At 59.2% G+C, this 57,138-nt stretch carries 49 protein-coding genes, 2 tRNA genes, 3 rRNA genes and 1 pseudogene (2 of these 55 cut by a window edge); 20 read left to right on the plus strand and 35 right to left on the minus strand.

The genetic code is table 11. The features are described 5' to 3' along the window. Positions 1-271 carry the end of a GNAT family N-acetyltransferase gene (locus tag OHL20_RS10365; RefSeq protein ID WP_263383115.1) on the plus strand. It extends 398 nt beyond the left edge of the window, so the window shows 271 of its 669 coding nt (coding positions 399-669); the start codon falls outside the window, past its left edge; the stop codon is at positions 269-271. A 49-nt stretch (positions 272-320) separates the two neighbouring features. Here the strand turns inward: OHL20_RS10365 and OHL20_RS10370 are convergent, their stop codons facing one another. The 3 genes from OHL20_RS10370 to trxB all read right to left on the minus strand — a co-directional run bounded on the left by OHL20_RS10370 (position 321) and on the right by trxB (position 2,288). Continuing rightward, the gene (locus tag OHL20_RS10370) at positions 321-542 is read right to left on the minus strand and encodes a hypothetical protein (RefSeq protein ID WP_263383116.1); all 222 of its coding nucleotides are present in this window, start codon (positions 540-542) and stop codon (positions 321-323) included. Between the two features lie 96 nt (positions 543-638). After that, entirely contained in the window at positions 639-1,226 is a 588-nt protein-coding gene (locus OHL20_RS10375; protein WP_263383117.1) for a DUF7002 family protein, read from the minus strand. A 108-nt stretch (positions 1,227-1,334) separates the two neighbouring features. Continuing rightward, positions 1,335-2,288, minus strand: a complete 954-nt coding sequence (trxB, locus tag OHL20_RS10380) for a thioredoxin-disulfide reductase (protein ID WP_263383118.1) — start codon at positions 2,286-2,288, stop codon at positions 1,335-1,337. A gap of 234 nt (positions 2,289-2,522) precedes the next feature. Here trxB and OHL20_RS10385 point away from each other — a divergent pair, with 234 nt between their 5' ends. From OHL20_RS10385 to OHL20_RS10405, 5 genes are all read left to right on the plus strand, one after another. Then, complete coding sequence (locus OHL20_RS10385; RefSeq protein ID WP_263383119.1) at positions 2,523-2,723, plus strand: allantoinase; 201 nt, start codon at positions 2,523-2,525, stop codon at positions 2,721-2,723. A gap of 112 nt (positions 2,724-2,835) precedes the next feature. Then, positions 2,836-3,672 carry a hypothetical protein gene (locus OHL20_RS10390; protein ID WP_263383120.1) on the plus strand — a complete coding sequence of 279 codons (837 nt, stop codon included), beginning with the start codon at positions 2,836-2,838 and terminating at the stop codon, positions 3,670-3,672. Further along, a complete protein-coding gene (locus OHL20_RS10395) occupies positions 3,659-6,604 on the plus strand; it encodes an IPT/TIG domain-containing protein (RefSeq protein ID WP_263383121.1) in 2,946 nt (981 codons plus the stop codon). The genes OHL20_RS10390 and OHL20_RS10395 overlap by 14 nt, the downstream gene beginning before the upstream one ends. A 77-nt stretch (positions 6,605-6,681) precedes the next feature. Next, a complete protein-coding gene (locus OHL20_RS10400) occupies positions 6,682-8,067 on the plus strand; it encodes an NAD(P)/FAD-dependent oxidoreductase (RefSeq protein ID WP_263383122.1) in 1,386 nt (461 codons plus the stop codon). A gap of 587 nt (positions 8,068-8,654) precedes the next feature. Then, entirely contained in the window at positions 8,655-9,770 is a 1,116-nt protein-coding gene (locus OHL20_RS10405; protein ID WP_263383123.1) for a Gfo/Idh/MocA family protein, read from the plus strand. A gap of 84 nt (positions 9,771-9,854) precedes the next feature. Here the strand turns inward: OHL20_RS10405 and OHL20_RS10410 are convergent, their stop codons facing one another. After that, the gene (locus tag OHL20_RS10410) at positions 9,855-10,796 is read right to left on the minus strand and encodes a branched-chain amino acid transaminase (protein ID WP_263383124.1); all 942 of its coding nucleotides are present in this window, start codon (positions 10,794-10,796) and stop codon (positions 9,855-9,857) included. Positions 10,797-10,849: 53 nt separating this feature from the next. Here OHL20_RS10410 and OHL20_RS10415 point away from each other — a divergent pair, with 53 nt between their 5' ends. Further along, positions 10,850-11,533, plus strand: coding sequence for a MarC family protein (locus OHL20_RS10415; protein WP_263383125.1), 684 nt, complete (start codon positions 10,850-10,852; stop codon positions 11,531-11,533). 21 nt (positions 11,534-11,554) lie between these two features. On the opposite strand, the gene OHL20_RS10420 is transcribed toward OHL20_RS10415, so the two are convergent. Continuing rightward, positions 11,555-12,106 carry a DUF4337 domain-containing protein gene (locus OHL20_RS10420; protein ID WP_263383126.1) on the minus strand — a complete coding sequence of 184 codons (552 nt, stop codon included), beginning with the start codon at positions 12,104-12,106 and terminating at the stop codon, positions 11,555-11,557. Between the two features lie 972 nt (positions 12,107-13,078). Here OHL20_RS10420 and OHL20_RS10425 point away from each other — a divergent pair. The 5 genes from OHL20_RS10425 (at position 13,079) to rrf (ending at position 18,701) form a co-directional block, all read left to right on the plus strand. Then, positions 13,079-14,580 (plus strand): 16S ribosomal RNA (locus OHL20_RS10425). Between the two features lie 316 nt (positions 14,581-14,896). Further along, positions 14,897-14,973: transfer RNA gene (locus OHL20_RS10430), tRNA-Ile, on the plus strand. Between the two features lie 34 nt (positions 14,974-15,007). Continuing rightward, positions 15,008-15,083: transfer RNA gene (locus OHL20_RS10435), tRNA-Ala, on the plus strand. Positions 15,084-15,480: 397 nt separating this feature from the next. Further along, positions 15,481-18,429 (plus strand): 23S ribosomal RNA (locus OHL20_RS10440). A gap of 155 nt (positions 18,430-18,584) precedes the next feature. Further along, positions 18,585-18,701, plus strand: a 5S ribosomal RNA gene (gene rrf / locus OHL20_RS10445). Together the 16S, 23S and 5S rRNA genes with 2 tRNA genes alongside form the textbook arrangement of a ribosomal RNA operon. A gap of 989 nt (positions 18,702-19,690) precedes the next feature. Here rrf and OHL20_RS10450 read toward each other — a convergent pair. The 11 genes and pseudogenes from OHL20_RS10450 to trpD all read right to left on the minus strand — a co-directional run bounded on the left by OHL20_RS10450 (position 19,691) and on the right by trpD (position 28,478). Continuing rightward, a complete protein-coding gene (locus OHL20_RS10450) occupies positions 19,691-21,679 on the minus strand; it encodes a DUF4097 family beta strand repeat-containing protein (protein ID WP_263383127.1) in 1,989 nt (662 codons plus the stop codon). Between the two features lie 2 nt (positions 21,680-21,681). Further along, a complete protein-coding gene (locus OHL20_RS10455) occupies positions 21,682-22,875 on the minus strand; it encodes a LiaI-LiaF-like domain-containing protein (RefSeq protein ID WP_263383128.1) in 1,194 nt (397 codons plus the stop codon). A gap of 45 nt (positions 22,876-22,920) precedes the next feature. Then, positions 22,921-22,992: pseudogene (locus OHL20_RS25200) on the minus strand (B-box zinc finger protein); the annotation flags it as partial. Beyond that, positions 22,989-23,936, minus strand: a complete 948-nt coding sequence (locus OHL20_RS10460; RefSeq protein ID WP_263383129.1) for a zf-HC2 domain-containing protein — start codon at positions 23,934-23,936, stop codon at positions 22,989-22,991. The pseudogene OHL20_RS25200 and the gene OHL20_RS10460, both read right to left, overlap by 4 nt. Beyond that, on the minus strand, positions 23,937-24,734 hold the full coding sequence (locus OHL20_RS10465; protein ID WP_263383130.1) for an RNA polymerase sigma factor: 798 nt from the start codon (positions 24,732-24,734) through the stop codon (positions 23,937-23,939). A gap of 63 nt (positions 24,735-24,797) precedes the next feature. Further along, positions 24,798-25,334 carry a superoxide dismutase family protein gene (locus tag OHL20_RS10470; protein ID WP_263383131.1) on the minus strand — a complete coding sequence of 179 codons (537 nt, stop codon included), beginning with the start codon at positions 25,332-25,334 and terminating at the stop codon, positions 24,798-24,800. A 124-nt stretch (positions 25,335-25,458) separates the two neighbouring features. Continuing rightward, on the minus strand, positions 25,459-26,073 hold the full coding sequence (locus OHL20_RS10475) for a thymidine kinase (RefSeq protein ID WP_263383132.1): 615 nt from the start codon (positions 26,071-26,073) through the stop codon (positions 25,459-25,461). Positions 26,074-26,173: 100 nt separating this feature from the next. Beyond that, on the minus strand, positions 26,174-26,611 hold the full coding sequence (locus tag OHL20_RS10480) for a VOC family protein (RefSeq protein WP_263383133.1): 438 nt from the start codon (positions 26,609-26,611) through the stop codon (positions 26,174-26,176). A gap of 29 nt (positions 26,612-26,640) precedes the next feature. Next, positions 26,641-27,027 (minus strand): VOC family protein, encoded by a 387-nt coding sequence (locus tag OHL20_RS10485; RefSeq protein WP_263383134.1) that lies wholly within the window; start codon positions 27,025-27,027, stop codon positions 26,641-26,643. Between the two features lie 28 nt (positions 27,028-27,055). Continuing rightward, entirely contained in the window at positions 27,056-27,424 is a 369-nt protein-coding gene (locus tag OHL20_RS10490) for a YbjQ family protein (RefSeq protein ID WP_263383135.1), read from the minus strand. A 19-nt stretch (positions 27,425-27,443) separates the two neighbouring features. After that, entirely contained in the window at positions 27,444-28,478 is a 1,035-nt protein-coding gene (gene trpD / locus OHL20_RS10495) for an anthranilate phosphoribosyltransferase (protein WP_263383136.1), read from the minus strand. A 171-nt stretch (positions 28,479-28,649) separates the two neighbouring features. On the opposite strand from trpD, the gene sucC reads away from it, so the two are divergent. The 3 genes from sucC to OHL20_RS10510 are packed head-to-tail and all read left to right on the plus strand — an operon-like array spanning position 28,650 to position 32,500. Next, complete coding sequence (gene sucC, locus OHL20_RS10500; protein WP_263383137.1) at positions 28,650-29,828, plus strand: ADP-forming succinate--CoA ligase subunit beta; 1,179 nt, start codon at positions 28,650-28,652, stop codon at positions 29,826-29,828. Then, positions 29,828-30,703: a succinate--CoA ligase subunit alpha gene (gene sucD, locus OHL20_RS10505; RefSeq protein WP_263383138.1), complete on the plus strand. Its 876-nt coding sequence runs from the start codon at positions 29,828-29,830 to the stop codon at positions 30,701-30,703. The genes sucC and sucD overlap by 1 nt, the downstream gene beginning before the upstream one ends. A 54-nt stretch (positions 30,704-30,757) precedes the next feature. Beyond that, positions 30,758-32,500, plus strand: coding sequence for a hypothetical protein (locus OHL20_RS10510; protein ID WP_263383139.1), 1,743 nt, complete (start codon positions 30,758-30,760; stop codon positions 32,498-32,500). Here the strand turns inward: OHL20_RS10510 and OHL20_RS10515 are convergent. Next, a complete protein-coding gene (locus OHL20_RS10515) occupies positions 32,497-32,658 on the minus strand; it encodes a hypothetical protein (RefSeq protein ID WP_263383140.1) in 162 nt (53 codons plus the stop codon). The genes OHL20_RS10510 and OHL20_RS10515 overlap by 4 nt on opposite strands. A 96-nt stretch (positions 32,659-32,754) precedes the next feature. Between OHL20_RS10515 and ndk the strand changes: the two genes are divergently transcribed. Beyond that, positions 32,755-33,171: a nucleoside-diphosphate kinase gene (gene ndk / locus OHL20_RS10520; protein ID WP_263383141.1), complete on the plus strand. Its 417-nt coding sequence runs from the start codon at positions 32,755-32,757 to the stop codon at positions 33,169-33,171. Between the two features lie 59 nt (positions 33,172-33,230). On the opposite strand, the gene OHL20_RS10525 is transcribed toward ndk, so the two are convergent. Beyond that, positions 33,231-34,475: an SGNH/GDSL hydrolase family protein gene (locus OHL20_RS10525; protein WP_263383142.1), complete on the minus strand. Its 1,245-nt coding sequence runs from the start codon at positions 34,473-34,475 to the stop codon at positions 33,231-33,233. A gap of 184 nt (positions 34,476-34,659) precedes the next feature. Between OHL20_RS10525 and OHL20_RS10530 the strand changes: the two genes are divergently transcribed. Next, positions 34,660-35,763: an aldose epimerase family protein gene (locus OHL20_RS10530; RefSeq protein ID WP_263383143.1), complete on the plus strand. Its 1,104-nt coding sequence runs from the start codon at positions 34,660-34,662 to the stop codon at positions 35,761-35,763. A gap of 220 nt (positions 35,764-35,983) precedes the next feature. On the opposite strand, the gene OHL20_RS10535 is transcribed toward OHL20_RS10530, so the two are convergent. From OHL20_RS10535 to fucP, 5 genes are all read right to left on the minus strand, one after another. Further along, positions 35,984-37,018 (minus strand): NAD-dependent epimerase/dehydratase family protein, encoded by a 1,035-nt coding sequence (locus tag OHL20_RS10535; protein ID WP_263383144.1) that lies wholly within the window; start codon positions 37,016-37,018, stop codon positions 35,984-35,986. Positions 37,019-37,287: 269 nt separating this feature from the next. Beyond that, positions 37,288-38,607, minus strand: coding sequence for a hypothetical protein (locus OHL20_RS10540; RefSeq protein WP_263383145.1), 1,320 nt, complete (start codon positions 38,605-38,607; stop codon positions 37,288-37,290). 94 nt (positions 38,608-38,701) lie between these two features. Beyond that, on the minus strand, positions 38,702-39,343 hold the full coding sequence (locus tag OHL20_RS10545) for an O-methyltransferase (protein WP_263383146.1): 642 nt from the start codon (positions 39,341-39,343) through the stop codon (positions 38,702-38,704). Between the two features lie 26 nt (positions 39,344-39,369). After that, positions 39,370-39,507, minus strand: coding sequence for a hypothetical protein (locus tag OHL20_RS10550; protein WP_263383147.1), 138 nt, complete (start codon positions 39,505-39,507; stop codon positions 39,370-39,372). A gap of 256 nt (positions 39,508-39,763) precedes the next feature. Further along, positions 39,764-41,077: an L-fucose:H+ symporter permease gene (gene fucP / locus OHL20_RS10555; protein ID WP_263383148.1), complete on the minus strand. Its 1,314-nt coding sequence runs from the start codon at positions 41,075-41,077 to the stop codon at positions 39,764-39,766. A gap of 204 nt (positions 41,078-41,281) precedes the next feature. On the opposite strand from fucP, the gene OHL20_RS10560 reads away from it, so the two are divergent. Further along, complete coding sequence (locus OHL20_RS10560) at positions 41,282-43,060, plus strand: TIGR03118 family protein (RefSeq protein WP_263383149.1); 1,779 nt, start codon at positions 41,282-41,284, stop codon at positions 43,058-43,060. 66 nt (positions 43,061-43,126) lie between these two features. Here the strand turns inward: OHL20_RS10560 and OHL20_RS10565 are convergent, their stop codons facing one another. Genes OHL20_RS10565 through OHL20_RS10580 form a run of 4 tightly spaced genes read right to left on the minus strand, consistent with a single transcriptional unit; the run spans position 43,127 to position 48,013 of the window. Continuing rightward, positions 43,127-43,843: a hypothetical protein gene (locus OHL20_RS10565; protein ID WP_263383150.1), complete on the minus strand. Its 717-nt coding sequence runs from the start codon at positions 43,841-43,843 to the stop codon at positions 43,127-43,129. A gap of 58 nt (positions 43,844-43,901) precedes the next feature. Then, the gene (locus tag OHL20_RS10570) at positions 43,902-45,476 is read right to left on the minus strand and encodes a hypothetical protein (RefSeq protein WP_263383151.1); all 1,575 of its coding nucleotides are present in this window, start codon (positions 45,474-45,476) and stop codon (positions 43,902-43,904) included. Between the two features lie 38 nt (positions 45,477-45,514). Continuing rightward, positions 45,515-47,278 carry an ATP-binding protein gene (locus OHL20_RS10575; protein ID WP_263383152.1) on the minus strand — a complete coding sequence of 588 codons (1,764 nt, stop codon included), beginning with the start codon at positions 47,276-47,278 and terminating at the stop codon, positions 45,515-45,517. 51 nt (positions 47,279-47,329) lie between these two features. Beyond that, on the minus strand, positions 47,330-48,013 hold the full coding sequence (locus tag OHL20_RS10580; RefSeq protein ID WP_263383153.1) for a response regulator transcription factor: 684 nt from the start codon (positions 48,011-48,013) through the stop codon (positions 47,330-47,332). 192 nt (positions 48,014-48,205) lie between these two features. Here OHL20_RS10580 and OHL20_RS10585 point away from each other — a divergent pair, with 192 nt between their 5' ends. Together OHL20_RS10585 and OHL20_RS10590 are read left to right on the plus strand one after the other, a co-directional pair. Beyond that, positions 48,206-48,910, plus strand: coding sequence for a CoA transferase subunit A (locus OHL20_RS10585; RefSeq protein ID WP_263383154.1), 705 nt, complete (start codon positions 48,206-48,208; stop codon positions 48,908-48,910). After that, positions 48,910-49,539 carry a 3-oxoacid CoA-transferase subunit B gene (locus OHL20_RS10590; RefSeq protein WP_263383155.1) on the plus strand — a complete coding sequence of 210 codons (630 nt, stop codon included), beginning with the start codon at positions 48,910-48,912 and terminating at the stop codon, positions 49,537-49,539. Before OHL20_RS10585 ends, OHL20_RS10590 begins: the two co-directional genes overlap by 1 nt. 255 nt (positions 49,540-49,794) lie before the next feature. On the opposite strand, the gene gcvPB is transcribed toward OHL20_RS10590, so the two are convergent. The 8 genes from gcvPB to OHL20_RS10630 all read right to left on the minus strand — a co-directional run. Beyond that, on the minus strand, positions 49,795-51,378 hold the full coding sequence (gene gcvPB, locus OHL20_RS10595; RefSeq protein ID WP_263383156.1) for an aminomethyl-transferring glycine dehydrogenase subunit GcvPB: 1,584 nt from the start codon (positions 51,376-51,378) through the stop codon (positions 49,795-49,797). Between the two features lie 28 nt (positions 51,379-51,406). Continuing rightward, the gene (locus OHL20_RS10600; RefSeq protein WP_263383157.1) at positions 51,407-51,748 is read right to left on the minus strand and encodes a hypothetical protein; all 342 of its coding nucleotides are present in this window, start codon (positions 51,746-51,748) and stop codon (positions 51,407-51,409) included. Further along, the gene (gene gcvPA / locus OHL20_RS10605; RefSeq protein ID WP_263383158.1) at positions 51,748-53,082 is read right to left on the minus strand and encodes an aminomethyl-transferring glycine dehydrogenase subunit GcvPA; all 1,335 of its coding nucleotides are present in this window, start codon (positions 53,080-53,082) and stop codon (positions 51,748-51,750) included. The genes OHL20_RS10600 and gcvPA overlap by 1 nt, the downstream gene beginning before the upstream one ends. A 3-nt stretch (positions 53,083-53,085) precedes the next feature. Beyond that, entirely contained in the window at positions 53,086-53,475 is a 390-nt protein-coding gene (gcvH, locus tag OHL20_RS10610; protein WP_263383159.1) for a glycine cleavage system protein GcvH, read from the minus strand. 19 nt (positions 53,476-53,494) lie between these two features. Then, positions 53,495-54,673 (minus strand): glycine cleavage system aminomethyltransferase GcvT, encoded by a 1,179-nt coding sequence (gcvT, locus tag OHL20_RS10615; protein ID WP_263383160.1) that lies wholly within the window; start codon positions 54,671-54,673, stop codon positions 53,495-53,497. A gap of 76 nt (positions 54,674-54,749) precedes the next feature. After that, the gene (locus tag OHL20_RS10620; protein ID WP_263383161.1) at positions 54,750-55,307 is read right to left on the minus strand and encodes a TlpA family protein disulfide reductase; all 558 of its coding nucleotides are present in this window, start codon (positions 55,305-55,307) and stop codon (positions 54,750-54,752) included. 57 nt (positions 55,308-55,364) lie between these two features. Next, the gene (locus OHL20_RS10625; protein WP_263383162.1) at positions 55,365-55,886 is read right to left on the minus strand and encodes a hypothetical protein; all 522 of its coding nucleotides are present in this window, start codon (positions 55,884-55,886) and stop codon (positions 55,365-55,367) included. A 65-nt stretch (positions 55,887-55,951) separates the two neighbouring features. After that, positions 55,952-57,138, minus strand: the 3' portion of a protein-coding gene (locus OHL20_RS10630; protein WP_263383163.1) for an acyl-CoA mutase large subunit family protein. The gene runs 388 nt beyond the window's last position; only the last 1,187 of its 1,575 coding nucleotides appear in the window; its start codon lies off the right edge, out of view; its stop codon occupies positions 55,952-55,954.

The raw sequence follows: 57,138 nt of genomic DNA on the forward strand, positions 1-57,138 counted from the left end.
ATTGAATACGGAGGCGAAGCTGCTGCTGTTAGGGCATGCGTTCGACGGGTTGAGCTGCATTGCCGTGGAGTTTCGAACACACTTCATGAATTACGCCAGTCGGCGGGCAATTGAGCGGCTGGGGGCGAAGCTGGACGGGATCCTGCGTTCGCATGCGGTGATGGCGGATGGGACTTTGCGGGATACCTGCGTTTATAGCGTGATTGCGCCAGAGTGGCAGACGGTGCGGGCGCATCTGCGGTGGGAGCTTACGCGGGTGCGTGAGAGCTAGGGACGTCGGCCTATCTTATCGTTGCGTGCGGCTACGGTAAGCGGGGTAACTACGGGAACGGCGAGGCCGATGTAGCTCTGCGGAGTACCGTTGCGCCATCGCCGTAGCCGGTGGTCCCGGCCGCAAAGAGTTGGACGGTGGCTCCCGTGACAGGATGGCCTGCGCCCTGGAGTGCGATGGTGGTGGCGGCCAGCCCGCTGGTGGAAATTGTGGCTACGGCTAATGAGACCCAGACAGAGAGAAATACGGCAGAAAGTGTTCCGTGAAACATCCATTGGTGATTTCTGGGCGGACACGGATCATGAGATCGCTATGATCACATGCCCGCAAGAGTGTACGTCCGAGTTGTGGACTTGCACCAGAAAAATCACGCCACGGGTACGATTGTGGCGATCTGAAGAATGTGAGGGATGGGGACGTCGATGGTGAGCTCGGCTGGGGTGTCGCGGGACTTTTTATACGCGTAGTCGGCGACGGGGATGAAGGAGTCGCGGCCGCGCGGCCGTGGGTTATGGAGGAAGTCTCCAGAGCTGAGCTTGCAGAGGGTCGCGTGCGGGGCGTGCGAGGCAAGGAGGGCGGCGGTGTCGACCTCGAGGAGGACGCTCTTGTAGTCTGCGTAGCCCTCGGCGAGGCGAAGAGCCTTCTCCTGCGAGAGGAAGAAGAAGATTTTGGAGTTGAGGAGGGCGAGCCAGTCAGGGATGGTGATCCTGACGAGGCAGGACTTCATCCTGGCTTCGGGTGCGGTGTGCTGGTCGCGAAGGCTGAGGTTATGGAGGTCCTGAATGCAGCGGCGGCGGGTGGTGAGGGTGGCTTCGCGCTCCTCGGGGGTGAAGTCGTGGAGGTCGGCGAGTGCGGCTGGGCTCTGGAGGCCGTGACGCTCAATGCCGGGGATATTCTGGGCGAAGGTGAGGTGGTAGAGCGCGGGAAATTGCTGGGTGAAGGTTGCGACGTCCATTGTTTGATTATGAGTGGAGCGGGAAGCGATGCCGGCAGGATGTTGAAGGTGATCCCACCCTTCGCGATGGTGCTGCGAAGGATGGGGCACCTGAGCATTGTGTCTGGCTTAGCGGCCGTGCTCTTCGAGGTACTTTTCTACTTCGAGTGCGGCCATGCAGCCTGAGCCGGCGGCGGTGATGGCCTGGCGGTAGCGGCGGTCCTGGATGTCTCCGCAGGCGTAGACGCCCGGGATGATCTTGCCATCGAGGGTGCAGTGGACGTCCTGCTGGGTAAGGATGTAGCCGTCCTCGTCGAGATCGACCAGGCCCTTGAAGGCGTGGGCGTTGGGGATGTGGCCGATGCCAAGGAACATGAAGCTGACGGGGAGGACGTACTCTTCACCGGAGGCGCGGTTCTTGAGGCGGAGACCCTTGACGTCCTTCTCCTCGACGCCCAGGACTTCTTCAACGGTGGTGTTGGAGACGAACTTGATGTTGGGGTGGGCCATGGCTCGCTCGAGCATGATGGGCGAGGAGCGGAAGCGCTCGGTGCGATTGATGATGGTGACCTTGCTGGCGAAGCGGGTGAGGAAGAGTGCCTCTTCCATGGCGCTGTCGCCGCCTCCGATGACGGCGATTTCTTTGCCAGAGGCGAAGAAGCCGTCGCAGGTGGCGCAGGAGCTGACGCCGTAGCCGATGAGGGCCTGCTCCGAGGGGAGGTTGAGCCAGCGGGCACTCGCACCGCTTGCAATGATGAGGGTGCGGGTGTGGATGATCTCTTTGCCGGTGTTGAGCTCGAAGGGGTGCTTGGTGAGGTCGATCGAGGAGAGATGGGCCATGCGCAGCTCGGCGCCGAAACGAGTGGCCTGCTTCTTCATGTTCTCGATGAGTTCCGGGCCTTGAATGCCCTCGGGCCAACCTGGGAAATTTTCGACCAGGGTGGTGATGGAGAGCTGGCCACCGGGTTCATGGCCTTCGAGGACGAGAGGCTTGAGGTTCGAGCGTCCGGCGTAGATGGCAGCAGTGAGTCCGGAGCAGCCGGAGCCGAGGATAACGGTGTCGCGTGTTGTGATTTCGGGCATATAGGCTCCATTAGTGTAAATGCGCCGTGGAGGGAAAGGATTCATTCGGGTGGAGGCGGTCTGACTGGATGGAGTGGCTGGAGAAGAGGCAGACGCAGGTTCCCTTTGGGAATGACAGAAGTAAGGCAAGTGCAAAGACTCAGGTTTCGCGGGTTGAGCTTTGTACATTCCCACGTCCAAGAATCGGGACATGTGGCATCCGGACTCTTCAGGATTAGTGAAAGAATGATGGTTATGGCTGATTTGACTTTGGTTTATGGAATGCGACTTTTACCGGCGGATGAGATCACCGGTGTGGGCGAGGCTCCTGTGGCGCTGAAGAATGGCAATGAGGCGCATGTGACGATGCATGTGCTCGAGGGCTCGCGGGAGCAGATCGAGAAGCAGCTTCGGCTGAGCATTGACGCGTTCTTTGATTTCTACCCCGAGATATAGGCTGCTCTACCTTTGATCTGCTCTGCTTCAATGAGGGCTGTATTGAAATGAGACAGGTACGCCTGCGGCTGCTCTTTCCGACGAAAAGGAAGGAGTAGGCGGAGGTTTGTGCATGGCTTTGTTTCTGAAAAATCTCTTCCTTGGCGTGCTGTCGGTGGGGCTGGCGGCGTATGGCATGAGCGCAGGAGCGCAGGTGGAGCGGACGAACTTCCGTCTGCCCGTGGTGCCGGTGCAGATGGTTGCGGAGATCGGTCCGCAGGCGAGCATTGAGGACGAGCTGCATGTGATGTCGTCGCAGGCGGGCGTGATCTTCGCGGGGGAGGTACTGAAGATCACCGAGCACAGTCAACAGGGGTCAGTGGGCTCAGGTTGGGTGGATGTGGAGTTCCGGGTTGAGGAGGCGATCCGCGGGTGTGTAGGACAGAGAACGTATGAGCTCAGGGAGTGGGCTGGGCTTTGGGCAGGTGGAATCCAGCGATACAGGGTTGGTGAGCGGCTGCTGATGCTGCTTCATGTGCCGAGTGCTTCGGGGATGAGCTCGCCGGTGGGCGGGCAGGATGGGGCGATCCCGCTGGTTGGCAACGGAGTCGCGCCGACGGCGGAGGATTCATTTGCCGACGTTGGCGAACAGGCGGTGGACCTGCGTTGGATCCAGGCGCGGCTGCTGCGGACGGCCTCGCGGGTGGGTAATGGAGCGCATGGCCGGCCGGTGGTGCCGGTGGAACCGATCCTTGTGGGCAGGTCGCAGAACCAGTTTGTGACGCGGAAGGATACGGCTGCTGGAGGGCGGCGGCTGCAGCCGGGAATCCCGGGGAATGGCGGCTTTGTGCAGGCTCCGGTAACCTTTGCAGGCGTAGCAGGTGGAGAGGGTTCGCAGGGATCGACGTTGCGCGTGGTGATCGCGATGCTTGGTGCGTGGGAGACCGAGCAGGCGAATGCTGCGCGTTGAGGAATTGAGGAGCTTCCTGTTCGCGGCTGTCCTGAGTGTTTTGGCGGTAGGCTCTGCGGAGGGTGCGAATCCGCGATGGACGACAGGGCCGCCGTACTTCAACAATTCAGGACAGATTGTGATCTGGTATACGGATCAGCCGCTGTATTTCACTGATCCGGGAGACCTGAGCGCTTCGGTGAACCATGCGGCAGCAGATGCGATGGTAGCGGCGGCGGCTGGTGTGTGGAATGTGCCGAGCGCGCGGATCGTGCTGCAGCAGGGTGGGATCCTCGATGAACAGGTAAGTGGTTCGAACGTCTACATGGGGAGCAATGGGCTGGTGTTTCCGGCGGACGTTCAGAGCGCGAACTATGCTGCGAAACAGATTGCGGTGGTGTACGACCGGGATGGGTCGGTGACGGACCTGCTGCTGGGAAGTGGAGCGAGCGATCCGAGTGGATGCCGACAGAATGCGGTGACGGAAAGCGTGGACTCGATCGTTCCTGCGGGCTTTATCCAACACGCGGTGATTGTTCTGAATGGGCGATGCACCGGACCGGCTCCACAGCAGCAACTCCAGATGCAGTACCAGTTGGAGCGTGTGTTTGGGCGGGTGCTGGGGCTTGGGTGGTCGCAGTTGAACGACAACGTCTTTATGGGATCGCCGACGCCTACGGCGGCTCAGGCCTTGCATTGGCCGATCATGCATCCGATCGACATCATCTGCGGCCTGTACACGTACCAGTGCCTGCCACAGCCGTTTACACTGCGCGATGACGATGTGGCGTCAATCACGGAAGGGTATCCAGTGTTGAGCAATCCTGGACCGGGTAAGCAGCTGAGTTATTCCAATGCGAGCGCGCTGGTGGGAACGCTGCTGTTTCCCACGCAGGAGGGAATGGCCGGCGTGAACATGCTGATGACAAGGAATGCGATTCCGCAGCAGGTGATGGAGCCGTGGGACGATCTCTCGGCGGCGAGTGGCATCTTCCACCAGCAGCAGGGGGGAAATCCGACTACGACGAGTTCAACAGGGATTGCAGGAAGCCTTGGATCACTCAAGGACAACCTTGGCGCGGACATTGCGGGCTACTTCAGTTTCTCCTGGAGTCCGGTACCCGCTGGGGAGGAAGGGCAGGACCTGTATCTGCGTTCCGAGCCGATCAATCCTTTGTATACAGGGGCGTATGCGATCGCACCGTACACGGCGTCTACGGTGAATCCTTCCGGGGCCGTGGCGGGTTGGCATGTCAGTGACATTCCGGCAGGCTGGGGGGGCTACTTTGCAGTGCCGGTGCCCAATGCGGCGAGTACCTGTGGGGCGGGTGGTGATGGGACCGAGGACGCTCCGGTGGCCCCGGGCGCGGGCGGGTGGTGGACCGGGGTGCTTTGTGGACCGACTTCGAGTCCGTGGTCGTTTGCGCATACTGCCTGGGTCGGGCTTCCGGTGCTGGGCAGTCGGAGCCTTACGGTGGAGGTGACGGCGCTGGACGAGCAGGGGTTGTCGACTGCGAACAAGGCCCGGCCCGTGCTGGGTGCCTGGAGCGCGGGTGATGCCACGGGGACGCCGCCTACGCTGGCTGCGGCTGCGGTGGCCTTCAACAGTGTGGTGTCGGGGATGACACGAACGATTGTGCAGAGCTCAATCGCGCAGACGCTACGGATCGCGATTGCGGATGAACGGGGGGATGGACGGCCGGACTACAACTATCGCGCACGGGTGTTGTATGCAGACGCGATCGCTCCAGCTACAGGGAGTGGAAGCACGCAGGTGACGATTACGGGGATGGGGTTTCGGCCGGGTAATTCGGTTACGGTGAACGGCGTGGTGGCGACGGTGGCGAGTTGGACGGCAACGACGATTGTGGCGACAATTCCATATTTGAAGAGCGTGCTACCGGGTATGACGATGCAGGCAGATGTCGTGGTGACGGACCTGTCGACGAGTGGGACGACTGTGATGACGGGGGTGTTTACGTACGTCTATACGGCGCTGCCGTATACCCTGGCGTTGATCTCTGCGCCATCCGGGAACCTGCCGGTTGGCTTGACGGCTTCCCCTGCTTTTTCGGTGAAGGCTATTGATGTGGATGGGGTGACACCGATGCCGGGCGTGCTGGTGGTGTTTTCGGCGATGTCGGGTGCGGTGCAATGGGGAACGTGCGGGCTGGCAGCTTCTTGCACGGTGGTGACAGACGCGAATGGGCTTGCTTCGACGGTGGTGACGCCTGCGGCTCCAGGGGTGGTGACGTTGCAGGCGGCGGCGCTCGGATTGACGCAGACGATCTCGTTTACGGCATTGCCGCTGGTGCGGTCGGTGACGGTGGTGCCTGCGGCGATGTGGCTGGCGGCGGGGTCTACGGTCAATTGGACTGAGACTGCGACTTTGTCGCAGCAGGGGTCGGCGGCAACGCTGGTGCCGGTCACGTGGACGACCTCGGGTGCGGGGCTTAGCCTGTCGGGAACGCAGGGGGTGACGGACTCGGGCGGAATGGCTACATCAGCAGTGAAGGGTGGACCGCTGGCTGGCGGCGTGCAGGCGACGGGGTCGGTGTGTGCGTGGACCGGGGTGTGCGCCGGATTTGTTGTGCAGGGGGTAGACCCTTCGCAGTTTGTAGTCGTGGGACCGAGTGGAGCAGCGCAGTCGGTAGAGGCCGCGACGAGCCTGGTGCCTATGAGCTTTGAGGTGACGGATGCTGCGGGCGACCCAATCGCGGGTGCGGAGGTGGAGGTGCATCAGACGGTGGGCCAGTGGACCGTCGCGTGTCCGGTGCAGGGCCGATGCCCGGTGGCTCCGGTGTATAGCGCTTCGACCACCGCGTTGGTCTCGGATGGGAGCGGGATGGTGGTGGTGGTGCCGATGCAGATTGCGGGTGCAGAGGTGACGAATGTTGTTGTCACGTCAGGCACAGCGGGGTTCGTCTCCTTGACGTTGCAAAAACACCCGTAGTGTAGAAAAGCCGGGTGGAGTGGCTGGCGCATCAGATAATTGAAAGCATCAACGACAGCTTTCGGGAGACTGACTTTATGGCGGGTGCTGCGGCAGCTACGAATGGACGATTGCGGAAGCGTGTTGTGATTCTTGGCGGGGGATTTGGCGGGTTGAATGCTGCCCGTGGGCTGGCGCATCTACCAGTGGACGTTACCTTGGTCGATCGCAAGAACCACCATACGTTTCAGCCGCTGCTATACCAGGTGGCGCTGGCGGTGCTCTCGCCTGCGGACATTGCCCAGCCGATCCGATCGATTCTGAGTCGGCAGAAGAATACTGAAGTGCTGATGGATGAGGCTATCGGCTTCGATCTGGAACGCAAGCTGGTGCTGCTGAAGACCGGAGCCCGGCTTGAATATGACTATTTGATCCTGGCGACCGGCTCAACGCACTCCTACTTCGGCAAGGACGGTTGGTCGAAGCTTGCTCCCGGGCTGAAAACAGTTGAGGATGCGACGGAGATCCGGCGGCGGGTGTTGCTTGCTTTTGAGTTGGCGGAGCGGCAGATGCTTGAGACGGGGTCACATCCGGCGTTGAACTTCGTGATTATCGGCGGCGGACCGACCGGTGTGGAGCTGGCGGGAGCGATCAGTGATATCGCCAAGTTATACATGGCGCGGGACTTCCGGCATATCAATCCGGGTCAGGCGCAGGTGGTGATCCTTGAGGGGTCGCCGCATATTCTTGGGGCTTACCCCGACGATTTGCAGGTGAGCGCGCGGAAACAGCTTGAGGCCCTTGGCGTGCAGTTGCGGACAAATACGAAGGTGACGGATGTTCAACCAGGGTATGTGATGGTGGGTGATACCCGGATTGACGCCGTGGTGACGTTGTGGGCGGCGGGGGTGCAGGCTTCGCCCCTCGGTAAGCTGCTGGGCGTTGAGACGGACAAGAAGGGCTGTGTTGTGGTGGATCAATACCTGAATCCCCCGGGTCATCCTGAGATATTTGTGTGCGGCGACCTGGCGCAGGTGATGCAGGACGGGAAGCAGGTCCCGGGAGTAGCGCAGCCTGCCATGCAGATGGGAACGTATGCGGCTGAACGCATTGGGCGGCTTATCGGTGCGAGCCATGGCAGCGACGGAACTGGAAACAGTAAGGGCTTTCGCTACTTCGACAAAGGCGACATGGCGACGATTGGGCGAACTGCGGCTGTCGCGAATATTAAATGGCCGTTCAAGGCACATTGGAGCGGGTTTCCGGCGTGGCTCACGTGGCTCTTCGTGCACATCTTTTTCCTGGTCGGCTTCCAGAATCGTTTCTTTGTGTTCTGGTCGTGGGCATGGACGTATCTCGGTGAGAAAGACGGAGTTCGCCTGATTACAGGGTCACAGGAGTTGCCGGGCTGGGAGACGAGTGATGGAGCTTACGGTACGCTGACAACGAAACCACTTGAGGCGGAACTTCCGGCTGTTCGGTAGGAAGTAAAGACGTCAGTCGGCGGAGAGCTGATCCCTGGTGCGTTCAGAGCGGCTGCCGTTTTGGCGATCAGCAGACCGGTGTCCGCGATTCTTAAGCACAAAGGTGGCTTTGCAAAACCTGCACTGCCAAGGATAGAAGCCGAGTTTCTGCAGAATGACCTTTTGAAAGAATCCCTCCTGCTTCATGCGACGTGCCTGGAGCGCTTCACATTTCGGGCATTGTGTCTGCGACATAACAGGTAGCCTCTTTCGTTCTGAACTTACGTTACTGCTTAGATGGAGAACATTCAGCCCAGAGCAGTCTAGACCTGAGAACGCCAGATGGCTAATGAATTGGGTAACCTGATCATGGTACGCGAATTCAGTCGTACGACGCTTGAGCTGGCTGATGGCGTCATTTGCCTATATCGACGCTTTGAAGTTGAAGTTCAAGACGGCTGAGAAGTTAGGCGCGGTGGGAGTGTGCGATGTCTGCACCGTATCGTCAATCAATGCATTTATTTGCGTTATCGATTGCTACTTAGAGCTACTGGCATCCCTGAATGCGTGGCCCGCGTCGGAATACCTGAACGCAAAACAGGGGATACATGATGACAGCAAGAGTTGTGAACGGGCGGAAGGTGCGGTACGCCGTGGTTGGGGCTGGGTGGATCGCGCAGGCAGCATTTATGCCAGGCGTGGAGCACACCGGGAATAGCGAGATGGTTGCGCTCGTAACAGGGCACGAGGAAAAAGCAGCCAAATTGGGCGAGAAGTATGGAATCGCCAACACCTACAGCTATGACGAATTCGACGCCATGCTTGCGTCAGGCGACGTGGATGCGGTGTACCTCGCAACGCCGAACTTCGATCACGTCGGATATGCCGTGAAGACTCTGAATGCGGGCATCCACTTGCTGCTGGAGAAGCCGATGGCGGTGAGCGTCGAGGAATGTGAGGAGATGATTGCGGCTTCGCAGCGGTCCGGAGCGAAGCTGATGGTGGCGTACCGGTTGCATCATGAGCCGGGAACGCTGGCGGCGATCGAGAAGGTGCGGAGTGGTGATCTGGGGACGATCCGGTTCTTCAATTCAAGTTTTTCGCAGCAGGTAAAGGGGAGCAACCATCGCGCAAAGCATGGCTTCTGGGCTGGTCCTGTGCCGGATATGGGACCGTATCCATTGAACGAGGTGCGCAACCTGTTTGGCGCGGAGCCGATCGAGGTATTTGCGATGGGCGTGAACACGGACGAACGTTTCAACTTCGAAGACACGGTATCGGTGACCTTGAAGTTTGAGGGCGCACGCATTGCATCCTTCGTGCTGAGTTATAACGGCGGCGATGTAGATGACGTTCGCGTGGTGGGGAACAAGGGCGACCTGTTCTCGCAGCCTGCGTACCAGGTCGGCTCTGCCATGGAGCACCTGGTCACGATTGACAAGAAGAAGAGTTCGAAGTCTTTCGAGAAAACGGATCATTTTGGCGGGGAGCTGAAGTACTTCTCGGACTGCATCCTTGACGATCGTGAGCCTGAGGCGGATGGCGAAGAGGGGATGCTGGATGTGCGGGTTCTGGCGGCGATTGAGCGTTCGCTTGCGAGCGGACAGGTGCAGACGCTTGAGCCGGTGTATCGAAAGAAGCGGCCGGTAAGTTCGCAGCTTGAGACGTTAGGGGCAGTGAAGGAGCCGGAGTTGGTTGGAGCCAAGAAGCCTAGCGAGGGGTAGAGAAATGGGCTAGCGCAAAAACTGACCACAGATGCACCAAGGGGCAGCCTTGAAGGCTGCCCCTTGGCGTGTTGAGGATAAGGACTAAGCGCCTACAGCCTCGGCCACTTTTACTTTGACAGGGGTGAGCCAGTTGTAGCGATCGGCCTTGACACCGTCGACGAGGCTAAAGAATTCGTCGTGAAGAGCCTTGGTTACCGGTCCCATGGTGCCGTCGCCGACGAGGATGCGATCGACGGAGCGGAGATGGGTGACCTCTGCTGCTGTGCCGGTGAAGAAAGCTTCGTCGCAGATGTAGAGCATCTCGCGCGGCAGCGACTGCTCGACGACGGGAATGCCGAGGTGATGAGCCAGCGTGAGGATCGAGCTGCGTGTAATGCCATTGAGCACGGAGTTGGCGAGGGGCGTGGTGTAGAGGATGCCGCCGCGTACGAGGAAGAGATTCTCGCCTGAGCCTTCGGAGAGATAGCCGTTGACGTCGAGCGCGATGCCCTCGGAATAGCCGTTAATCTCGGCTTCCATGCGGATCAGTTGCGAGTTCATGTAATTCGCACCGGCCTTAGCGAGCGAAGGCATGGTGTTGGGCGCAAGGCGGCTCCAGCTGGAGACGCAAACGTCAGCGCCATCGTTGCCGGGAACGTACTTGCCCCAGGGGAAGTTCGCTACGTAGACCTCGACCGGCGACTTGAGGGGATTGACGCCGATCTCACCGTAGCCTCGGAAGGCGATAGGGCGGATGTAGCAGGGCGTGACTCCGTTGGCTTCGATGACATCGACGACGGCTGCGCAGAGCTGGTCGACGGTATAGGGAAGGGGCATGCGGTAGATCTTTGCCGAGTCCAGAAGGCGCTGCATGTGCTCGGGCAGGCGGAAGACACCGGCTCCATCAGGCTGCGAATAACAGCGGATGCCTTCAAATACTGAGGATCCGTAGTGGATTACGTGACTCATGACATGGATCTGGGCTTTCTCCCATGGGATGAGCTGGCCGTTGTGCCAGATGTGTTCGGTGGTCTGTAATGGCATGATCTCTCCTGACTTTGAGCATGATTATAGCCATCGCGTGAGAGACTGTAAGGATGATGTTTGATCCACACAGCGTTAGCCTGGCCGTAATCGAGCGATCGGCATACGTGCGGTTTTCGTTGTTGGCGCTGAGTTCGATCTTCTTTCTCGTCGATCCGTTTGCGGCATTGCCTACCTTCCTGGCGGTGACTGAGGGGTCCGATCCTGCTCGCAGGAGGCGGATGGCGTGGAAGGCTTCGCTGACGGCTTGCATCTTTCTGTCGGCGTTTGCGCTGGGCGGACAGTACATCTTCCGGATGTTCGGGATTACGCTGCCAGCGTTCGAGATTGCGGGCGGTGTGATCCTGCTGCTAATTGGGCTGGATATGCTCGAGGCAAAACGCTCGCCCACGCAGGAGTCAAGCGGCGACACCATGGCCGCTGCGAGCAAGGAAGACGCGGGTATTGTGCCGCTAGGTATTCCGATGCTGGCTGGTCCGGGATCCATTACGAGCGTGATGGTGCTGGTGGGACAGGCGCAGACGCGCTGGCAGATGGTGGCGATCCTAGGATCGATCTTCATCACAGCGGTGGTCTGCTACTTGGTGCTGGGGAACTCCGACAAGGTGGCGCGGGCGCTTGGAGATACGGGCATTCGCATCCTGGTGCGCATCATGGGACTGCTGCTGGTGGCATTGGCGGTGCAGTACTTCGTGAACGGCATGGTCGACCTGGGCGTGATTGCGAAGCCTTCTTAGGCTGCGAATTGCTTGAAGCGGCTAGTGGACGGTCAGGGCAGTGGCGGCGACGATAAGTCCAGCGACTCCAAGCGACAAGCCGAAGAAGAAGTAGGTTCGATTGCGCGTAAACAGCGTAACGGAGCAGAGGACCACTGCGATCTGAAGCAGGGCTTCGCCGAGATCATAGCGACCGGCCTGCCGTTCGGCGTGGGCCACCTCACCCTCAAACTCATGGGCTTTGTTCTGCTGTTCGACCAGATCCTCTTTCCATTTCGCGATATGCGCCTTGAACTCACCGATCTTCTGCTGGACTGCAGGAGTCGGCGTTCCATTCAGGCCTAGCGTGTCGACGACGACGGAGAGATTGTCCTGCCGGATCTTCTTTGCCTGGTACTCGTTCCATTGATCGGTGGCGCGGCCTTCCATAAGAACAGCCTCTGTGTGCGTGCGATGGCCTAGAACCGTCACCATGGCGACCAGGACGGCAAGGATCGAGATGGCGAGGGAAATGCTGGTGAGCGACTCTTCCTTCTTGCCTTCGCCTGCCTCTTTGAGCTGATTCGAGAATTCCTGAATTTCTGTGGGTTCCATGCGAGTGATTCTAGCGTGCAGCTGCATTGCTGTCTCTGGTGCCGAAAGGCCATTGTCCGAAGAACATGGGAGCCTGTAAGGCTGAATTCCCTGGGTTAATCATGGGGAATAAGCCGCAGTTGTAAAACATGATGAATTTCAAAGGGGCATAAACATTGGCTCGATCGAGTTTTCGACAGGTTTGCACTGTTATCAACAGGTGAAAAGGTTGCATGGATTCTAATCGACTGCTAATCTCAGGAAGTCGCAAAGAGGTAACGAGCTTGTAAGCGGGCAATGTGGAGCTTCCAAGTGAGAAACAAAAGGCTTGCAAAGCGGTAGAAAGCAAGATACTCTAAGCGAGTTGCAGAAATAAGAAACAAAGAAACAAGCTTCGCACCTCGACTCTGGTAACAAGTGAGTGAGTGGCAGTCGGAGCGCAGTCCAAGCGTTTGATCTAGGGTAGAGCCAATGGCCTACCGATCCAAACCCAAGCCACTGCAGTTGAAGTACCTAGGAGCTAAGTGCTCCGCGACAGCTATCTGTCGTTACGATGTTTTAGTTATTAGCGCTGAGCGCGAACGATGTTTCAAGTCTTCTTCGAGAAGATGGAAACGAAATAAGAAGTTGACAAGCCGAGAAAAGCTTGATACTCTTAGAAAGTTCGCGAAAGACGTTTACAAGTTGCTACGTTGCTCTGACCGGTTGAGGTTACGCCGAGTAGAGAAGAGTCAACAGGCACCAATCAAACGAAATACAGCGTTACACAAGTTCGAGGACACATCGTGGCTTTGCCCGATTGGTCCTTGATCCAAAACTGCCCGCTTAGGTGGATGCAGTCCGGATCTTTGACAACATAGTTGAACGTGCCAGTCGTGAGATGATACGAAATTGGTTTAGTCATTCTCACTAGTTACAAACCTCCGCTCTTTCGAGCAGCGGGGGCGCTTGATCCACACCGACCCCTGTCGTTGTGTGGCAAGCAAACCAAGATTAAACGAGAGTTTGATCCTGGCTCAGAATCAACGCTGGCGGCGTGCCTAACACATGCAAGTCGCACGAGAAAGGGGCTTCGGTCCTGAGTAAAGTGGCGCACGGGTGAGTAACACGTGAATCATCTACCTCCGAATGGGGAATAACTGAGAGAAATCTTAGCTAATACCGCATAATACCTACGGGTCAAAGCAGCAATGCGTTTGGAGAGGAGTTCGCGGTCGATTAGTTAGTTGGCGGGGTAATGGCCCACCAAGACGATGATCGATATCCGGCCTGAGAGGGCGCACGGACACACTGGAACTGAAACACGGTCCAGACTCCTACGGGAGGCAGCAGTGGGGAATTTTGCGCAATGGGGGAAACCCTGACGCAGCAACGCCGCGTGGAGGATGAAATATCTTGGTATGTAAACTCCTTTCGATGGGGAAGATAATGACGGTACCCATAGAAGAAGCCCCGGCTAACTTCGTGCCAGCAGCCGCGGTAATACGAGGGGGGCAAGCGTTGTTCGGAATTATTGGGCGTAAAGGGTGCGTAGGCGGTTTGACAAGTCATCTGTGAAATCTCTGGGCTCAACCCAGAGTCTGCAGGCGAAACTGTCGGGCTTGAGTATTGGAGAGGTGAGTGGAATTTCCGGTGTAGCGGTGAAATGCGTAGATATCGGAAGGAACACCTGTGGCGAAAGCGGCTCACTGGACAATAACTGACGCTGATGCACGAAAGCTAGGGGAGCAAACAGGATTAGATACCCTGGTAGTCCTAGCCCTAAACGATGATTGTTTGATGTGGCAGGTACCCAATCCTGCCGTGTCGAAGCTAACGCGATAAACAATCCGCCTGGGGAGTACGGTCGCAAGGCTGAAACTCAAAGGAATTGACGGGGGCCCGCACAAGCGGTGGAGCATGTGGTTTAATTCGACGCAACGCGAAGAACCTTACCTGGGCTCGAAATGTACATGAATCCGGCAGAAACGTCGGCGTCTCGCAAGAGACATGTATATAGGTGCTGCATGGCTGTCGTCAGCTCGTGTCGTGAGATGTTGGGTTAAGTCCCGCAACGAGCGCAACCCTTATCTTCAGTTGCTACCATTTAGTTGAGCACTCTGACGAAACCGCCTCGGATAACGGGGAGGAAGGTGGGGATGACGTCAAGTCCTCATGGCCTTTATGTCCAGGGCTACACACGTGCTACAATGGCCGGTACAAACCGCTGCAACCCCGCGAGGGTGAGCTAATCGGAAAAAGCCGGCCTCAGTTCGGATTGGAGTCTGCAACTCGACTCCATGAAGCTGGAATCGCTAGTAATCGTGGATCAGCATGCCACGGTGAATACGTTCCCGGGCCTTGTACACACCGCCCGTCACATCACGAAAGTGGGTTGCACTAGAAGTCGGTGCGCTAACTCGCAAGAGGAGCAGCCGCCCAAGGTGTAATTCATGATTGGGGTGAAGTCGTAACAAGGTAGCCGTAGGAGAACCTGCGGCTGGATCACCTCCTTTCTAAAGAGAACATCTCGGCATACTTCAACGCCCTGCGAATGCAGGCGGCTCTGGTCTCACGACCACCCGAGTTGATGTAGTGACCGAGTACCATCTGTATGAGCGCAAGCAAGTACAGATGAGCCTGAACTAGACCCTCTTTATTTCGCTTATCTGTCAACACCGATGGTCAATAGCGGCATAGCTGCTATGCACGTTCAACTGTGTCCTCGAAACCTTTCGAGAGAGCTCAATTCTCAGTCCTCACGGATTGAAAACAGAGCAGCCTGCGTATCGGTTCTCACCTGTAAATGGAGGGAACCGATGCTGTAGAGTCGGGCCTGTAGCTCAGTTGGTTAGAGCGCACCCCTGATAAGGGTGAGGTCGGTAGTTCGAATCTACCCAGGCCCACCATTCCTTATCAACATTTGCTATAGTAGATAGCGATGGGGCTGTAGCTCAGTTGGGAGAGCGCCTGCTTTGCAAGCAGGATGTCATCGGTTCGATCCCGGTCAGCTCCACCATCCACTCTCGATATGGTTAATTCAACAAGTGATGTCTGCTTGAGGTTGAGTCTCTGCTTGGCAGAGATTGAACCTTGAGCAGGAATGCTCAAGCCGCCTTAGGGTGCGATAGCGACACGCAGTAATGCGAACCGCTCAACGATTTTTGACAACTGAATAGATTGGGTAAATATAACTACAAGGCTGAGCAGCTTATGCTTCCAGGTTGTTTCTGGTAGCTAAACTGTCAATCAGTATTGAGTGTCTTTAGAATAATTTTCGTGTTACCGGCAAGGAGGAAGTGCTTCAGTAATGAAGTGTTTACTCTAAGCTGTACGACACAGGCGTGGACTATTATCAAACGTAGATTGCTCTACGAGTAGAGGTTGTTGCTCTGCTGCGTGCGAGTAAATTCTATGGTCAAGCTACTAAGGGCGCACGGTGGATGCCTTGGCAGAAACAGGCGATGAAGGACGCGGCAAGCTGCGATAAGCTTCGGGGAGCGGCACACACGCGTTGATCCGGAGATTTCCGAATGGGGAAACCCACCCAGGTAAAACCTGGGTATGTCCTACTGAATTCATAGGTAGGAACAAGCGAACGGAGGGAAGTGAACCATCTCAGTACCTCCAGGAGGAGAAAGAAACCTCGATTCCGGTAGTAGTGGCGAGCGAAACCGGAACAGCCCAAACCCGTGACATTTCGGTGTCTCGGGGGTTGTAGGGCCTGCAAAAGTAGAGTTACCAATCTGGTTGTTAGCTGAATCCTCTGGAAAGAGGATCCAAAGAGGGTGACAGACCCGTAGGCGAAAACGATCCAGACTCGAAGCAGGTACCTGAGTAAGGCGGGGCACGAGAAACCCTGCTTGAATCCACGGGGACCATCCCGTAAGGCTAAATACTCGTTTCTGACCGATAGTGAACCAGTACCGTGAGGGAAAGGCGAAAAGCACCCCATTGAGGGGAGTGAAAAGTACCTGAAACCGTGTGCCTACAAGCAGTGGGAGGACTATGCCCGTAAGGGAATGTCTGACCGCGTGCCTATTGCATAATGAGCCGGCTAGTTATTCTTGTCAGCAAGGTTAAGCGTGAGCGAGCCGCAGCGAAAGCGAGTCTGAATAGGGCGATAAGTTGGCAGGAATAGACGCGAAGCGGGATGATCTACCCTTGGCCAGGTTGAAGATAGGGTAATACCTATTGGAGGACCGAACCGGTGTTTGTTGAAAAAAGCTCGGATGAGCTGAGGGTAGGGGTGAAAGGCTAATCAAATTCCGTGATAGCTCGTTCTCTCCGAAATAGCTTTAGGGCTAGCGTCGTATGATTTGGATCGGTGGTAGAGACATGGATGGACTAGGGGGCTTTCCGGCTTACTGAATCCAACCAAACTTCGAATGCCGATCACAACCAGTACGGCAGTCAGACTGTGGGGGCTAAGCTTCACAGTCAAAAGGAAAACAGTCCAGACCGCCAGCTAAGGTCCCAAAATTACAGTTAAGTGGGAAAGGAAGTCGGAACTCTCAGACAGCCAGGAGGTTGGCTTAGAAGCAGCCATCCTTTAAAGAAAGCGTAATAGCTCACTGGTCAAGAGGTCCGGTGCCGACAATACAACGGGGCTAAAACTGTATACCGAAGCTGCGGATGTACCTCTTTTAGAGGTACGTGGTAGGAGAGCATTCTCTCGTGGATGAAGCGTAACTGGGAAGATACGTGGACATTAGAGAAGAGACCCTGCCGGCATAAGTAGCGATAATGAAGGTGAGAACCCTTCACGCCGAAAGTCTAAGGTTTCCTGAGGAAGGTTAATCCGCTCAGGGTTAGGCGGTCCCTAAGCTGAGGCCGAAAGGCGTAAGCGATGGAAATCCGGTTAATATTCCGGACCTCCCAATATCTCGTTATTACGATGGGGTGACGCAGAAGGATAAGCAGGACCTCCTATGGCTATGGGGTTCGATACGCGTAAGCTGGATTCTCTAGGCAAATCCGGAGAGTCTTAACAGTGAGGCGTAAAGCAGTAAGCCGTATGGCTGAAAGCTGCTGATTTCATGCTGCCAAGAAAAACCTCTAAGGAGAGGAATTGGGAACCGTACCACAAACCGACACAGGTAGACGAGGAGAATATCCAAAGGCGCTCGAGTGAAAGCTTGTTAAGGAACTCGGCAAATTAGACCCGTAACTTCGGGAGAAGGGTCGCCACTAGGGTGCAAGCCCAAAGTGGCCGCAGTGAAACGCGAACGGCGACTGTTTAACAAAAACACAGGTCTCTGCAAAGTCAAAAACGACGTATAGGGGCTGACTCCTGCCCGGTGCCGGAAGGTTAAAAGGAGAGGTTAGCCGCAAGGCGAAGCTTTGAATTGAAGCCCCGGTGAACGGCGGCCGTAACTATAACGGTCCTAAGGTAGCGAAATTCCTTGTCGGGTAAGTTCCGACCTGCACGAATGGAGTAACGATCGTTCGACTGTCTTAACGAGTTGCTCGGCGAACTTGTAGTACCGGTGAAGATGCCGGTTACCCGCAGCTAGACGAAAAGACCCCGTGCACCTTTACTATACTTTTACTATGAGTTACGGCCATTGCTGCGCAGGATAGGTGGGAGGCTTTGATACCAGACTTTTGGGTTTGGTGGAGCCAACGGTGAGATACCACCCTGCGATTGTTGTGATTCTAACCTGCTCCCGTGATCCGGGAGAGGGACATAGTAAGACGGGTAGTTTGACTGGGGCGGTCGCCTCCTAAATTGTAACGGAGGCGCGCGAAGCTACACTCAGGTCGTTTGGAAATCGACCGTCGAGTGCAAAGGCATAAGTGTGGTTAACTGCGAGACCTACAAGTCGAGCAGATGCGAAAGCAGGCCTTAGTGATCCGGTGGTTCTGTATGGAAGGGCCATCGCTCAACGGATAAAAGGTACGCCGGGGATAACAGGCTGATCGAAGCCAAGAGTTCATATCGACGCTTCGGTTTGGCACCTCGATGTCGGCTCATCACATCCTGGAGCTGTAGAAGGTTCCAAGGGTTAGGCTGTTCGCCTATTAAAGTGGTACGTGAGCTGGGTTCAGAACGTCGCGAGACAGTTCGGTCTCTATCTGCTGTGGGCGTAGGAGATTTGAAGAGGGCTGTCCTTAGTACGAGAGGACCGGGATGGACGAACCTCTTGTGTTCCAGTTGTCCTGCCAAGGGCACGGCTGGGTAGCGAAGTTCGGTTGTGATAACCGCTGAATGCATATAAGCGGGAAGCACGCTCTAAGATGAGATCTCCCAACCCAAAAGGGAAATGAAGGGCCCAGGAAGACCACCTGGTTGATAGGCTGGAGGTTGAAGTGCAGTAATGCATGTAGCTTACCAGTACTAATCGCCCGTTCGGCTTGTCCATAGAATTTACTCTGCGCAGTGAGAAAGTCCACTGTTCTAGAGTCATTCAATACAAGCTTTGTAGTTATACTTTTGGGCAATACGCAACATGTAATAGACGTCTAAACCCAATCTATTCAGTTGTGGAAGATCGCGTGAGCGATATTTCTAAAGTTTGCCGGTGAGTTTACCGCGAGGGTCACACCCGTTCCCATCCCGAACACGGAAGTTAAGCCTCGTTGGGCCGATGGTACTGCACGCGTAAGTGTGTGGGAGATTAGGTGATCGCCGGCATAATACAGAAGCCCCATCCTTCACAGGATGGGGCTTTTTACTGTTTAGCAGGTTGTTTGTCTGAAGTCTGCCCGGCTTATCGGATCTGGGCGTACATCTCGTCGTAATGAGGAGATGTAGCCTACGGTGCAGTTTTGGCTATGTAGTAGCGGCGGTAGGTCAATCTCGATTTCTGCTCATCTCCAAATGTTGGGAGACTTCGCATCAACTTGAGAAAATATCTGTCCGTCTCGATGAATCTTCGCAAAGGTCGTGACTGGTGGTGAGCCTTGCAAATGATGCCACTTTCTAGCGGTCCGGGTGCCTCTTGCTCGTGAAATGACGAGCTTGATTTGGGGACACTGCTTTATGTGATGAGGTGGGTACATTCAGCAACTGAACTCGATTGATAGCTGCTCAATGCATCTGGCCTGCGAGACTGCTTGTTCTCTAATATGGCCCTATCCCTAATAAGATCGCCGCGCAGAACGCCTTTAGAGTTGGGGTCCTAATAAGCCAGCGCTCGTAATTACTGACTGCTGATTTGCTGAGCTGTGGGCTCGACGCTTCTCCTCAGGTTTGGCTCATTCGGTGTACGACCAGAAAGCCTTAAGTAGTCGAGTACTCAAGGCATACCGACGAAGCAAGCGGTGCCTGGTTGAGCTGCGAATTCGAGAACTAACCGCTGTAGTACCGCTTTGTCTGTGTAGGTAGGTTCAGCTAAGAGGCTATGTCGACTATGTAGTCTCGCCGGCTTATCGTCCAGCCGCTGAGGGTTGCAAGCCTTCCAGAACTCCTACTCAGATATCATTCCGAGCGCTGGGAGGCTAGCGTCAGCTAAATGACTATGGCATCACTGCAGTCCAGAATAATCTTCCCTGGAGGATCGCCCCTCACTCTTTGCACTGACGTCTAAAACGTTCGACGGAGTCACTCTGCACGTTGCAGAAGCTAGAAGAGGTACGGACATCGTCCGGACCTCTTCTGGGCTACCGCAAATCTTCGTTTCCTTAGTGTCGGCTCGATCTACGTTCATCGTCGCGCTCTTGTTCTGTCCTGCGAACATCGTCTTGGACGCGTCTCAGCCTGTCACGAACTTCGCTGTCGCTAAGTTCAACTCCACCGGACGATTTGGCGATCTGACTGCCGCTTGCGCTGATAGTAATTCGGGTTCCGTCGCTTCCCTTGTAGACCTTGCCGCCGTCGGCGCTTTCGGTGTAGTGAGTGCCGTCGCGGCCTTTGTAGATCTTGCTTCCGTCAGCACCTTCGGTTAGTTGCGTTCCGTCTTTGCTCTTATAAGAGCTGCTACCGTCGGCGTTAGCGGTGATCCTGAGTCCTTCTTTCCCGACAACTACACTGCTTCCGTCGGCACCAGACGTGATCCTCACACCGTCTTTACCGACGTAAACGCTGCTACCGTCCTCGTCCTTGATGTTGATCTGCGGTGCTGCGGGCGCCACTGGAGGGCGCGGCGGGGCGATCGGAAGCGGCGCAATTGAGGCTTTTTTCAGGGATACGTCTCCTTGGCTGGTGTTGATGCGAATCAGCGAGCCGCCTTTCCCGATAGTGCCGTTGAGAATTTTGCGGCTTTCATTCTCCTGGGACGGGAGCGAGAAGTCGTTCTCCACATCGCCATCGCTTGTTTCGGCATTTACGACGAAGTTGGCGTGGTCAGGAAGGGTCAGGCTTACGGAACCGTTGCGGTTCTGCACCGTTACATTGCCGATTGGAGGTGCACTGGTCAGATCGACCGAGCCGTTCCTGTTGGTGACGGAGAGGTCGCCGGAGATCCGTTCCAGGGTTATGTTGCGATTACGCGTCGTCAGAACAACGGGTCCGACAGCCTGGTCTGCCGAGAGGTCGGCGTCTGGACTGATCTCCATTGTGCCGTCGAGACGACCAAGTTGGAAGTCGGTGCGGCTCGTGTGGAATCTGACCGCACTTGTAATGTGTTCAAGGTGCGTCGTGCCATAAAAGTCACCGGAAAGAGTAACCGGGCCGGCGATATCGGAGACCGTAAGATCCTGGCCGTGCCCTTCGAGCGACACTGCGCCGGTAACACCGTGCGCCGAGAAAGAAGATCCACCATTGTTGATATGGGCAGTGATCGGCCCGGCAATGGCTGAAAGTGAGACATCGCCGTGGTTCGCAGTAACGGTAAGCGGCGACTTGAGTGAGTCAACGTGAATGTCACCGTGATTTGCGGTCAGGGTGACGTTTGAAGCTGGTGGGACGGTCAAGTTGAGGTCTACTACTGAGCCTGCGACCGTAGGAACTTTGATAGAGGTTTGATTGTTTCTGCTCTCTATTTCGGGTGATAGATCGCGCGCCTTCTTCTCGGCATCTGCATCGGAGCGTGAGTAGACCTGTTTGTGAACTGAGAGATGAATAAGGCCATCTGTGCTGGTACCGCTTACGGTGATTTCCCCCCGAGGATTATCGATTGTGAGCGCTCCGCCGGCCGGGAAAGCATCCGTTAGAATCTCATCGCTCTCGTGCTTGTCACCAAGGAACTCCTGAATGTTGTCGGAGTTGAAGTTAATTCCGTGGCCAAAGTAGTCACGTCCACCATGTCCACCGGTGAAGAAAAGTCCTACAAGACCGAGGATGATAATGAGGAAGATCACGCCGCCGCCAACGCTCCGGCGTACATAGGGTCGTTGGGGGTCCGGTGTGCGGAACTGGTCGACACCCCATTCGGCGACTAGAACCAAGCCGATAACGACTAACAGAAGCGGCCACCAGTGCCCGTAAAGCTCCCAGACGCGATCACTATGCAGGTGCCCTGTCTGGGTGAGCAGGAAGATGACACCTACCAAGATCACTATGACCGGCCCAAGAATAGACCGCCGGCGTAAGCCCCTCATCTGCTGGCGGTAGAGATCTTTCTGCGCGCGTGCCTGGTCGCGCATGATGCGGCGTTGATACTTCCAGTCCTGGCCGTTCGGCGGACCATAAGGTGGTGGGGTAGGAGGGTACGGTGGAGGATAGCCAGCCATGATTATCTCTCCTCTTCGTCGTGCGTTGTTACGGGTGCAACCGATGTGCTGGTCGGGGGAGTTGGATTTGTGCCGGCTGCCTGCGGATAGGCGGGATAGCTATAGGGTAGGGGTGCCGCGGCGCTGTAGGTTGACCGCTCGAAGAACGTCATGAGACCGGCGACGATGATGAAAAGGGGCCAGCTATGCGACCACGAGAGGATGTCGAACGTGTCCAGAAGAAAGAGAACGCCGACCAGGACGACCCAGATCGACCCCCGTAAGGCACGGAAAAGGCGCAGACGATAGCCGGGTGTACCGTCATCAGAGATGCCAACGCCGGTGTTTGTCATCTTGCGGACGAAGATCCAAACACCTGTCGCGATCAGGATAAATGGAATAACACGCTCGACAGGGAAGTTGTGGAACCAACCGGTGCTTCCGAAGAAGAACAGGACCCCGAAGGCGATGAGCAGGATGGCGCCTACAGGAAAGCGATTTCTTTGGGAAACAAGATCGGGGTCGTTGTACGGCGAGGTTGGGACATATGGGGGCACGGACGGCCCGTAGCCAGCATTGGGTGGTCCGAAGGGCACGTTGCTGTAGGTCCCGGCTCCGCCATAGGTCTGACCTGCTCCTCCCCCCTGCTTGAAGTGACTTCCATCATTGCCAACGAAGCTCTGCGATCCATCAGGAGATTGCGTGAAGCGAGTCCCGTCATTGGCAACGAAGCCCTGTGTTCCTTGTGGGTTTGGCGTGAATGGCTGCTCGGATACGGTCTGGGCTGACCCAGTCGGTCCACCTGGAGGAGGTGGGGCAGTAGCGGTCCAGGATTTGTTGAAGCCAAGCTTCTCGCCGATGTCATTGAGCCCAAAGGGGTTCGGGAGCGGCGTGCCATCGCGGCGGGCGCGGGCTGTGTGGTATGCCTCAAAGACCTGATAGAACACCCAGCCAGCGACAAAGAGTCCGAAAAGACCATTGTTGTTCGACAGGCTCACGAGAACCGCAAAGATCACGAGGTGGACAACGCCCTTCGCGTACTGCCCGTTGTACATCGCGCCGACCCCGGGGATCAGGCCCAGCAGACCCGCGAGTGCAGGGTTGGGAGCGCCTGGAATTAGAGGCACTGCTGATGCGCCGTACGGGACATTGACATTTCCGTAGGGTGTACCCGAGGCAGAGGTGGCAGTATCTGCAGCGGCGAGACGTGCTGCCAAGCAGGGTTCACAGAAGACGGCAGTCCCGACGGTCCGGGTGCATTCACTGCAAAGCGGCTTGCCGCAATTCTGACAAAAAGCTACACGTTCACGATCTGGGTGATTGGCGCAGTTCATACGAATTCCCCTTCCTGCAGGGTGCTGCTGGTGGTGGCAGAGACGCGTACAAGGCTCAACGATGGGGAAGTCGTGAAGTCTGCAAAATACAGCGAAGCGAGGGACATGGGATCGGCGGGTACCTGCCTACGGCTGGTACCGGAGCCGGTGCGCGGCCGATTTTGTTTTTGATCGGGCTGCCCGTTTTTAGTTCCAGGTGCTGAGTCGTCCTTCTTATCGGTGGACTGTGGCGAGGCTGGAATGTCGTTGTCGGTGGATCGCTGAAGGTCGCGGACGCGGGATTCGAGCTCGTATACCGCCCGAAGGTTGTCAACGTAGCGAACGACGTGTGCATTCGCCTGGTAAAAGCTGCGTTTGACGCTCGATGGCTTGAGGTCGCTTGCGCGCAATTCGTTGAGACGCACCCCCGTGAGATTCAGGGTCAGACCGATTGAGAAGAACGCCATCGCTGCCGTCATCGCAAGTCTGGGCTGGAGCAGGCTCTGGCCAATGGACTTCACATGGAAGGCGGCGGCGACCCGGCTGCGGAAGGGAAGTACGGCTGCCGTCCGGACGGGTAAGGCGCTTCCTGCTCCCGCGAGGCTTGCAGTGGGTGCGATCAAAGTGTTCGGGGTAGGCAGGATAGAGAGATTTCGCAGCTGTGCCGACGGAGCAATACCGCTGGTGCGGGCGAGGATGAGTTCGAGGAGAGCGTCCGGGGGCTCGGGCTGCGGCGTCCGCAACATCTCCAGCCAGGCAGCCCCACGCTCTGCCTCAGCGAGCATCTGACTGCAACTGACGCAACCGGCCAGATGCTGATCGAACCGTGTCTGATCCTCTGCCGAGAGGGTGCCGTCCATAACGTCGGCCAGCATCGCTTCGCATTGTGCGCAATGCTGCGAACCGCCCGTGTTTGCGGGCTTGGCGCTACCGAATTGAGGAAGGTCTTGATTGAACTTGGCCACTTACATCACCTGCCCTTCTATACGTTGTAAAAGCTTTGCCAGTTCCCCGCGGCCGCGGCTTATACGGCTTTTTACAGTACCTTCGGGTATCCGAAGGACCTGGGCGATCTCTTTGTAGTCCATGTCTTCGAGGTCGCGGAGGATGACAGCCTCGCGGAGCTCGGGCGAGAGTTGCGCGAGGGCTTCCTGGATCCGGACCTTCAGCTCCAGCCCGGCGACATGATGCTCCTGCGAGGGCCGCGGATCGGTAAGGCGCTCAGCCATCGTTGGACCGTCGTCTTCACCGTTGAAGGTGGCGTCCAAAGAATCGGATGCTCGGTCCAGCCGGGTACGCCGGAAGTGATCGACGAGCAGATTGCGCGTCAGCGTGGTGATCCAGGTAGAAAAGCTCCCTTTTGAGGTATCGAAGCTCTCGAGATTCTTGTAAACCTTGAGAAATACGTCCTGCGTAAGGTCTTCGGCATCGGTCCCGCTGCCAGTGAAGCGGTAGCAGATGGCGTAGATGCGACGATGCTGCGCAACCACGAGCTGCTGCCACGCGTGCTGTTCGCCCGCAAGACACTGCCGGACCAGCTTCTGCGTGGCTAGCTGCGTGGCTTCGTATGCAGCCTCTTCTTCAGGAGTTCGTGCCAACTTCGCCTCATGCGCCCTTGCAGCCGGGGATTGCTGAAGTGTATCGCGCTGCGGGGCGGATGGGCGGTCAGGTTCGCGAGGAGGAACCACGGGGGCAACGCGCGGAGGAAGGCTTCGCGGGAGGGGAACGTGTCCCATGCCCGGCGGAAAGGAAGGTATCGCCATGTGCAGAACGCCCATGCGTATTGATACGCAGGGGCGTTCGCGATGGTTCAATGCAGCTTGCGACTAGGGTGTCGGGGCGGTAATAACGCCGCAGGCGATCCGATTGCCAGCGTTGCCAGTAGGGTCGGTCTTCATGTCGTCAGCCTTCTCATGAACCATGATGGAATGGCCGAAGACGGAGTTGGGGGAGGTTGGATCGAGCGACAGATAGTTCACCTTTACGGTGAGTTCTGCGGTGTGCTGCTCCCCGATGGTGATGTTCTCGGGTAGATCACCGGCGTGATGGCCCATCGGATTCAAAGAGCCATGCTGCTTGCTTTCGGGATTGAAGTGGCCGCCGGCAGTCTTGAAGTCCGGAGCGTCGCAGACGGGGTTCTGGTGGATATGGACGGCATGATCGCCGATGGGGAGGTTCTTGAGGCTCAACTTGATGGAAAGCTGACCCTTCTTGCCTTCGCGGAAGCTGGCGGTTCCGGCATCTTCGCCGGTTGCGGTCTTGAGGGGAACGACAACGGCGTCCTTAGCCTTGGTAAAAGACGGAAAGGCAAATGCAGGGGCCGCGATCAGACAAAGGCTAAGTGCAACGAGCGATGTGCGCATGAAATCTCCTCGATCAGGTGCATTGACAGGATAACGCAACGAGCTTGCGCAGATGTTTCGCAAGACTGCAATGTGATGAATTTACAAGGTTTGAGAGTTGGTTGGCCCGGAGATGACAACCTCCCTAGAGGATCCGGGAAGCCTCAGGGAACTCTAGCTGCTCGGACGAGTTTTCATCCAGCCAAGGATGAAAATGGGCACGGCAGCGTGCTTCGTAGAGTCCGGCTGCACCGACGACGACGAGCTCCTGGCTGGCACCGAGCCGCTGGGTATGGATGGCTGGAGCACCGCAGGTCATGCAGACGGCGGAGAGCTTCGTGACCTCATCCGCAATCGCCATCAACGCTGGGACGGGACCGAAGGGTTCCGCAGTGAAGGTGGTGTCGAGGCCGGCGATGATGATGCGTTTGCCAAGGTGGACGAGTTCCACGGCGAGCGCGATGATCGCTTCGTCAAAAAATTGGACCTCGTCGATGCCAACAACCTCGACCTCGTCGAGCTGCGGGAAGAGGGATGACTTCAGGTGTTCGGTGGTGCTGACGGTCTCAGCCTCGTGGGTTTGCGAGCTGTGCGAGGCAATGGCGGTGCGGTGATAGCGGAGGTCAATGTCCGGCTTGAAGCAGGCGACACGTTGCCGTGCGATGCGGGCACGCTTGAGGCGGCGGATCAACTCTTCACTCTTGCCCGAGAACATCGGACCTGTAATCACTTCAATGCGGCCAGGGAGGGGTTTCGTCATGGGTAATGCGGGCCTTTACGAATGGTTTCATCTCTATCTTAGCGGCGCACGACGCGGCAGTCGGTGGATATCCGGAGACGATAGGGCATTGGGTGCATTGCTATTGAGGAGGGCTGTATCGGGTCTCTTCCGGCTCGTCTGTCGGGCTCTCAAAGTCAAGCTTGTAGCCGTCAGGGTCGGTGAGGATGGTGACCCACATGCCGTTGCCCACGAAGGGACGTTGGGGTTCGAGACCGTGAGCGATTGCCTGGTGGTAGATCGCGAGCGCATCGCTGCACTGGAAGCAGATAGAGACACCTTCGCCGCGCTTGTTGGAAGGGACATTGTTGGGGCCGTACTCCTGGAGCATGTGAGCCGCGCCTCCAAGTTCAAGCCAGCACCAGCGGAGTTTACCTTCAACAATCCATTCCTTTGTCTTTCGAAAGCCGAGCCCGTCGACGTAAAACGGGAGGGAAGCTTCGAGGTTCAAAACCCAGAAGAAGGGAACCGCCTGCTGGACATTGGGTACAGTTATCCCGGCGTTCGCTTCAGGGCTCATGTTGAACCTCCCCCTCTGTCAAAGCGAGTCTACTGAGTATCGGCGAGCGGTTGCCACAGTTCCAGGCGATTTCCTTCGGGATCGGTGATCCATGCGAAGCGGCCGTAACTAGCGTCTTCACGCTTCGGATCAATCTCGACGCCTGCCGTAGTGAGTTGGGCCAATAAGGCGTCGAGGTCATCGACACGGTAGTTAACCATAGCCCGCTGGGATAATGGTCCGAAGTAGAGGCTGTCTTCGGGAAAGAGGGACCAGCTCGTCATGCCGGTCGTCTTCGGAACTTCATCGCTCCAAAGAAAGGTGACTCCGCCGTAATCGCTGAGTTCAAGCCCGAGATGCTGTGCGTACCAGGCTGCAAGTGCCTTGGGATCACGCGAGCGAAGAAAGATGCCGCCAATACCAGTTACGCGGGCCATAAGACCTCCTGCTGGATTTGCTGACAGTCTACTCGATCTTTGTAACGAAGACAGCAGTGCCGTAGGCGAGAACTTCGCTGACGCCCGTCATGATCTCAGTCGTGTCGTACCGAACGGCGATGACCGCGTTTGCACCAAGCTGCGAGGCGTGCAGCAGCATCATGGCAAGCGAGTCCTGGCGTGTCTTCTCGCAAAGCTGCGTGTAAAGGGTGATGTCGCCGCCGATCAAAGTCTGCAAGCCAGCGCCGATCGAGGCGAAGATGTTGCGAGAGCGGACGACAATGCCACGAACCAGGCCGTGGCTGCTGACGATGCGATAACCGGGCAGTTCGAGCGCTGTTGTAGCGAAGGATGGATCGAGCGCAAGGGGTGCAGGCGGAAAGGTCTCATTCGACATGGCGACTCCAATGGTGCTGCTAAGGGATACGGCCGAGATTGGCTACGAGTTCCGTAACTCTGCCGCTGTCGATAGCCTCGACGGCTAGACTTAGTCCAGCCGGGAGGTCGTGGGCGCAGTCTGCTGCGACGAGGACCGCTGCAGCATTGAGCAGGACGATATCGCGTCGAGGGCCGATCTCTCCCGTGAAGATGGAGCGGAGTATGGCGGCGTTATTATGGCCGTTCGAGCCGGCGATGGTCGTCATGGAAGCGCGCTGGACTCCGAAGTCTTCGGGAACGAGGGTTCTGAGGACGATCGCTCCATCGCGTACCTCTGCCACCTGACTCGGGCCGCTGATGGAGAGTTCGTCCATACCGCCGACCGGGCTTCCCGTATCACCGTGAACGACGAAGGCGTGACGCGTCCCGAGCAGAACCATGGTCTCAGCAACGATCGGCACGAGGTGCGCGCTGTAGACCCCCATGACCTGGGCCTGTGCACCTGCCGGATTTGAAAGCGGGCCGAGGATGTTGAAGATGGTCCGAATTCCCAATGCGCGCCGGACGGGCAGGGCTACCTTTGCCGCAGGATGGTGGCTGGGGGCATGGAGATAGGCGAAGCGATGGCGTCGGAGCGCGTCCGCCGCTGCAACCGGGTCTAGATCGACTGGGATGCCGAGCGCTTCGAGGACGTCAGCCGAGCCCGAGCGTGAGGTGACTGCACGGTTTCCGTGCTTGGCGACCGTCGCTCCTGCGGCTGCGGCCACGAGGGCTGCAGCGGTAGAAATGTTGAAGGTATTGGAGTGGTCGCCGCCGGTGCCGCATGAGTCGACAAGTACGCTGCGCTCTTCTGCCGTAAGTGGGATCGGTGTCGCTGCGGCTCGCATGGCGTCGACGAAGCCTGCTATCTCGGTCGGGGTTTCACCACGGATTGCGAGAGCCGCAAGAAGTGCGGCAAGCTCCAGTTCGGTCGCTTCACCCTGCAGAATGCTGCCAAGGAGGTCGGCGGCTTCTGTTCGGGTCAGGATTTCGTGCTGCTCAACAATGCGTTTGAGCTGGGTCAGGAGCGACATAGGGATAGCGTAGCAGGCAGAGAGTTCCCGTTAGAGGAGTCGTTCAATGCGCAGGAATCATGAACGTTTGATGGAGTCGCATCGATAACCGCCCGGATGTGCGAATTCGGCGTTGCGAGTGCTTCTTCCAGTCTTCTACTATTACCGTGCTGATGGAGTGCGAGACGACCTATGAAAATTCACGAGTACCAGGCAAAAGAGATTCTCCGCAAGTATGGCGTTCCTGTGCCGAACGGCGAGATGGCGACCACGCTGGAGCAGGCGGACACGGCGGCTAAGACGTTGTTCTCTGCCGGGAACAAGGCCGTAGTCATTAAGGCGCAGATCCACGCGGGTGGACGCGGCAAGGGTGGCGGCGTCAAGGTGGTGAAGACACTTGAGGATGCTGCTGCCGCGTCGAAGGCCATTCTCGGCATGCAACTCATCACGCATCAGACCGGTCCTGCGGGGCAGAAGGTGCAGCGGTTGCTGATTGAAGAGGGCTCGGCAATTGAGCGCGAACTGTACCTCGGCTTGGTGCTTGATCGTGCTTCCGCGAAGGTCGTCTTCATGGCTTCGCAGTCGGGCGGCATGGAGATCGAGGAGGTTGCTCATGCGACTCCCGACCTGATCTATAAGGAGTACGTCGAACCGGCGGTCGGCTTCCAGCCATACCAGGCCCGCAAGCTGGCGTTCAAGCTTGGGCTGAAGCCAACGCAGATCAACGATGCCGTGAAGTTCATGACCGGCCTCTACAAGGCGTTTGTCGAGACAGATTCGACGCTGATGGAGATCAATCCCTTCATCACAACCAAAGACGACAAGCTGATGGCGCTCGACTGCAAGATCAACTTCGATGACAACGCCATGTTCCGCCACAAGGACCTCAAAGAACTACGCGACCTCGCCGAAGAAGATCCGCTTGAAGTAGAGGCGTCCAAGTATGCCCTTAACTACATCAAGCTCGACGGCTCGATCGCCTGCATGGTGAACGGTGCAGGTCTCGCGATGGCGACGATGGATATCATCGAGTACGCAGGCGGCGCAGCGGCAAACTTCCTCGACGTAGGCGGCGGTGCCAACCAGGAACAGATCGAAAACGCCTTCGGCATCCTGCTCTCCGATCCCAACGTCAAAGCCATCTTCATCAATATCTTCGGCGGCATCCTGCGCGTCGATGTACTCGCCCAGGGCGTGGTCAACGCAGCGAAGAAGCTTAACGTCCAGATCCCCATCATCCTGCGCCTCGAAGGCACGAACGTCGAAGAAGGCCGCAAAATCCTTGCGGATTCCGGCCTGAACTTCCAGGTGGGCACAACCATGAAGGATGCCGCGGACCTTGCTGTGGCTGCTGCGAAAGGTGGCAAATAATGGCAGTTTTGGTAGACAAGAACACGCGGCTCATCGTGCAGGGAATTACCGGTCGTGAAGGTCTCTTCCACGCGCAGGGTTGCCGAGACTACGGTACCAACGTAGTAGGTGGTGTGACGCCCGGCAAGGGCGGCACGACAGTCGACGGCTTCCCGGTCTTCAACACCGTTGAAGAAGCCGTGAAGGAGACGGGTGCAAACGTCTCAGTCATCTTCGTCCCGCCGCCGTTTGCTGCGGATGGCATCCTCGAGGCTGCGGCTTCGGCGCTTCCGCTGGTGATCTGCATCACCGAAGGCATTCCAACGCTCGACATGGTGAAGGTCTGGGAGATCGTCCGGCAATCGAAGACGCGTCTGATCGGACCGAACTGCCCGGGCGTGATCTCGCCGGGTAAGGCGAAGGTCGGCATCATGCCGGGACGCATCCATAAGGAAGGCTCAGTCGGCATTGTTTCGAAGTCAGGCACGCTGACCTACGAGGCTGTCTACCAACTGACGACGCGCGGCATCGGGCAATCGACGGCAATCGGCATCGGCGGCGATCCCATCATCGGCACAACGCACATCGACGCGTTGAAGCTGTTGCAGGAAGATCCCGAGACCGAGGCGATCATCATGATCGGCGAGATCGGCGGCTCGGCGGAAGAGGCTGCTGCGAAGTACATCAAGGAGCATGTGACGAAGCCGGTTGTCGGCTTTATCGCCGGCCAAACGGCTCCTCCAGGACGTCGCATGGGCCACGCTGGCGCGATCATCTCGGGTGGCGAGGGAACGGCTGCCGAGAAGATGAAGGCGATGACGGAGGCTGGAATCACCGTGGTCAAGTCGCCGGCTGAGCTTGGCGAAGCGATGGCGCGGGTGCTCGGCAAGGCCTGATTGAGGAACCAAGAAAATCGTGGCGCATGAGGGGAGGATCGCTATACTCCCCTCATGCGCCACTTCCTGTTTGCACCTGCTGTCGCTATCGGCCTTGCCGTTCTGTCTCTCCGCGCTTCAGCGCAGAACGATCTACAGAAGATTTCGGTCAGCTTTCCCGCCGCACAATCCGCGAAGCCGCTCGACGGCCGTGTGCTGCTGCTGCTCTCGAATGACTCAAAGGTCGAACCGCGGATGGAGATCAACGACACGCCGCGCTCCCAGATGGTCTTCGGCGTGACGGTCGATGGCTTAAAGCCGGGCCAGCCGGTCATCGTCGGCGAATCGGCAGCAGGGTATCCGTATCGCAGCTTGAAGGATGTGCCGCCGGGCGACTACACGGTGCAGGCTGTACTGAATGTCTACGAGACCTTCCATCGGGCGGATGGCAAGACGATCAAGCTGGCTCCGGATCGCGGCGAGGGGCAGCACTGGAATCTTGCTCCCGGCAACCTGTACAGCAAGCCGCGCACGGTGCACATCGGCCCAGGCGGCGCAGCGATTACGGTTTCACTCGATCAGATCATTCCGCCGATCGCGCCTGAACCGGATACGAAGTATGTGCGACACCTGAAGATTCAGAGCGCGCTGCTGACGAAGTTCTGGGGTCGACCGATGTTCCTGAGCGCCATTGTGCTGGTGCCTGAAGGGTTCGACACGCATCCGAATGCGCGGTATCCGCTTGCGATCTTTCACGATCATTTCGTAACCGGCTTCGACGATTTTCGAACGACTCCGCCCGACGCGAATCTTAAGCCGAACTACTCTGATCGCTTTCATCTGGCCGGATACAACCGCATTCAGCAGGAAGAGGGTTACAAGGAGTATCAGCAGTGGATCAGCCCGGGATTTCCGCGGCTGCTGATCGTCAAGATTCAGCACGCCAATCCGTACTACGACGACTCGTATGCTGTGAACTCGGCAAATCTTGGACCTTACGGCGACGCAATCGAGACGGAGTTGTTGCCTGCGGTCGAGAAGCAGTTTCGCGGGATAGGGCAGGGCTGGGCGCGTTTTCTCTATGGCGGATCGACGGGCGGTTGGGAGTCGCTGGCGGTCCAGATCTTCTATCCGGATCACTACAACGGAGCATTCGTGGCGTGCCCTGATCCAATCGACTTCCATGCCTACACGACAGTCGATCTCTACAAGGAAAGGAACATGTTCTACCTGCAGGGAGCCAACAAACGGGTCGAGCAGCCGGCGATGCGGGACTATATGGGGCACACGCTGATTTCGGTGCGCGACAACGTCGCCTATGAGGCCGCCCTTGGGGATCACGGTCGATCCGGCGACCAGTTCGATATCTGGCAGGCGGTGTATTCGCCTGTTGGCAAAGACGGTTATCCGCAGCCAATCTTCAACAAGGAGACCGGCGAGATTGACCACACGACAGCCGAATACTGGAAGGAACACTATGATCTCGACGCGAAGCTGCAGCGGGACTGGGCGACCCTCGGGCCCAAGCTTCAGGGCAAGATACACCTCTTCGTGGGGAGCGAGGACACCTACTTCCTGAACGATGCAGTCTACCTGATGGAGGACTTTCTGAAGACCACGGGAACGCCCGGCCATGGCGTTCCCTACGAAGGTGAGGTGCAGTACGGGCCGCGTGCAGAGCATTGCTGGAATGGCGATCCGACGCTGCCGAACGCGTATTCGCGGCTGCACTACAACACGATGTACCTGCCAAAGATCATGGACCGTATCGCGAAGACGGCTCCGGCAGGCGCCGATGTGACGAGCTGGCGCTACTAGCGGCTCTGGCTGCGATAGTAAAGTGCGGCGGCTAGAAAGAGGAGCGCGATGGTGAAGGCGATGCGCGCGTGCAGCCAGGATTGATAGTGCACGTTGACTGCTCCGTCGAAGAGCCAGGCCGCGCAGCCCAGGAACCAGATCCATGCCGTTGAGCGCATCACGTCCCTTTGGACGCCGCGAGGAGCCCTCGGGATAGCCTTAAATCAGGCTTGCTTTACACTTGAAGGTGCAGGCAAAGACTAAGGAGAACTACGTTGTCACAGCGCACATTCAGCATCATCAAGCCGGACGCCGTTCGCAAGGGCGATACCGCCGCCATTCTCGCCACGATTGAGAAGGCAGGCTTCAAGATTGTTTCGATCAAGCGGCTCTCGATCTCGAAGGCACAGGCCGAGGGCTTCTACCATGTTCACGCGGCGCGTCCTTTCTTCGGCGAACTGACGGAGTTCATGTCAAGCGGACCGATCTTCCCCATGATTCTTGAGAAGGACAACGCGATTGCTGACTTCCGCAAGCTGATGGGCGCGACGAATCCGGCGCAGGCGGAAGAGGGAACGATCCGCAAGCAGTTTGCAGCGTCGATCGGCGAGAATGCGATCCACGGCTCCGATGCCGAGGATACGGCTGCATTTGAGATTGGCTACTTCTTCGCTGGCATCGAGCTGAACTAGCTGAAGGCTGAGCACGCAGCAATGGCAGGGGCGACGCTCCTGCCATTGCTGCGTCTGGGCTACTTCTTGTCGGTGAAGAGGCCCAGGTCGATGGAATCGCCCATGATCTTGTAACCTCCGTCTGCGGGGTGGAGATGGTCGCCGGAGTCGCATGACGGCAGGAACACGCCGGGATTTGCCGGATCGCGGGTGGCTTTGTCGAAGTCGATGACGCCATCGAGGTCCTTGGAGGTGCGGATCCAGTCATTGACGGCCTGGCGGATGGTTTCGCCTGCCGGGGATTGATAGCCTGCTCCAACGTACGGGGTGAGGGTTGCGCCTATGACCTTGATGCCGCGTGTGTGGGCGCTAGCGGCAAGCTGGCCGAGCCCGAGGATGAGCTCCTGGGCGGTGACGGGATCGTGTGGGTTTGTGGGCGAGGTGGCGTTGCCGATGTCGTTGATGCCCTCCATGAGGACGACGTATTTGACTCCGGCTTGTGAGAGGACATCGCGGTCGAAGCGGGCGAGGGCGTTGGGGCCGGTGCCGTCATGCAGGACGCGGTTTCCGCCGATGCCTTCGTTCAAGACGCCGAGCGAGGCGGTCTTCTTGTTGTCATGCAACCGATGGGCGAGGATGTCGGGCCAGCGTGTGTTGGCGTCGCGGGTGCTTTTGGCTCCGTCGGTAATGCTGTCGCCGAAGGTCACGATTGAGGCTGTGTTGGGACTGACGAGGACGTCAATGCCTTTGAGAAAGGGCCACGAGTAGATCGGCGTGGGTTGGGTGAGGGACTTGGAGCTGACGACATTTCCGGGAGCGGTGTAACTGGTCTGGTCGGCGTAGCCGTGAACGCTGATCTGGCTGATGGTTTGCGCGGGGACGAAGATGCTGACGGCCACGTTGTCGAATGGCTTGAGGGTGAGCGCAGCCGGATCGCTGACGACCATTCCGCCGGCCGGGATGGTAATGGTGGGGCTTCCTCCGAAGGTGAGAGCGTTGGCGCTGGTGAGGGAGATATCGCCATTTCCGACGCTCAGGGCGGCGTGAACGGCACCGATGATGAGTGGTTCGGTGCCGAACTCGTTCGTGAGGACGATGCGGGCGAGCGGACCGCCGATCGAGACATGGACGATTTCGCGGTAGGTCGTGTCGGTCGCGCCTACGGTCATGTCCTTGTTTGGGCTCGCGATGGGAGCAGTCGCCCAGGTGCCGACCCAGTGGTCTGGCTTGGTCTTGGCGGCGAAGAGGGTGGACGGAGCAAGTGAGCCGAGAGCGAGCAGGGCGACTGAAAGGAGGATGCTGGAGCGGCGAGACGTTCGGGGCATTGCGGTCCTTGGGATCGAGGGTGTGAGCGTGCTCCTGCGACGCAATCATCTTATCTCTGATTGCAGAGGGCAGCCGCTGATTCGCAGAGGGTAACGCCAATCACGTATAGTGGCGATGTTCGCGACGGGTTGATTACAGGCTCGTTGCAGGTTCGACAACTGTTTCTAAGGGGATCTACTGACGATGAAACTTGCACAGGTTATTCTGGCTGTCATGACTACCGCACTCACTGCACAAGGCGCTGTAACGAAGGAGCCGTTCGGGACCACACCGGGCGGCGCGGCTGTCGAGATCTACACGTTGAAGAGCGATGCTGTTGAGGCGCGCATCATGACCTATGGCGCGCGGATCGTCTCGATCAAGACGGCAGACAAGACTGGCAAGGTTGCGGATGTTGTTCTGGGCTACAAGGACTTTGCCGGCTACACGGGCGACAAGAATACCTACTTCGGCTCAATCGTCGGTCGGTATGGCAATCGCATCGCGCATGGCAAGTTCTCGCTCGACGGCAAGGAGTACACGCTGCCACTGAACGATCATGGGATCAATACGCTGCATGGCGGAACGGTCGGTTTCGACTCCCTGATCTGGACAGGCAAGGAGATTCCGGGTGGTGTTGAGATGACGCTGGTGAGCAAGGACGGCGACCAGGGCTTTCCGGGGACGCTGACGGCGCATGTGAAATATACGCTGCAAGGTGGTGCGCTGAAGATCGACTACACCGCGACGACGGACAAGGATACGGTTCTGAATCTGACGAACCACTCGTACTTCAACCTGGCGGGCGAAGGGACGGGAACGATTCTGAACCAGGAGATCGAGATCCACGCGGACAAGTTCACGCCGACCGATGCCGGGCTGATCCCGACGGGCGTTCTGGCTCCAGTTGCGGGGACGCCGTTCGACTTCACGAAGCCGATGGTGATCGGCGCGCGGATTGGCGATGCTAACGACCAGTTGAAGATGGCTGGAGGGTATGACCACAACTGGGTTTTGCGTGGGCAGAACGGCGTCGAGAAGGTTGCGGCGAAGGTTCACGATCCGGTAAGTGGACGCGTGTTGACGGTGACGACGACGCAGCCGGGCGTTCAGTTCTATACGGGAAACTTCCTGGATGGATCGAAGACCGGCCCAAGCGGCAAGGCGTATGCGAAGAACTTCGGGCTCTGCCTCGAGACGCAGCACTTCCCGGATTCGCCGAATCATCCTGATTTCCCGACGACGGAGTTGAAGCCTGGTCAGACGATGCATAGCGTGACGACGTTTACCTTTTCCGTACAGAAGTAAGATTTGGTTTTGCTGTACCAGAGAGCCTCCTGAAGGATCTTCAGGAGGCTTTTTCATGGCTTGAGGTTTGAGTACCCCCCTCCCCTACCTAAGTACGAAAGTCTTCAAAACAGGTGAGTTAGGTGGGTACTTCGATCCGCCTAGGTATGGAGTGGTTAGTAGCGTCGTGGTAACAGTTTTGCGGGCCTGATCGCAGCCAGCTGATAGACATCGAAGATTGTCAGGAGAGCCATTTGAGGGCGCGGATGATGCCCATGGAGGCGGGTTTGGAGTGGGCGGAGACGTCGGTGCGGGCGTGGATGGCCTGGCGATTGTCGGCGTAGTAGCGGTAGGCGCGGACCATCATCTCTTCGTTAGTGAGGGTGGGGGTCCAGCCTAGCTCGGCGCGGATGCGGGTGGTCGAGAAGACAAAGCTCTCGGCGATCATCTGGTAGTGGTAGGGACCGAGGGGGGAGAGCTTGAGCCGGTGGGCGAGCTGCATCGCGGCGATGGTGGGGGCTTTCGGGAGGTGGGCTACGCGGGAGCGGCTACCGGCTTCTCGGATGATGGCTTCGTAGACCTTCTTGAGGGAGACGACGTGGTCGGAGCCGATGTGGAAGAGGTTTGAGCCTTCGTAAGCGAGGGACTGGATGCAGGCGGTGGCGAGGTCCTGGGCGTAGATGAACTGGTAGCGATTGTCGCCGTCGCCGACGACCCAGACCTTCTTGCCGTCATCGATGAACTCGAAGAGGATGGCGAGGAGACCGAGTCGGCCGCTGTCGATGATGGTGGGGCAGCGAATGGTGATGACATCGAGGTCGGGGTAGTCGGCGAGGACCTGCTCGCCGGCTAGTTTGGATTTGCCGTATAGCTCGATGGGGTTGGGGGGCTCGTCCTCGGTGACGTCGTGGCCGAGATTGCTGGCCCATAGGCAGTTCGAGGAGATGAAGATGAACTTCTTGACGCTGTGCTGGCGGGCGGCTTCGGCCAGGTTGCGGGTGCCGTCGACGTTCGAGGTCCAGAGGAGGTTGTCATCGATGGCATCGTGGGCGAGTTGGGCGGCGCAATGGAAGACGGCTTCGAAGTGGTGCTCGGCGAAGAGCTTGTCCAGGAGGGCCGGGTCGCGGATGTCGCCTTGCACGCTGATGAGGTTCGGATTGGAGTCGGGGTCGGCTACGAGATCGATGTTGGTGCAGCGGTAGTTCTCGTCGAGGAGGCGGCGCTTGAGGAGACCGCCGAAGAAGCCGGAGCCGCCGGTGATGAGGACGCTTTTCATGTTGGATTAAGGGTACAGGGTTTGGGGTTTGTGGCGCGAGGGTAAAGGCTTAACACCGATCCGTGCGGATGACACCGATTTGGGAGGTTAGAGGCTATCGCGGATTGTCGCGAATGAGCACGGATTTACGGACAGACATGGGTTCCCTTTGGATGTGACAACAAGAAGGCAAAGGGCAACGACAGGGTTCGCGTTTGATTGGCTTTTTACATTCTTACGTCCCGGCATAGGGACATCGGGCACCCGATCGTTTGCGGTTATGGGAGCGCCTAGGGACGTGGCTGCCAGGAGAAGGCGCGGGTGCGGTCGGCGGAGCGGAAGAGGTAGACGGTGAAGATGGTGATGAGGGGTTCGAGGGGGTGGCGGAAGCGGGCCTGGACGGTGATGAAGTAGTAGGCGAAGGGCATGAGGAGAAAGGCCCAGAGGAAGAGGGTCGCTCCGGAGATGCGGTTGCGGAGGGAGAGGGCGAGGCCGAGGATGCCGGTGATCGAGAGGAAGCAGAAGTTGATCTCGCGGGTGATCTCGACGAAGTAGCCCTTGGCGCCGTGCTCGATGGGGTGGGGGACGCTGACCCAGTAGAAGTAGAAGCGCTTCAGGGCTAGTTCGAGGAAGCGCGTTTTGTGGAGGGCTATGTACTGTTTGGCGAGGGCGTCCTGCTGCTTGACGTAGGCTACTTCGCCCATGGATTTGTATTTGAGGTAGATGGGGTCATGGTCGGCTACGGGGACGGTGGCTCCCCACGGAAAGCCTTCATGCTCTTCGAGGACGGACTCGTGGAGTTCGGCGCCGAGGTTGCCGCGCATCGGGATGAGGGCGTGGAAGACGGTGTAGTTGCGGATCATCCAGGGGGCGAGGCAGGCGCAGAAGATGAGGCCCGAGAGGATGGCTTTGCCGATGCTCGGGAGGAAGGCTGGGGTGCGCCAGGTTCCGGCGATGATCCAGAGACCGCAGGCGGGAAGGAAGACGAGGGGGGTGGAGTTGGTGAGGGCAATGAGTCCCCAGAGGAGGCCGAAGAGGAGCCAGCGGCGGGTGGTTTGGAGTTTTGCTTCCTCGGAGCCTGTGCCGCGAAGGCGGAGGGCGAGGACGAGAGCCCAGGCGAAGAAGAAGGCGGTGGGGGCCATGTCCCATACCCAGTGGACGGCGTATTGCATGGCTGCGGGATAGAGGGCCCAGAGCCAGGCAGACCAGAGGGCCAGCTTTTCATCCTTGTAGCAGCGTTTGGCGATCTCGTAGATGGCGGGCGCGGTGGCGGCGGAGACGATGCTGTTGAGGGTAAGGATGACCCAGGCGGCGAGGGGGGTGTAGACGCCAAAGAGCTTAAAAACTCCGGCGAGGACGACGGGGTAGAGCGGCGGGAGCCAGGCGGTGGGGCCGGAGTGGCCGGTGAAGGGGTCGGCGTAGCCAAAGCCTGTGGCGAGCGCGCGGGCGATGCGCCCCATCTCCCAGCCGAACTGCATGTGGTCTTCGAAGAGGCGGATGCGGTAGGTGTGGGCGAGGGTGATGTAGATGACGCGCAGGAGGAGGCCGGTCCAGAAGATGGCGATGGGGGCGCGGTAGGGATTGGCGGGCTGGGTAGTTTGACGGGGCATCGGCTGTGGGTTCAGAGTATCGCGGTGAAAGGACAGACGCAGGTTCCCTACTGGAATGACAACTCAAGAAGCATAGGCAAGCGCAGCGGCAGGATCAGGCGCGGCCTTCGCGTTTTTGAGCTACTACGAGGCCGCGGGGGGTGGGGAGGAAGATGCAGGAGAGGAGGCCTTCGGACTCCATCTTGTGGGCGGCGTCGCGGACTACTTTGAGGTGGGAGCTGGCGTCGTGCATGAGGATGAGGCCGTAGGGGGAGATCTGGGGGAGGAAGCGCTTGACCTCGGCCTCGCGGATGGGCATGTCGGAGTCGGAGAAGAAGAGGCCTATCGTGCCATCGATCTTCATTTCCAAGGACGACTCGTTGCGGAGTTCGATCCAGTCGGCCAGGCCGGAGGCGGCGATCTTTTCTTTTGCGGAGGCGAAGACGATGGGGTCGAACTCGCAGCTGATGATCTTGCCGAAGCCGTTGGCTTTGAGGCCCTCGGCGATCCAGAGGGTGCTGACGCCGAGGAAGGAGCCGGTTTCGACGACCAGCTCGGGCTTGATGGTGGTGACGAGGGTGCGGAGGAACTCGAGGACCTCGGCTTCGGCAGTCATGGAGTCGTACATGTGCCAGCGCTTGGGGTTGGGGCACTCGGGGGTGGGGCGGTGGTACTCGGGCTGGAGCTGGCCGGCGGCTCGCTCGGCCTGGAGCATGACCTTGTGTTCCTGCTTGAGTTTTTTGCTGAAGAGACCCATTGCGTTGATTCTAAGCGATGGCCGCCCTAGCGCTGGAAGAGACGGCGTCCCGAGACGAGGTCGTAGAGGCCGACGAGGAGCATGAGGGCTGCGATGCGGAGGTCGAAGGAGGTCGGCTTCTGGGCGGCTACTGCGGATGTGGAAGAAAGGATGTTGGACGGCATTGGCTCTCCGAGGCTCGTTGGCGGTATCGCGGAATGGTCGCTGTGGTTCAGCGGGGGAGAGCCGGTGCTGCTGGCTGCTCAGGCGATTAGCGTTGAGGGGATGCCGGACAGCGGGTTCCTGGGCTCACCAGAGGGGTGGTCTGGGAGCAACAACAGGCGTCGTGGAGCAGGATCCGCATGGTGAAACTTTATTGGAGGTGCAGGGGTGCGTCAAGTCGAGCTGGTGCTCCGGGGCTAAAGCCCTGCGCTCCCACCGTTAGCGGGAGTAGCTGGGTTTGGAGCCGAAGAGGGCATAGAGGACGACGGCGATGTAGCTGATGAGGGGGATGATGTAGGCGTCGGCGATGCTGCCGGTGTGCTCGGCGATGAGGCCCATGATGGGGGTGAGGATGGCTCCGCCGACGATGGACATGACGAGGAGGGAGCCGGCGATCTTGGTGTTGGCCCCGAGATCCTTGATGCCGAGGGCGAAGAGGGTGGGGAACATGACGGACATGCAGAGGCTGGTTCCGAAGACGCACCAGAGGCCGACCCAGCCGGGATGGACGATGGCGATGGTGAGGAGAACGATGTTCGCGATGGCGTAACCGGCCATCAGTCTGGATGCGGGTACGAACTGCATGAGCCATGCTGAGCCGAAGCGTCCGACACCGAAGGCGGCGAGGGTGCCGATGAGGAAGTAGCCGGCGACCTTTTCTGGCTGGTGGGTGTAGTCCTGCACGTACTGGATGAAGTAGCTCCAGGTGCCGACCTGTGCACCGATGTAGAGGAACTGCGTGATGACGGCGAGGACGAAGTGGCGCTGGTGGAGGAGGTCGGTGACGTGGGCGTGGTCGTCGACGTCGCCTTCGTGCTCGCTCTGGATGACGGGGAACTTCGTGCGCGCGATGACACCGGCGAGGATGAGGGCGATGAGGCCGAGAAGGGCGTAGGGTGCGACGACGCGGAGGGTTTCGGTGCGGAGATAGGCGGCGTAGGTGCCTGAGGCGATGCGGGCGGCTACTTCGGATTTTGTGAGCTCGACGCCAGAGAGGATGAAGACGGTGCCTACGCCTGCTCCGGCGATGGCCCCGATGGGGTTGAAGGCCTGCGAGAAGTTGAGGCGGCGCTCGGAGCTTTCAGGTGCGCCGATCTGGGCGATGAAGGGGTTCGCGGCGGTTTCGAGGAAGGCGAGGCCGCTGGCCATGACGAAGAGGGCGAAAAGGAAGAACCAGTACTGGCCGACGAGAGCAGCGGGATAGAAGAGGAAGGTTCCGGTGGCAAAGAGGAGGAGGCCGGTGAGGATTCCAGCTTTGTAGCCTGCGCGGCGCATGAGCAGGGCGGCAGGGATGGCGAGGAGGAAGTAGCCCATGTAAAAGGCGGACTGGACGAGCCCTCCTTCGAAGCGGGTGAGCGCGAAGGACTTCATGAACTGGCGGATAAGGATGTCGTTGAGGTTGTTCGGGATGGCCCAGAGAAAGAAGAGGGAGGTGACCAGGAAGAATGGCCCGAGATTGCCGATCGGGAGCAGCGGTTGTTTGGTGGCCGATGCTTTGTCTGCGGCAGTTGTGCTTCCTGGTGCGATGAACATGGTCAGACTCCTGGTGCTTCAATTTACCTTACGGTGGGTGCCAGGTGCTTGCGCGAGGGCGGATGGTGCTGACAATCCCATGATCGAGTGATGACAGGGCACTGACAACAATGGGTGGCGATCTCTCTACTCTTCAACTTGACCGGGAAGGATTGCTGTTGCCCGGCAGGAACACTGCACTGAATGCAGGAGAAAAGAGACACCATGCAGAACCTGGCTACTTCAAACGATCACTCCACGACGACGCGGATCTCATCGCGCCTCAAGAAAATCTTCGCGCTTGTTGCAGGCGCTGCTGCCCTCGGAGGCTTTGCGTCAGCGCAGACGCCCGGGACCTTTCAGGTGACCAACCTTTTGTCGGACGGATCGGTTCCGGCGCTGACGACTGATCCGAACTTCCTGAATCCGTGGGGCGTGTCGATCGGCAAAGACTTCTGGATCAATACACAGGCGACGGGGCTGGACTACGTCGCGCTGATCCCGGGGGCGACATCGACGATCACGGCTCCGCAGATTCCATTTACGGTGGGAATTCCTGCTGCGGGTGGCGTGAAGACGACGACGGGTACGCCGACCGGTACGGTCTTCTACGCAGGGAAGAGCTTCCTGCTGCCGAATGGAGCACCACCATCGTTCCTTTTCTCGACGCTTGATGGGACGGTGTCGGGTTGGAACATCGGACTGGGGACCAAGGGCAGCGTGGCGCAGGTGGCGATCGATAACAGCGCGGCCAATGCGGTGTACACGGATATGGCTTTGCTGACCAATGCGACGGGTACGTTCCTGCTGACGGCGAACTTTGGCCAGGGCGCGGATGTTGAGGTGTATGACAGCAGCTACAAGGCGGCGAAGCTCGCTGGCAGCTTTACCGATCCGAATGTGCCTGCGGGCTATGCTCCCTACTCGGTGCACAGCATTGGGTCGCAGGTGTTTGTGACCTACATGCTGCGCACTGCCGTCTCGACGACGACTCCAGTGACCGGCGGACCAGCACCGTACCTTGTTTCGCCCAAAGCCAGCAACGGCGTTGCGTATCAGCAGACGCTTGGGGCAGGTAATGGATTTCTCGATGTGTTCGACAACAACGGCAACTTTGTAGCGCGCGCTGTCGATACGGGCGGCAACCTGAACTCACCGTGGGGCGTGGCGATTGCTCCAGCAACGTTTGGCGTGTTTGGCGGCGATCTGCTGGTGGGTAATTTTGGCGATGGTCACATCAATGTCTATGATCCGAAGACCTTCGCGTTCCTTGGGCAGATGACGGATGGAACGGGCAAATCGATCTCCTACCCTGGTATGTGGGAGCTCGTGTTTGGTACGGGCACGGCGGGCTATGGCGATGTGAATACACTGTTCTTCAGCGCCGGGCTCAACAATGAGAAGGACGGTCTGTTCGCTTCGATCACCAACAACGCTACTTCTACAGCACCGGCTACGTTCGGCGTGAGCGCTTCGACGACTGCCTCGTCGGTGAAGGCTGGTGCAGCGGCGAAGATCGTGGTGGCGGTGGCTCCGACGAACAGCTTCAGCGGTAATGTGACGCTGAGCTGCAGTGGCCTGCCAACGGGCGCGACGTGTACGTTCTCCCCGGCACAGTTGTCGGTCTCTTCGACGCAAAGTGCTACCAGCACGGTAACAATTCAGACGGCTGCTGCAACCGCGTCCGTATCTAAGCCTGAAGGATTCACGGCGACTCGTGCGGCAGAGATCGCTGCTGCGATGCTGCTTCCGTTCGGCTCGCTGCTGGCGTTCGTTCGCAGGCGTCCTGTTGGCAAATCGTCGATGGTACGGCTGCTTGGACTTGTGGCGATCATGCTGGTGGCTTCCGGGATGATTGCGGGTTGCTCCAGCGGAATGACCGCTGCTGCCACGCCACCGCCCGTTACACCGACAGCGCCCGTCGCCGCTACCTCGCAGGTGACGATTACGGCTACTGCCGGATCTACGGTGCAGTCGACGACGGTTGCGCTTACGGTTCAGTAAACCGAACCGACCTTCCACCGGCCGCCCTGAAGTCTTGGGGCGGCCGCTTTTTTGTTTAGGGGAAAGCTAGTAGGGATCTTTGGTGGGCTGTTGGTAGGGCTCGCCGAACTTGTTGGTGTGCTGGGCCATCATGTCGCCGCTACCCTGGAGAACGATGGTAGCGAGCTGCTCATGGCCTGGCTTGATCTCGACGACGCGGGCGGCGGCGGCGAGGCGCTCGCGGGTGACATCTTCTGCCCACAGGGTGAGCTGGTAGCTGCCGGGCGGTACGTCGTGGATGAGGATCGATCCGTCGGCCAGGGAGGTGCCGTAGTAGGGTGTGCTGAGCGAGAGAATGACGGCTCCCATCTGCGGGTGAATGTTGCAGAAGATGTAGGAGATGCCCTCGCGATCAAAGTGGACGGTGTGGTGCGTATGGGCTTCGTAGAGACCGAGGTCGAAGCGCTTGCCGTTGAAGAGCGAGAAGACGTTATGGAAGAACGGGTCCATGTTTGGGAAGTCGACGCTGCTGCCGGTCGGGACGACAAGGACGTGCGGGGTAAACTGCTTGTCTTTCTGTACGAGGGTGTACTGCTGGGCGGGCCTCGGCTCAAGGGGCTGGGGTTGAGGCTGCACGGGATTGAGCCAGACTACGATGTTGCGGGAGGTGGAAGGCTGGTGGCGCGTGCGGTCGTGATCATGTGCGATGGTGACGTGCAAAGAGACATCTTCGTCCTGAGACCATAGAGGCGAAGAAGTTGCCAGGGCGCAGAGGAGTGCGGCGCAGATGCGACTTGGGCTCATAGCTGGCTTTCTCCTTTCGCGTTTCTAATGACGCGGTGTGTTGCAGCGGCCGGACAGGCTAGAACTGATAGCCGGCGCTGATGGTGAAGATGTTGGCGATGTTTCCGGTCCCGGCTCCCGGCCAGGTGGTGATGCGACGGTACTCGGGAGAGAGGATGAGATAGGTCCTGGGGCGATAGATCACGTTGCCAACCACCATACTATTGCGAGCGTACAGGGAGTAAGGGCTGGTGGAGCTGGGCAGGATAATCCTGCGGAAGTTGCTGGCGAGGGCGTCGTCGAGGCCGAAGACGGCATTCGCTTCGAGGGTGGAGCTGAAGCGGGTCTTCCACTGGGCCCAGCCGCCGACGGCATCGACACCTGTGGTGAGGGGCAGGCCGGTGGTATGCGAGGTGCCGGTGAGGATGTCCTTGTAGACGCCACCGCCGAGGCCACCGAGGGCGCGGCCGCGATAGGCTTCGCCGCTCAGCGTGAACCAGCGATAGACGGGTAGCTGCCAGTCGGCGGTTGCGGCCCAGGAGTGGACGTGGGTGGTGCCGTAAAGCTGGTCCCCCGTGTAGGCGGCCAGTCCGAACACGAGGTGGTGTGAGGCGTCGCTCCCGCCGGCCGATTCGCCATAGTTTGTGGATCCGCCGTAGGAGATGCGGCCTTCCACGCTGGGGTGCCGGGATGCTTCGGTTGGGCTTGAACCCTGAACGGTGCTGCCGACGGCGGGGGGCGATGCGGGGTCCAGCAGGGCTGCTTCCAGGTGGAGGGTACGTTGGCCGGAGAGCGGGACGCGCTGCTCGATGCGGATCTGCGGGGACCAGGTCCAGAGATTGCCCGCGGAGGAGAGTGCGGGCTCAGCGACGGTCGCAAAGGAGGTCGGGGAGAGCGGCGAGATGATGGGATTGACGACACCGGCGTCGATGGTGGTCTTGTCCCAATCGAGGCTGATCTTGCCCTGTCGGAGACGAATGATGTTGCCGACCGAGGTGCTATAGCCGTATTCGTTGTAGGTGAGGCCACCGAAGAGGTCGGCGCTGACTTCAGCGGAGCTGCGCGCGCCGAGGATGCGCGGGCCGGTTCCTTCGACGCCGAGGATGGTCTGGCGAAGGCTTCCGCCTGTGCTCCCGTGAGGACCGTCGGCGGGTCGAGAGAGTGCGACGCCGGGCAGGTCGACGTTGTTGACGACGCCAGCGTTCGAGAAGGCGTTGAAGAGGATGAGGCCGGTGACGCGCAGGGGATACTTCGAGGCGGACTCGATCTTTGTCTGCTCGTGAAGCTTGATCTCGGACTGGGTGGCGTCCTGCTCTTCGCGGATGCGCTCGATGGTGTCGGCGGTGGGTTGCGGGGCAGTGCTGGCGGCTAGTGGAGGTGCGATCACCGGGGCGGCTGCTGCGGTGGGGAGCTGGGCGCGAAGGGCTTCGAGTTGAGCGCGGAGGGCCTGGATCTCCTGCATGGAGCGCTCAAGCGTCTGCTGGGTCTGATTGAGCGCGGCGGTGACGTCGTTGAGGCGCTGTTCGACCGATGCAGGTGGCTGGGCTGATGGGGTTTGGGAGGTTGCGCTGGAGAATGGAACGAAGACAAAGGCGAGAAGCGCGAGCCTGTGCATGTTTGCTTGAACCGATACTCTTCGCGCAAATCGAATCATGCGTGTTATCTCCTCTGTCTCCGAAGCCACCGCGAGGGCTAGTGCGTCTGCGGTTTGAGTTCCTGGCTCTTGTGCTCGAATGCTTTGAGCTTGGCCTTCTCGAGATGAACTGTAAAGGTGGTTGTTCCTGCGATGGAGGCGTCGAGCTGGACCTCACCGCCGTGCTCCTGGCTGATGTGCTGCGCCAGGGTGAGCCCGAGGCCTGAGCCGTTGGCCTTGCCAGCGCTTACGAAGGGCTGAAAGAGGGTCTGGCGGATGTCGATGGGGATGCCGGGGCCATTGTCAGCGATGCTGATCCTGATGCTGCGGTCGTCCTCGGAGAGAGTGAGTTGGACGGCCGGGCTGCCGGTGCCGTGCTTTGCTGCCTGGCAGGCGTTGAGCAGGAGGTTGTAGATAGCGCGGCCAAGTTTGCGGGCGTCTATCCAGGCGTCCACGGGCTGCAGGTCGACGGTGATGGTGACGCCGCGTGCCTCGGGATGCTGTCGGACGTTGTGCACGGTCCGCTCGATGAGGGGGGCAAGCGATTCATAGCTCGGATAGAGGATCTGGCCGGTCTGGCTGAAGAGGAGGAGCGATTCGATGAGATCGGTCATGCCCTGCACGGCTTCCTTGACCTCGAGGAGAAGCTCGGCGCGTTCGGTGGGGGCGGTGTTGGTGAGGCTCATGAACTCGGCGTTGGCGTAGATAGCGGAGAGATAGTGGCGGAGGTCGTGGGAGACGGAGCTTGCCATGCGGCCGATGGTGGCGAGGCGGTCGGCCTCGATGAGCTCGGCCTGGGTGCGCTTGATCTCGCCGCGCATGCGCTCGAAGGCCTGATTGAGCTCCTGTACCTCCATGGCTCCTTCCACGCTCAGTCGGTAGTGGAAGTTACCCTTGCCGAGGGCGCGGGTGCCGGCGACGAGAGCCTCAAGAGGACGAGTGACGGTGCGGGAGATATAGGCGGCGAGGATGGCGGCGAGCAGAAGTGCGGAGAGGCCGAGGATGGCGATCCAACGATTGACGCGACGGAGATAGTCGCTGGCGCGGTCGTAGGATTTCAGGACGACAAGCTCGACCTTGCTGCGGCCTATGGTGGCGAGCGGGGTCGAGACGGCCATGTAGAGTTCGCGGTCGAGCTTGAAGGAGCGATGCAGGCTTTGGGTTGCGGAGAGCTCACTGTTGTGGGCGCTGAGGTCGGGGAGTTTGGCGGGGGGTAGCGTGGTGGCTGCAGGTACGCCGTCGATAAGGAAGACTACGTCTGCGGCGGCTCCCTCGCTTACCTCGGTAGCGACCTGATGGTCGATGGCGTAGCCGATGACGACGTAGCCCAGCTCGGACTGATTTGCAGTGGGGCCGAAGTAGAGTGGCTGCATGGCCAATTCGTAGAGGTGCGGACCGGCGGCGATCATGCAGGGTTCGTCGGGTCCGGCCAGACAGGCCTGAATCTCCTGTTTGACGGTCTCGGCGTCGAGGACATCGCCTTTGTTGGAGTAGGTGAAGACCTTGCCGGTCTGGCTGGCGAGGGCGAAGAAGTCGCTGCCGCTGACCTTCCAGAACTCCTCGCTGGCGTCTTGAATAGTGGTGGTGTCCTGCGTCGCCATGAGGGACTTGAGGCTGGGGAGATCGGCGAGTAGAGCGGCTTCGCGGGCGAGCATCTGGTTACGCTGGCGGGCGATGTTGCGGAAGGTGCTGAGGGAGTGGTCGAGGTCAGAGTTGAGACCTTTGCGAATCTCCTGCTGGACGCTGACGCGGATGATGAGCAGGCACGTTGCGGTAAGCCCCAGCGAGACCGCCAGAAGCGAGACCATCAGCGTCGTTCTCATCCGCCATTGCTTCATGGGTGGTGTGGCTGGTGCTCCGGGAGCAACAACGCTTTAGACTCCAGGCACAAATTTGTAACCGACGCCGTGCACGGTGCGGAAGAAGACGGGATTGGCGGGGTCTGGTTCTAGTTTCTGACGTAGCTTGAGGATCTGATTATCGACGGTGCGCGTGGTGAGGTGGAAGCTGAGGCCCCAGACATCGTTGAGCAACTCATCGCGAGCGACGACGCGGCCAGGGTTGTCGAGGAAGTAGCGGAGCAGCTTGAACTCGTGGGCGGTGAGGGCTACGGGCGCGCCGGATTTGTGGATCTCCATGCGGGTGAGATCGATGGAGACGTCGCCAAAGCCCTGGAGGATTGCTTCCACTTTACGATGGGTGCGGCGGATGGCAGCCTGTACGCGGGCGAGGAGTTCGCGGGGGCTGAAGGGCTTGGTCATGTAGTCGTCTGCGCCCGTCTCGAGGAGGAGCACCTTGTCGGCTACTTCGGTGACGGCGCTGAGGACGATGACGGGGGTGTCGGGCGACCAGGCTTTGATCTCCTTGCAGACGCTGCGGCCGGAGAGGCCGGGAAGCATGAGGTCGAGGACGACGGCGGCGGGTCGCATGCTCTTGCAGGCGGCGAGGCCGGAAGGACCTTCTCCCTCGACGTGGACTTCGTAACCTTCGGCGGCGAACTGGCGCTGGAGGGCGCGTTGGATGCGTGGATCGTCCTCGATGACAAGGATCAGGTTCATAGGTTTCTCCGCGGTCCGAGCGGTTCTGGGGAGGAGACTGCTGCCGGACCGCGTCTTTAGTGTCGCTCACACGAGGTAAGTATGGACCAAACGAGCGGTGCGAATGACAAAGAAGTGACATTTCCTGAAAAGAGCCCGTGAACCGGTAGAACTGTTTTGGGAATACACTCTCATCGACGGAGATCGGGTGCGATGAACAAGGTGTTTGGGGATCCGGCAAGTGCGCTGGCAGGCATCGTCGACGACGGCATGCTGCTGGCGGTTGGAGGTTTTGGGCTGTGCGGGATTCCTGAGAATCTGATCCTGGCTCTGCGGGCTTCGGGGAAGCGGGGGTTGGTGGTGGCGAGTAACAACGCAGGCGTGGATGACTGGGGTTTGGGTTTGCTGCTGCATGCGGGGCAGATCCGGAAGATGATTTCGAGCTACGTTGGGGAGAATGCGGAGTTTGAGCGGCAGTATCTGGCGGGAACGCTGGAGGTGGAGTTCTGCCCGCAGGGAACGCTGGCGGAGCGGATGCGGGCGGGCGGTGCGGGGATTCCGGGGTTCTATACGAAGACGGGTGTGGGGACGCTGATCGCGGAGGGTAAGGAGACGCGGGAGTTCGACGGGGAGACGTACCTGTTGGAGCGTGGGATTCGGGCGGATGTGGCGCTGGTGAAGGCTTGGAAGGGTGATCCGCATGGGAATCTCGTCTATCGGAAGACGGCACGGAACTTCAACCCGAACGCGGCAACGTGCGGGCGGGTGACGGTGGCAGAGGTCGAGGTGCTGGTGGGAGTGGGTGAGATCGATCCGGACGAGGTGCATACGCCGGGAATTTATGTGGATCGAGTCGTGCATGTGCCTGGGGATTCGAGCGCAAAGCGGATTGAGCAGCGCACGACGAGGAAGGTCTAATGGCGTGGACTCGGTTGGAGATGGCCAGGCGTGCGGCGCAGGAGTTGCAGGATGGGTTCTATGTGAACCTGGGGATCGGGATTCCTACGCTGGTGGCGACGTGTATTCCGGCAGGGATGGATATAACGCTGCAATCGGAGAATGGGCTGCTGGGGCTGGGCGACTATCCGCTGGAGAGCGAGGTGGATGCGGACCTGATCAATGCGGGGAAGCAAACGGTAACGGCTGCTCCGGGGGCTAGTTTCTTTTCGAGTGCGGACTCGTTTGCGATGATTCGTGGCGGGCATATCCAGTTGGCGATTCTCGGAGCGATGCAGGTTTCGGAGCGCGGCGATCTAGCGAACTGGATGATTCCTGGGCAGATTGTGAAGGGGATGGGCGGGGCGATGGACCTGGTGAGCGGGGTGCAGCGGGTCGTCGTGCTGATGGAGCACTGTACGAAGGCGGGTGGGCCGAAGATTCTGCGGGAGTGTGGCCTGCCGCTGACCGGGAGCCGGGTGGTTCACCGGATCATTACGGATTTGTGCGTGTTAGATGTGACCGGTGAAGGGCTGCGGCTGGTGGAGTTGGCTCCTGAGGTTTTGGTGGGGGAGGTGCTTGCGAAGACCAGCGCGCCGATCGCCGTTTAGTGGCGAGTGACGGACCAGGAGCTTATATAAATCTAAAGTCCAGGAAATTACCTTCGCGCTTATAAATCGAGTCCTGCCGCAGGCCTCAGAAACAAACCTGAGATACTTGACAAAACTCAACTCAAAAGCGCCCCCTCAACAGCATCATCGGCCCGCGAAAGTCCGACCAGCCACAGTTGAAGTCCAGACTTAAGTCCAACGTTTTGAAGACTTTGGACCTAAGGTGAAAAAAGTTAGAACCGCTTCCGCTGCGCGCTACCACTCTTTGGCGGCTGAATCGGCCGTGAGGGGGGTGGGGGCTGGTGGGGCTTTCCAGCGGAGGACAGGTTTGCGGGCGGCTGCGGTCTCGTCGAGGCGCTGGATGCGCGTGGTGTGCGGGGCGGTCTGGACGAGGGTTGGGTTTTCGGCGGCCTCTTGTGCGATCTGTTTGAGGGCGTCGATGAGGAGGTCGAGTTCTTCGCGGCTCTCGCTCTCGGTCGGTTCGATCATCATGGCGCCGGCAACGATCATCGGGAAGCTGACGGTGTATGCGTGGAAGCCGTAGTCGATGAGGCGCTTGCCCATGTCGCCTGTCTTGACGCCGTTCTTTGCCTGCAGGCGGTCGGAGAAGACGACCTCGTGCAGGGTGGGGGTCTTGAAGGGAAGTTCGAAGGTGCCTTCGAGTTTGGCGCGGATGTAGTTGGCGTTGAGGACGGCGTCTTCGGTGGTCTGGCGGAGGCCGTCGGGGCCGTTCGCGAGGATGTAGGCGAGGGCGCGGACGAACATGCCGAAGTTGCCGTAGAACATGCGGACGCGGCCTACTGTCTGGGGGCGGTTGTACTCGAGGCCGAGGAGGCCGTTGTCGCGCTTGACGACGACAGGGGTGGGCAGGAAGGGCTCGAGGATCTTCTTGCAGGCTACCGGGCCGGAGCCTGGGCCACCACCGCCGTGCGGAGTGGAGAAGGTCTTATGGAGATTGAGGTGCATGACGTCTACGCCGAAGTCGCCGGGGCGGGTCTTGCCGACGAGGGCGTTCATGTTCGCTCCATCCATATAGAGGAGAGCGCCTTTGGCGTGGAGGATGTCGGCGATCTTGTGGATGTCGGACTCGAAGACGCCGATGGTGGAGGGGTTAGTGAGCATCAGCGCGGCGGTGTCTTCGTCGACCATGCGCTCGAGTTCGGCGAGGTCGACCATGCCCTGCGCGTTTGATTTGAGATTGGCTACTTCGTAGCCGCAGACTGCAGCGGTGGCGGGATTTGTACCGTGGGCGGAGTCGGGGATGAGGATCTTCTTGCGGGCGTTGCCCTTGCTCTCATGGTAGGCACGGACGAGGAGGATGCCGGTGAACTCACCGTGGGCTCCGGCGGCGGGCTGAAGCGTGATCGCGTCCATGCCGGTGATCTCGATGAGGGCTTCGGAGAGGGTCTGCATGATCTGCAGACAGCCCTGCGAGACCGATTCTGGCTGGTAGGGATGGGCTTCGGAGAGGCCTTCGTAGCGCATCACGGCCTCGTTGACGCGGCCGTTGTACTTCATGGTGCAGGAGCCGAGCGGATACATGCCGAGGTCGATGGCGTAGTTCCAGGTTGAGAGGCGCGTGAAGTGGCGGATGATCTCGATCTCGGAGAGTTCGGGCATGACGCCGAGGTCCTTGCGGACAGCGTCTCCGAGGAGGGCGGCGGCGTCGATCGCGGGAACGTCAAGTTCTGCGAGCCGGTAGGCTTTCTTGCCGGGTGAGGATTTCTCGAAGATCAGGCCTTCATTCTGGCTGACGTGCGTGGTGGCCTTCTTCGGGGTGCCTGCGAACTTCGGGGTTGCGGCCTGGATTGCTTCTGGGACGGTCAATGTCGTTGCCATGGGCTACCTCGCACTACTGGCTGTGCTGCTAAAACTCAAATGTTGGATCGCTGCCGAATTCAGAGAAGTGGCCGGCCTGCGGGACGTCGAGATCTTCTTCGCGGAGTGAAGCGCGGAGAATGACGCCATTTTCAAATTCGACCTCGATGGCTTCGTTCTCTTCGATGGTGGCGGCGCTGACGCTGCCCGCGATCAAGTCGCAGAGAAAGTTGCGGAATTCAGGCTCACCGTAGGCGTACGAACCTTCCTCGCGGAAGATGTCGGGCCAGATGAAGAGGGTGAGGCAGGGGCCGTCGAAGCGGAGTTGCAGATGATCCTGCACGAACTCGACTGCGGTCAGCTCCTGGCCGATGAGGGAGGAGAGATCCACTAGCGTGCTTCCTTGAGACCGTTGGCAGCCTGGTCGATCTGGACCTTGGTGGTTTGCTCGGTGGCGCACCAGAGACTGGCGTTCGGACCGAGCTCGGGGTACCACTTTGCGAGGGGCAGCCCGCCGATGACCTTGTGGCCGAGAAGGACGGTGTTGGTCTCTTCGGCGCTCTGCGGCAGGTCGAGGACGAACTCGTGGAAGCGGGGTGCGCCTTCGAAGAGGAGCTTTGCGCCTGCGCCGAGGGTAGTCATGGCGTAGTGGGCCTTGGCGAGGTTATGCTCGGCGAGTTCCTTCATGCCCTGTTTGCCGTAGACGGTGAGGAAGATGGTGGTCATGAGGGCGACGAGGGCCTGGTTGGTGCAGATGTTGGAGGTCGCCTTCTCGCGGCGGATGTGCTGCTCGCGGGTGGAGAGGGTGAGGACGTAGCCGCGCTTACCGTTGACGTCCTTGGCCTCGCCGATGAGGCGGCCAGGCATCTGGCGGAGGAACTTTTCCTTGCAGGCGATGACGCCGCAGTACGGTCCGCCAAAGCCTACCGCGACACCGTAGGACTGGGCTTCGAGTGAGACGATGTCGGCTTCGACGGGCGGCTTGACGATGCCGAGGGAGACGGCTTCGGCAATTGAGACGATGAGAAGTGCGCCCTTCGCGTGGGCGATTTCGGCGATGGCGGCTACGTCTTCGATGGTGCCGAAGAAGTTGGGAGACTGGATGAGAACGCAGGCGGTGTCGCTGGTGATGGCGGCGTCGAGGGCGGCCAGGTCGACGCGACCGTTGGCGGCGTAGCTGATCTCGGTGACGGGGATCTGCTGATGCTGGGCGTAGGTGGCGAGGACCTCGCGGTACTCCGGATGGACGGTACGGGCGACCACGGCGGCGTTGCGGCCGGTGACGCGGACGGCCATCATCACGGCTTCTGCAGCGCCGGTCGAGCCGTCGTACATCGAGGCGTTGGCGATCTCCATGCCGGTGAGCTCGCAGATCATGGTCTGGAACTCGAACATGGCCTGGAGGGTGCCCTGCGAGATCTCGGGCTGGTACGGGGTGTAGCTGGTGAGGAATTCGCCGCGCTGGACGAGGGAGTCGATGATGACCGGCCGGTAGTGGCGATAGACGCCTGCGCCGAGGAAGCTTGCGTAGCCGGTCGCGTTGTTCTCGGAGTAGGCACGGAAGCGGTCCATGATCTCGGACTCCCCGTGCTGGTGGGGGATGTCGAGGTCGCGCTTGAGCTGGTACTCCGCCGGGATGGTGGCGAAGAGGTCGTCGATGGTGGCTACGCCGATGTCCGCGAGCATCTCCTCGCGGTCGGCAGGGGACTTGGGCAGGTAGCGCATTCTTTAGTGTCCGGTCTCTTCGCTGATGAAGGTTTCGTAGGCCTCGGCTGTGAGCAGGGCGTCTGCCTGGGTGGCGTCGGGAATATCGAGCTTCATGATCCAAGTGGTATTGGCGTCGGTATTCAGCTTCTCGGGCTGCGTGGAGAGATCGTTATTGATCTCGGTCACAGTGCCGGTGAGCGGGGAGTAGAGGTCGGATACGGCCTTGACGGATTCGACTGAGCCGAAGATCTTGCCGGCTTCGACCTTATCGCCGACCTTGGGTAGTTCGACGAAGACGATGTCGCCGAGTGAGTTCTGGGCGTAGTCCGTGATGCCGACGGTTCCGGCTGTGCCGATCACTTCGATCCACTCGTGTTCCTTGGTGTAGCGATACCCTGTGGGGTAGGACATGTGCTCAGTTCTCCAGTAATTAGATTGTAGTGGGTGCGGCGGGTGCGGATTTCTTCGCACGTTTGTAGAACGGTAAAGCGACTACCTTTGCCTTGACGAACTGACCGCGAATCTCGACGGCGAGCTCTTCGTCGATGCCGGCGTACTGTACGGGGACGTAGGCCATGGCGATGTTCTTCTTGAGGAAGGGGGCGGGGGAGCCGCTGGTGACCTCGCCGATCTTTGTGCCGTCGATGGTGGTGACCGGGTAGCCGTCGCGGGCGATGCCGCGATCGACCATCTCGAGGCCGACGAGCTTACGCTTTTGACCGCCATCGGCCTGGATCGCGATGAGGGCTTCGCGACCCATGAAGGAGGGCTTCTCGAGCTTGGCGTAGCGGCCGAGACCGGCTTCGAGGACGTTGATGGTGTCGGAGATCTCGTGGCCATAGAGGGCCATGGCGGATTCGAGCCGGAGGGTGTTGCGGGCGCCGAGGCCGCAGGGGACGATGCCGAACTCGTCGCCAGCAGCGAGGACTTCGTTCCAGACCTTGGCGCTGGTGGGTTCGTCTGAGGGGATGTAGATCTCGAAGCCATCTTCGCCGGTGTAGCCGGTGCGGGCGATCATGACGTTGTAGAGGCTGGTGCCGTCGCGGAGGGTTAGCTTGCCCCAGGTGAACCAGTAGTTCTTGATGGTGCTGAGGTCGACGGGGGTGAGCTTCTGGAGCGTCTCGGCGGCGCGGGGACCCTGGATGGCGAGTTGGGTGTAGTGGTCGCTGAAGTCGTTGACGTGGACGCCGGGCATCGCACCGATGACGCTACGGACCCACTGGATATCTTTTTCGCGGGTACCGGCGTTGATGACGATGAGGTAGTCATTGTCGGAGAGCTTGTGGACGACGACATCGTCGACGAAGGTGCCGTTGGGGTGGAGCATCGCGGAGTAATGAGCCTGGCCGATGGCAAGCTTTGAGGCGTCATTCATGCAGAGTTGGTTGACGGCGTCGAGCGAGCCGGGTCCGCGGAGCTGGATGTCGCCCATGTGCGAGACGTCGAAGAGTCCAACGGCGGTGCGGACGGCCATGTGCTCGGCGATCAGGCCGGAGTATTCGACGGGCATGTCCCAGCCGCCGAAGTCGACCATCTTGGCGCGGTGCTTGCGGTGAGTGGCGTTCAGGGACGTCTTGCGGAGCGATGAGGGTGCTGCGATCTCAGCCATGAGGCACTTGTCCTTCGGGCGCAGAGGCGGCGCCGATGTCTTCCTTTCTATTTTGACAGGAAACGCAGCCGGGCACCTACCGGGTCGACGTCGCGCCTTGATGGGCCTGGAGCTGGTCGACCTGCTGCTTCATGGCAGCATAGGTGACGTCCGATGCCTGGCCCTGTGTCTGCCAGCGGACGGTTCCCTGGGCGTCGACGAGCAGGAGGTAGGGGTCGTCCGGTGCCTTGTAGTGAACCAGAGAGCGCCATACGGGCTCATCTTCGGTGAGCGGGATGAAGTGTGACTTACCTCGGTCGGAGACGGCTGCTTTGATCCGGCTGGTGACAAAGCCGCGCATGAGCCGGGGGACGGAGGCGAGGACGGGCATCTCGTAGTAGAGGACTCTTGGGGAATCGTAGTAGTCGGCGGCGAGCTTTTTGCCCCAGACGGTGACGGCGTCGCGCGAGCCCTGGCTGAATCCGATGACGAGTATGCCCACTTTGCCTTTCAACGCTGCCGGCAGGTCGACAGGCGTTCCGGAGAGGGTGGTGCCGTGGACCTCGGGGATGATCTGGGAGGTTGCGGGTGAGTGTGACAATCCCGCCAGCAGGAGGAGGAGGACTAGCAGGCGGGGGTGACCGTTTTGTTTCATGCTGAAGTGAGACGCGAGGTTTGCGGGATCAGTCTCGTCGAGTCGGCGAATCCGTTTTCAGGGTTTCGCTGCAGCCAGTCGCTTTACATCTTCGGCAATCGTGGTGATGGCGTCGTCGAAGTTGCGATCGTGGGTCTTCTGCAGGTTGGCGGGCAGGATCGACTCGGTGAGCGCCCAAAGGATGTAATGACTGCGGCGATCGAGAATGACGAGGCGGAACATCGGCAGCGGGTCAGAGGCTCCCTTGGTCTTGTCGGCGTTCGCCGGTCCGTTGGGTGCACTGAGTTGTAGTTCGAAGACGATGTCAGCCTGGGACGGGTCGCTCACAATTGCGTATCGACCCCAGGCTCGAATGGCGGCGTAGAACTCGTTGTAGGGCCGGTCGGGATCGCCGTTGAAAGGATGCGGGAAGAGGCCGCTGTCCGCTCCTGCGTTGGAGATGAAGACTGTCTTCGCAGCTTGAAAGGCCTGCGGGATCGGGGCGACCGGTGGGGAGGAGGCATCCTGAGCGCGGATCTTTCCGGCTGAGGTGACAGCAAATCCTACGAGAAGGAGGTGCAGAGTTTGCCGCATGGTCATGGCGTTGCCTCGGTAAGCTCACTGGACGGTGAGACGTGACGCGAGTGGCAAATGTTTCGTTGCGGTTAGATCGTCACTGATTCGCGGTATTCTCCGAAGACTTTGCGCAGCGCGTCTGCGATCTCGCCGACGGTAGCTTCGCTTTCTACAGCGTGGAGGATAGGAGGCATGAGGTTGGAGGCGTTGCGTGCAGCGTCCTCGACGTGGTGCAGGGCGGCTGCGTGCAGCGTCGTGTTTCGGCGAAGGCGCAGTGCGCGGACGCGCTCGACCTGCCGGGCCTCGAGGGTGGGGTCAGTGCTCTGAAGGGGCACGCTGGCCTCGTCTTCCGAGGTGAACGCGTTGACACCGACTACAACGGCCTCGCCTGTATCGACGGCACGCTGGTAGGTGTAGGCAGCGTTCTGGATTTCGCGCTGGATGTAGCCCTGCTCGATTGCGCGAAGCATGCCGTAAGGGCCGGTGAGATCGAAGTCGGCGATGGTGGCGAGATAGGCGTTTGCGCGGCGTTCTATTTCGTCCGTGAGGGACTCGATATAGTAGCTGCCGCCCAGTGGGTCGGCGGTTTGGGCTACGCCGCTCTCATGGGCGAGGATCTGCTGGCTGCGAATGGCGATGCGGGCGGCCTGTTCGGTGGGAAGGGCGAGGGCCTCGTCAAAGCCATTGGTGTGGAGGGATTGGGTGCCGCCAAGGACTGCGGCAAGTGCCTGTAGGGTGGTGCGGACGATATTGTTTTCGGGCTGCTGGGCGGTGAGGGTCGAGCCAGCGGTCTGGGTGTGAAAGCGCAGCATCCAGCTCTTCGGATTCTTTGCGTGGAAGTGCTCGCGCATGATGCGAGCCCACATCCGGCGGGCGGCGCGGAACTTGGCTACTTCTTCGAGCAGATTGTTGTGAGCGTTGAAGAAGAAGCTGAGGCGAGGGGCAAACGTGTCGACGTCTAGCCCAGCATCGATGGCCGCCTGGACGTAGGTCATGCCGTCGGCGAGGGTGAAGGCGACCTCCTGAACGGCGGTACAACCTGCCTCGCGCATGTGGTAGCCGGAGATGGAGATGGTGTTCCATTCCGGGATCTCTTTGGCGGACCAGGCGAAGATGTCAGTGATGAGGCGCATGGCGTGCGGAATTGGGTAGATGTAGGTGCCGCGCGCGATGTACTCCTTGAGGATGTCGTTCTGGATGGTGCCGCCGAGCTTCCTGATGTCTGTGCGGGTACGTTTTGCGACGGCTACGTAAAGCGCGAGGAGGATCGGCGCGG

Source organism: Granulicella arctica, assembly GCF_025685605.1.
Taxonomy (GTDB): domain Bacteria; phylum Acidobacteriota; class Terriglobia; order Terriglobales; family Acidobacteriaceae; genus Edaphobacter; species Edaphobacter arcticus.

Coding starts and splice junctions, on each gene's coding strand:
- trxB (WP_263383118.1), bottom strand. CDS start 2,288: ATGCCCGAAATCACAACACGCGACACCGTTATCCTCGGCTCCGGCTGC.
- OHL20_RS10575 (WP_263383152.1), bottom strand. CDS start 47,278: ATGAGAACGACGCTGATGGTCTCGCTTCTGGCGGTCTCGCTGGGGCTT.
- OHL20_RS10475 (WP_263383132.1), bottom strand. CDS start 26,073: ATGACGAAACCCCTCCCTGGCCGCATTGAAGTGATTACAGGTCCGATG.
- OHL20_RS10585 (WP_263383154.1), top strand. CDS start 48,206: ATGAACAAGGTGTTTGGGGATCCGGCAAGTGCGCTGGCAGGCATCGTC.
- trpD (WP_263383136.1), bottom strand. CDS start 28,478: ATGTCGCTCCTGACCCAGCTCAAACGCATTGTTGAGCAGCACGAAATC.
- OHL20_RS10625 (WP_263383162.1), bottom strand. CDS start 55,886: ATGACCATGCGGCAAACTCTGCACCTCCTTCTCGTAGGATTTGCTGTC.
- gcvPB (WP_263383156.1), bottom strand. CDS start 51,378: ATGGCAACGACATTGACCGTCCCAGAAGCAATCCAGGCCGCAACCCCG.
- OHL20_RS10450 (WP_263383127.1), bottom strand. CDS start 21,679: ATGGCTGGCTATCCTCCACCGTACCCTCCTACCCCACCACCTTATGGT.
- OHL20_RS10395 (WP_263383121.1), top strand. CDS start 3,659: ATGCTGCGCGTTGAGGAATTGAGGAGCTTCCTGTTCGCGGCTGTCCTG.
- gcvH (WP_263383159.1), bottom strand. CDS start 53,475: ATGTCCTACCCCACAGGGTATCGCTACACCAAGGAACACGAGTGGATC.
- OHL20_RS10420 (WP_263383126.1), bottom strand. CDS start 12,106: ATGGAACCCACAGAAATTCAGGAATTCTCGAATCAGCTCAAAGAGGCA.
- OHL20_RS10465 (WP_263383130.1), bottom strand. CDS start 24,734: ATGGCGATACCTTCCTTTCCGCCGGGCATGGGACACGTTCCCCTCCCG.
- OHL20_RS10400 (WP_263383122.1), top strand. CDS start 6,682: ATGGCGGGTGCTGCGGCAGCTACGAATGGACGATTGCGGAAGCGTGTT.
- OHL20_RS10515 (WP_263383140.1), bottom strand. CDS start 32,658: ATGCGCTCAACGGCATGGATCTGGTTCCTGGGCTGCGCGGCCTGGCTC.
- OHL20_RS10490 (WP_263383135.1), bottom strand. CDS start 27,424: ATGTCGAATGAGACCTTTCCGCCTGCACCCCTTGCGCTCGATCCATCC.
- OHL20_RS10545 (WP_263383146.1), bottom strand. CDS start 39,343: ATGGGTCTCTTCAGCAAAAAACTCAAGCAGGAACACAAGGTCATGCTC.
- OHL20_RS10565 (WP_263383150.1), bottom strand. CDS start 43,843: ATGAGCCCAAGTCGCATCTGCGCCGCACTCCTCTGCGCCCTGGCAACT.
- OHL20_RS10530 (WP_263383143.1), top strand. CDS start 34,660: ATGAAACTTGCACAGGTTATTCTGGCTGTCATGACTACCGCACTCACT.
- OHL20_RS10470 (WP_263383131.1), bottom strand. CDS start 25,334: ATGCGCACATCGCTCGTTGCACTTAGCCTTTGTCTGATCGCGGCCCCT.
- OHL20_RS10560 (WP_263383149.1), top strand. CDS start 41,282: ATGCAGAACCTGGCTACTTCAAACGATCACTCCACGACGACGCGGATC.
- OHL20_RS10485 (WP_263383134.1), bottom strand. CDS start 27,027: ATGGCCCGCGTAACTGGTATTGGCGGCATCTTTCTTCGCTCGCGTGAT.
- OHL20_RS10410 (WP_263383124.1), bottom strand. CDS start 10,796: ATGCCATTACAGACCACCGAACACATCTGGCACAACGGCCAGCTCATC.
- OHL20_RS10415 (WP_263383125.1), top strand. CDS start 10,850: ATGATGTTTGATCCACACAGCGTTAGCCTGGCCGTAATCGAGCGATCG.
- gcvPA (WP_263383158.1), bottom strand. CDS start 53,082: ATGCGCTACCTGCCCAAGTCCCCTGCCGACCGCGAGGAGATGCTCGCG.
- sucC (WP_263383137.1), top strand. CDS start 28,650: ATGAAAATTCACGAGTACCAGGCAAAAGAGATTCTCCGCAAGTATGGC.
- OHL20_RS10570 (WP_263383151.1), bottom strand. CDS start 45,476: ATGATTCGATTTGCGCGAAGAGTATCGGTTCAAGCAAACATGCACAGG.
- OHL20_RS10405 (WP_263383123.1), top strand. CDS start 8,655: ATGATGACAGCAAGAGTTGTGAACGGGCGGAAGGTGCGGTACGCCGTG.
- OHL20_RS10525 (WP_263383142.1), bottom strand. CDS start 34,475: ATGCCCCGAACGTCTCGCCGCTCCAGCATCCTCCTTTCAGTCGCCCTG.
- OHL20_RS10540 (WP_263383145.1), bottom strand. CDS start 38,607: ATGCCCCGTCAAACTACCCAGCCCGCCAATCCCTACCGCGCCCCCATC.
- OHL20_RS10370 (WP_263383116.1), bottom strand. CDS start 542: ATGTTTCACGGAACACTTTCTGCCGTATTTCTCTCTGTCTGGGTCTCA.
- fucP (WP_263383148.1), bottom strand. CDS start 41,077: ATGTTCATCGCACCAGGAAGCACAACTGCCGCAGACAAAGCATCGGCC.
- OHL20_RS10550 (WP_263383147.1), bottom strand. CDS start 39,507: ATGCCGTCCAACATCCTTTCTTCCACATCCGCAGTAGCCGCCCAGAAG.
- OHL20_RS10385 (WP_263383119.1), top strand. CDS start 2,523: ATGGCTGATTTGACTTTGGTTTATGGAATGCGACTTTTACCGGCGGAT.
- OHL20_RS10510 (WP_263383139.1), top strand. CDS start 30,758: ATGCGCCACTTCCTGTTTGCACCTGCTGTCGCTATCGGCCTTGCCGTT.
- OHL20_RS10590 (WP_263383155.1), top strand. CDS start 48,910: ATGGCGTGGACTCGGTTGGAGATGGCCAGGCGTGCGGCGCAGGAGTTG.
- OHL20_RS10375 (WP_263383117.1), bottom strand. CDS start 1,226: ATGGACGTCGCAACCTTCACCCAGCAATTTCCCGCGCTCTACCACCTC.
- gcvT (WP_263383160.1), bottom strand. CDS start 54,673: ATGGCTGAGATCGCAGCACCCTCATCGCTCCGCAAGACGTCCCTGAAC.
- OHL20_RS10480 (WP_263383133.1), bottom strand. CDS start 26,611: ATGAGCCCTGAAGCGAACGCCGGGATAACTGTACCCAATGTCCAGCAG.
- OHL20_RS10390 (WP_263383120.1), top strand. CDS start 2,836: ATGGCTTTGTTTCTGAAAAATCTCTTCCTTGGCGTGCTGTCGGTGGGG.
- OHL20_RS10535 (WP_263383144.1), bottom strand. CDS start 37,018: ATGAAAAGCGTCCTCATCACCGGCGGCTCCGGCTTCTTCGGCGGTCTC.
- OHL20_RS10620 (WP_263383161.1), bottom strand. CDS start 55,307: ATGAAACAAAACGGTCACCCCCGCCTGCTAGTCCTCCTCCTCCTGCTG.
- sucD (WP_263383138.1), top strand. CDS start 29,828: ATGGCAGTTTTGGTAGACAAGAACACGCGGCTCATCGTGCAGGGAATT.
- OHL20_RS10580 (WP_263383153.1), bottom strand. CDS start 48,013: ATGAACCTGATCCTTGTCATCGAGGACGATCCACGCATCCAACGCGCC.